This window comes from Actinosynnema sp. NPDC002837, assembly GCF_040295345.1.
Lineage (GTDB): Bacteria > Actinomycetota > Actinomycetes > Mycobacteriales > Pseudonocardiaceae > Actinosynnema.
In genome coordinates, this window is the sequence record NZ_JBEOVG010000014.1 from 1 (window position 1) to 57,671 (window position 57,671).

47 protein-coding genes and 2 pseudogenes (1 of these 49 running past the window's edge) are annotated in these 57,671 nt (G+C 73.1%); 28 read left to right on the forward strand and 21 right to left on the reverse strand.

What is annotated here, in order from left to right; all coding sequences use genetic code 11:
* Window positions 1–83: 83 nt before the first annotated feature.
* The 5 genes from ABTZ99_RS12935 to ABTZ99_RS12955 form a co-directional block, all read right to left on the reverse strand.
* A complete protein-coding gene (locus ABTZ99_RS12935; RefSeq protein ID WP_499611071.1) occupies window positions 84–722 on the reverse strand; it encodes a hypothetical protein in 639 nt (212 codons plus the stop codon).
* A gap of 105 nt (window positions 723–827) precedes the next feature.
* Window positions 828–1,478, reverse strand: a complete 651-nt coding sequence (locus tag ABTZ99_RS12940; protein WP_498777031.1) for an LPXTG cell wall anchor domain-containing protein — start codon at window positions 1,476–1,478, stop codon at window positions 828–830.
* Window positions 1,479–1,593: 115 nt separating this feature from the next.
* On the reverse strand, window positions 1,594–5,034 hold the full coding sequence (locus ABTZ99_RS12945; protein ID WP_499611074.1) for a TM0106 family RecB-like putative nuclease: 3,441 nt from the start codon (window positions 5,032–5,034) through the stop codon (window positions 1,594–1,596).
* Between the two features lie 148 nt (window positions 5,035–5,182).
* Window positions 5,183–6,328, reverse strand: coding sequence for an aKG-HExxH-type peptide beta-hydroxylase (locus ABTZ99_RS12950; RefSeq protein WP_498777035.1), 1,146 nt, complete (start codon window positions 6,326–6,328; stop codon window positions 5,183–5,185).
* Entirely contained in the window at window positions 6,325–7,455 is a 1,131-nt protein-coding gene (locus tag ABTZ99_RS12955; protein WP_499611077.1) for an FxsB family cyclophane-forming radical SAM/SPASM peptide maturase, read from the reverse strand. The genes ABTZ99_RS12950 and ABTZ99_RS12955 overlap by 4 nt, the downstream gene beginning before the upstream one ends.
* Window positions 7,456–7,668: 213 nt before the next feature.
* Between ABTZ99_RS12955 and fxsA the strand changes: the two genes are divergently transcribed.
* From fxsA to ABTZ99_RS12980, 5 genes and pseudogenes are all read left to right on the forward strand, one after another.
* Window positions 7,669–7,836, forward strand: coding sequence for an FxSxx-COOH cyclophane-containing RiPP peptide (gene fxsA, locus ABTZ99_RS12960; RefSeq protein WP_499611080.1), 168 nt, complete (start codon window positions 7,669–7,671; stop codon window positions 7,834–7,836).
* A gap of 98 nt (window positions 7,837–7,934) precedes the next feature.
* Window positions 7,935–8,069 (forward strand): annotated as a pseudogene (locus ABTZ99_RS12965) (cellulose synthase operon protein YhjQ/BcsQ); the annotation flags it as partial.
* 213 nt (window positions 8,070–8,282) lie between these two features.
* Complete coding sequence (gene fxsT / locus ABTZ99_RS12970) at window positions 8,283–11,669, forward strand: FxSxx-COOH system tetratricopeptide repeat protein (RefSeq protein ID WP_499611290.1); 3,387 nt, start codon at window positions 8,283–8,285, stop codon at window positions 11,667–11,669.
* Window positions 11,670–11,688: 19 nt separating this feature from the next.
* Window positions 11,689–12,651, forward strand: a complete 963-nt coding sequence (locus ABTZ99_RS12975; RefSeq protein ID WP_498777041.1) for a hypothetical protein — start codon at window positions 11,689–11,691, stop codon at window positions 12,649–12,651.
* Window positions 12,652–12,682: 31 nt separating this feature from the next.
* A complete protein-coding gene (locus tag ABTZ99_RS12980) occupies window positions 12,683–13,855 on the forward strand; it encodes a hypothetical protein (protein WP_498777043.1) in 1,173 nt (390 codons plus the stop codon).
* An 85-nt stretch (window positions 13,856–13,940) separates the two neighbouring features.
* On the opposite strand, the gene ABTZ99_RS12985 is transcribed toward ABTZ99_RS12980, so the two are convergent.
* The 3 genes from ABTZ99_RS12985 to ABTZ99_RS12995 form a co-directional block, all read right to left on the reverse strand.
* A complete protein-coding gene (locus ABTZ99_RS12985) occupies window positions 13,941–16,226 on the reverse strand; it encodes a hypothetical protein (RefSeq protein WP_499611084.1) in 2,286 nt (761 codons plus the stop codon).
* Window positions 16,223–17,170: a hypothetical protein gene (locus tag ABTZ99_RS12990; protein ID WP_498777047.1), complete on the reverse strand. Its 948-nt coding sequence runs from the start codon at window positions 17,168–17,170 to the stop codon at window positions 16,223–16,225. Before ABTZ99_RS12990 ends, ABTZ99_RS12985 begins: the two co-directional genes overlap by 4 nt.
* A gap of 243 nt (window positions 17,171–17,413) precedes the next feature.
* Window positions 17,414–18,802, reverse strand: a complete 1,389-nt coding sequence (locus tag ABTZ99_RS12995; RefSeq protein ID WP_498777049.1) for an SDR family NAD(P)-dependent oxidoreductase — start codon at window positions 18,800–18,802, stop codon at window positions 17,414–17,416.
* Window positions 18,803–18,878: 76 nt separating this feature from the next.
* Here ABTZ99_RS12995 and ABTZ99_RS13000 point away from each other — a divergent pair, with 76 nt between their 5' ends.
* From ABTZ99_RS13000 to ABTZ99_RS13015, 4 genes are all read left to right on the forward strand, one after another.
* A complete protein-coding gene (locus tag ABTZ99_RS13000; protein ID WP_499611087.1) occupies window positions 18,879–20,597 on the forward strand; it encodes a hypothetical protein in 1,719 nt (572 codons plus the stop codon).
* Window positions 20,594–21,034 carry a hypothetical protein gene (locus ABTZ99_RS13005; RefSeq protein WP_498777053.1) on the forward strand — a complete coding sequence of 147 codons (441 nt, stop codon included), beginning with the start codon at window positions 20,594–20,596 and terminating at the stop codon, window positions 21,032–21,034. The genes ABTZ99_RS13000 and ABTZ99_RS13005 overlap by 4 nt, the downstream gene beginning before the upstream one ends.
* A 399-nt stretch (window positions 21,035–21,433) precedes the next feature.
* Window positions 21,434–21,793 carry a cupin domain-containing protein gene (locus tag ABTZ99_RS13010; RefSeq protein WP_498777206.1) on the forward strand — a complete coding sequence of 120 codons (360 nt, stop codon included), beginning with the start codon at window positions 21,434–21,436 and terminating at the stop codon, window positions 21,791–21,793.
* Between the two features lie 87 nt (window positions 21,794–21,880).
* A complete protein-coding gene (locus tag ABTZ99_RS13015; protein WP_498777055.1) occupies window positions 21,881–22,591 on the forward strand; it encodes an AfsR/SARP family transcriptional regulator in 711 nt (236 codons plus the stop codon).
* Window positions 22,592–22,724: 133 nt separating this feature from the next.
* On the opposite strand, the gene ABTZ99_RS13020 is transcribed toward ABTZ99_RS13015, so the two are convergent.
* Window positions 22,725–23,681: a LysR family transcriptional regulator gene (locus ABTZ99_RS13020; protein ID WP_499611293.1), complete on the reverse strand. Its 957-nt coding sequence runs from the start codon at window positions 23,679–23,681 to the stop codon at window positions 22,725–22,727.
* Between the two features lie 212 nt (window positions 23,682–23,893).
* On the opposite strand from ABTZ99_RS13020, the gene ABTZ99_RS13025 reads away from it, so the two are divergent.
* From ABTZ99_RS13025 to ABTZ99_RS13060, 8 genes are all read left to right on the forward strand, one after another.
* Complete coding sequence (locus tag ABTZ99_RS13025; RefSeq protein WP_498777057.1) at window positions 23,894–24,691, forward strand: 2-amino-3,7-dideoxy-D-threo-hept-6-ulosonate synthase; 798 nt, start codon at window positions 23,894–23,896, stop codon at window positions 24,689–24,691.
* An 85-nt stretch (window positions 24,692–24,776) separates the two neighbouring features.
* Window positions 24,777–25,850 carry a 3-dehydroquinate synthase II family protein gene (locus ABTZ99_RS13030; protein WP_499611090.1) on the forward strand — a complete coding sequence of 358 codons (1,074 nt, stop codon included), beginning with the start codon at window positions 24,777–24,779 and terminating at the stop codon, window positions 25,848–25,850.
* A gap of 6 nt (window positions 25,851–25,856) precedes the next feature.
* Window positions 25,857–27,212: a class I adenylate-forming enzyme family protein gene (locus ABTZ99_RS13035; RefSeq protein WP_499611094.1), complete on the forward strand. Its 1,356-nt coding sequence runs from the start codon at window positions 25,857–25,859 to the stop codon at window positions 27,210–27,212.
* A 25-nt stretch (window positions 27,213–27,237) separates the two neighbouring features.
* Window positions 27,238–27,816, forward strand: coding sequence for an isopentenyl-diphosphate Delta-isomerase (gene idi / locus ABTZ99_RS13040; RefSeq protein ID WP_498777063.1), 579 nt, complete (start codon window positions 27,238–27,240; stop codon window positions 27,814–27,816).
* A 175-nt stretch (window positions 27,817–27,991) separates the two neighbouring features.
* Window positions 27,992–29,254 (forward strand): DUF1996 domain-containing protein, encoded by a 1,263-nt coding sequence (locus ABTZ99_RS13045; RefSeq protein ID WP_499611096.1) that lies wholly within the window; start codon window positions 27,992–27,994, stop codon window positions 29,252–29,254.
* Window positions 29,251–30,960 (forward strand): discoidin domain-containing protein, encoded by a 1,710-nt coding sequence (locus tag ABTZ99_RS13050; RefSeq protein WP_499611099.1) that lies wholly within the window; start codon window positions 29,251–29,253, stop codon window positions 30,958–30,960. The genes ABTZ99_RS13045 and ABTZ99_RS13050 overlap by 4 nt, the downstream gene beginning before the upstream one ends.
* 54 nt (window positions 30,961–31,014) lie before the next feature.
* Window positions 31,015–32,001, forward strand: coding sequence for a LacI family DNA-binding transcriptional regulator (locus ABTZ99_RS13055; protein WP_499611101.1), 987 nt, complete (start codon window positions 31,015–31,017; stop codon window positions 31,999–32,001).
* A gap of 315 nt (window positions 32,002–32,316) precedes the next feature.
* The gene (locus tag ABTZ99_RS13060) at window positions 32,317–33,036 is read left to right on the forward strand and encodes a DUF998 domain-containing protein (protein WP_498777071.1); all 720 of its coding nucleotides are present in this window, start codon (window positions 32,317–32,319) and stop codon (window positions 33,034–33,036) included.
* Here the strand turns inward: ABTZ99_RS13060 and ABTZ99_RS13065 are convergent.
* On the reverse strand, window positions 33,003–34,610 hold the full coding sequence (locus tag ABTZ99_RS13065; RefSeq protein WP_499611104.1) for an AMP-dependent synthetase/ligase: 1,608 nt from the start codon (window positions 34,608–34,610) through the stop codon (window positions 33,003–33,005). The two genes, ABTZ99_RS13060 and ABTZ99_RS13065, sit on opposite strands and share 34 nt — an antisense overlap.
* Before the next feature lie 45 nt (window positions 34,611–34,655).
* Here ABTZ99_RS13065 and ABTZ99_RS13070 point away from each other — a divergent pair, with 45 nt between their 5' ends.
* From ABTZ99_RS13070 to ABTZ99_RS13095, 6 genes are all read left to right on the forward strand, one after another.
* Complete coding sequence (locus tag ABTZ99_RS13070; RefSeq protein WP_498777075.1) at window positions 34,656–35,204, forward strand: TetR/AcrR family transcriptional regulator; 549 nt, start codon at window positions 34,656–34,658, stop codon at window positions 35,202–35,204.
* Window positions 35,205–35,208: 4 nt separating this feature from the next.
* A complete protein-coding gene (locus tag ABTZ99_RS13075) occupies window positions 35,209–35,616 on the forward strand; it encodes a hypothetical protein (protein WP_498777077.1) in 408 nt (135 codons plus the stop codon).
* Between the two features lie 38 nt (window positions 35,617–35,654).
* A complete protein-coding gene (locus tag ABTZ99_RS13080; RefSeq protein ID WP_499611107.1) occupies window positions 35,655–36,053 on the forward strand; it encodes a hypothetical protein in 399 nt (132 codons plus the stop codon).
* 207 nt (window positions 36,054–36,260) lie between these two features.
* Complete coding sequence (locus ABTZ99_RS13085; protein ID WP_499611110.1) at window positions 36,261–37,661, forward strand: cellulase family glycosylhydrolase; 1,401 nt, start codon at window positions 36,261–36,263, stop codon at window positions 37,659–37,661.
* A gap of 115 nt (window positions 37,662–37,776) precedes the next feature.
* Window positions 37,777–39,021: an SEL1-like repeat protein gene (locus ABTZ99_RS13090; protein ID WP_498777084.1), complete on the forward strand. Its 1,245-nt coding sequence runs from the start codon at window positions 37,777–37,779 to the stop codon at window positions 39,019–39,021.
* Between the two features lie 321 nt (window positions 39,022–39,342).
* A complete protein-coding gene (locus ABTZ99_RS13095) occupies window positions 39,343–40,635 on the forward strand; it encodes an eCIS core domain-containing protein (RefSeq protein ID WP_498777086.1) in 1,293 nt (430 codons plus the stop codon).
* Window positions 40,636–40,645: 10 nt separating this feature from the next.
* On the opposite strand, the gene ABTZ99_RS13100 is transcribed toward ABTZ99_RS13095, so the two are convergent.
* Genes ABTZ99_RS13100 through ABTZ99_RS13110 form a run of 3 tightly spaced genes read right to left on the reverse strand, consistent with a single transcriptional unit; the run spans window position 40,646 to window position 43,648 of the window.
* Window positions 40,646–42,124 (reverse strand): glutamate-cysteine ligase family protein, encoded by a 1,479-nt coding sequence (locus ABTZ99_RS13100; RefSeq protein ID WP_498777088.1) that lies wholly within the window; start codon window positions 42,122–42,124, stop codon window positions 40,646–40,648.
* Window positions 42,125–42,146: 22 nt separating this feature from the next.
* Complete coding sequence (locus ABTZ99_RS13105; RefSeq protein ID WP_498777090.1) at window positions 42,147–42,806, reverse strand: 4'-phosphopantetheinyl transferase family protein; 660 nt, start codon at window positions 42,804–42,806, stop codon at window positions 42,147–42,149.
* Complete coding sequence (locus tag ABTZ99_RS13110) at window positions 42,803–43,648, reverse strand: metallophosphoesterase family protein (RefSeq protein WP_499611114.1); 846 nt, start codon at window positions 43,646–43,648, stop codon at window positions 42,803–42,805. Before ABTZ99_RS13110 ends, ABTZ99_RS13105 begins: the two co-directional genes overlap by 4 nt.
* 417 nt (window positions 43,649–44,065) lie before the next feature.
* On the opposite strand from ABTZ99_RS13110, the pseudogene ABTZ99_RS13115 reads away from it, so the two are divergent.
* The 3 genes and pseudogenes from ABTZ99_RS13115 to ABTZ99_RS13125 all read left to right on the forward strand — a co-directional run.
* Window positions 44,066–44,407: pseudogene (locus ABTZ99_RS13115) on the forward strand (transposase); the annotation flags it as partial.
* A gap of 102 nt (window positions 44,408–44,509) precedes the next feature.
* Window positions 44,510–44,761 carry a hypothetical protein gene (locus ABTZ99_RS13120; RefSeq protein ID WP_498777094.1) on the forward strand — a complete coding sequence of 84 codons (252 nt, stop codon included), beginning with the start codon at window positions 44,510–44,512 and terminating at the stop codon, window positions 44,759–44,761.
* A gap of 24 nt (window positions 44,762–44,785) precedes the next feature.
* Complete coding sequence (locus ABTZ99_RS13125; RefSeq protein ID WP_499611117.1) at window positions 44,786–45,586, forward strand: alpha/beta fold hydrolase; 801 nt, start codon at window positions 44,786–44,788, stop codon at window positions 45,584–45,586.
* Here ABTZ99_RS13125 and ABTZ99_RS13130 read toward each other — a convergent pair.
* Window positions 45,583–45,978, reverse strand: a complete 396-nt coding sequence (locus tag ABTZ99_RS13130; protein ID WP_499611119.1) for a winged helix-turn-helix transcriptional regulator — start codon at window positions 45,976–45,978, stop codon at window positions 45,583–45,585. The two genes, ABTZ99_RS13125 and ABTZ99_RS13130, sit on opposite strands and share 4 nt — an antisense overlap.
* 86 nt (window positions 45,979–46,064) lie before the next feature.
* On the opposite strand from ABTZ99_RS13130, the gene ABTZ99_RS13135 reads away from it, so the two are divergent.
* Entirely contained in the window at window positions 46,065–46,907 is an 843-nt protein-coding gene (locus ABTZ99_RS13135; RefSeq protein WP_498777101.1) for an NAD(P)H-binding protein, read from the forward strand.
* A gap of 7 nt (window positions 46,908–46,914) precedes the next feature.
* Here the strand turns inward: ABTZ99_RS13135 and ABTZ99_RS13140 are convergent, their stop codons facing one another.
* Genes ABTZ99_RS13140 through ABTZ99_RS13150 form a run of 3 tightly spaced genes read right to left on the reverse strand, consistent with a single transcriptional unit; the run spans window position 46,915 to window position 52,698 of the window.
* On the reverse strand, window positions 46,915–49,788 hold the full coding sequence (locus ABTZ99_RS13140) for a TIR domain-containing protein (protein WP_499611121.1): 2,874 nt from the start codon (window positions 49,786–49,788) through the stop codon (window positions 46,915–46,917).
* A 19-nt stretch (window positions 49,789–49,807) separates the two neighbouring features.
* Entirely contained in the window at window positions 49,808–50,980 is a 1,173-nt protein-coding gene (locus tag ABTZ99_RS13145; RefSeq protein WP_498777106.1) for a GAF domain-containing sensor histidine kinase, read from the reverse strand.
* Window positions 50,977–52,698 carry a sodium/solute symporter gene (locus tag ABTZ99_RS13150; protein WP_498777108.1) on the reverse strand — a complete coding sequence of 574 codons (1,722 nt, stop codon included), beginning with the start codon at window positions 52,696–52,698 and terminating at the stop codon, window positions 50,977–50,979. The genes ABTZ99_RS13145 and ABTZ99_RS13150 overlap by 4 nt, the downstream gene beginning before the upstream one ends.
* A gap of 113 nt (window positions 52,699–52,811) precedes the next feature.
* Here ABTZ99_RS13150 and ABTZ99_RS13155 point away from each other — a divergent pair, with 113 nt between their 5' ends.
* Complete coding sequence (locus tag ABTZ99_RS13155; protein ID WP_499611124.1) at window positions 52,812–53,984, forward strand: RNA-guided endonuclease InsQ/TnpB family protein; 1,173 nt, start codon at window positions 52,812–52,814, stop codon at window positions 53,982–53,984.
* An 89-nt stretch (window positions 53,985–54,073) separates the two neighbouring features.
* On the opposite strand, the gene ABTZ99_RS13160 is transcribed toward ABTZ99_RS13155, so the two are convergent.
* From ABTZ99_RS13160 to ABTZ99_RS13175, 4 genes are all read right to left on the reverse strand, one after another.
* Window positions 54,074–54,460 carry a DUF485 domain-containing protein gene (locus ABTZ99_RS13160; protein WP_498777112.1) on the reverse strand — a complete coding sequence of 129 codons (387 nt, stop codon included), beginning with the start codon at window positions 54,458–54,460 and terminating at the stop codon, window positions 54,074–54,076.
* Window positions 54,457–55,296 carry a LytR/AlgR family response regulator transcription factor gene (locus ABTZ99_RS13165; protein WP_230569251.1) on the reverse strand — a complete coding sequence of 280 codons (840 nt, stop codon included), beginning with the start codon at window positions 55,294–55,296 and terminating at the stop codon, window positions 54,457–54,459. Before ABTZ99_RS13165 ends, ABTZ99_RS13160 begins: the two co-directional genes overlap by 4 nt.
* A 36-nt stretch (window positions 55,297–55,332) precedes the next feature.
* On the reverse strand, window positions 55,333–55,692 hold the full coding sequence (locus ABTZ99_RS13170; protein ID WP_499611126.1) for a hypothetical protein: 360 nt from the start codon (window positions 55,690–55,692) through the stop codon (window positions 55,333–55,335).
* Window positions 55,693–55,864: 172 nt separating this feature from the next.
* Window positions 55,865–57,671, reverse strand: partial view of an AfsR/SARP family transcriptional regulator gene (locus tag ABTZ99_RS13175; protein ID WP_498777117.1) — the 3' portion only. 1,142 nt of this gene lie beyond the right edge of the window; only the last 1,807 of its 2,949 coding nucleotides appear in the window; the start codon falls outside the window, past its right edge — the gene reads right to left on this strand; it ends in the stop codon at window positions 55,865–55,867.

Sequence of the window (57,671 nt, forward strand, 5' to 3'; positions counted from 1 at the left end):
GGCGGGGACCAAACCCCCTTGGCCGCCCGTCCCGCCGCGCGGCCCCGGCCCCGCGCACGTGACGGGCCCCGAGGCGGTGGGCGCTAGTTGTTCGCCGCGCGCTTGCGCAGCACGATCAGCAGGGCCGCGCCGCCGCCGAGCAGCACGACGCCGATCACCAGCGGGATCGCGATGCTCGCGCCGGTGTTGGCCAGGCCGTCACCCGTGTCGGCCACCGGCACGACCTCGGGGGTCGTGGTCGTGGTGGTGGGCGCCGAGGACGGGGACTCCGTCGTGGTCGGCGGCACGGTGGTGGTGCTCGGCTCGGTCGTCGTCGTCGGCGGGAGCGTCGTGGTGGTCGGCGACGTGGTGGTGGTCGTCGGGACGACGCACGCCTCGACGGTCTTCTTCTCCGTGAAGGAGTACTGGTTGCCGTCGTGCGCGGTCACCTCGACCACGAACACGCGCTTGACGTCGCCGCTGACGGAGTAGGAGCCCTCGAAGCTGCGGCCGAAGTCCTTGTTCTCCAGCTCTTCGTCACCAACGGTGACCTTGATGCGGTTGGACTTCTGCGAGGTGCTCTCGGCGTACGCCGTGAGCTTCACGCTGAGGGTCGTCGTGCCGTCCTGGCACTTCGCCTCGAGCTTGGGGGTGTGCGCGGAGGCGGGAACGGCGGCGAAGACGGTCGCGGCGAGGGCGGCGACTGCGGCGCCGACGAGGGCGCCGACTCTGGCGAACTGCATGTGAGGGCTCCTGAGGGAAGGGCTGAGGAGAACCGCGCCACCCTATCGGGGGGTTTATAACAACACGATCCGGGGTTCGGTAACTACTTTCCGTGAATCCGTGACCTAGCGCCGGAGCCGTCGCCGGAGGACGAAGAGGACCGCGGTCCCGCCGCTGAGCAGCAGCACGCCGAGTACAAGGGGGACGGTGACGTCCGCGCCGGTGTCCGGCAGGCCGCGGTCGTCGGCGGCGGGCACCACCAGAGCTTTCCGTTGTGTGGTGGGCCAGTCGAACGTCAGCGGCGTGGTCGTGGTCGTCGTGGTGGTGGTCGCTTCGACGGGAGTCGTAGTCGTGACGGTCGTGGTGGTGTTGACGGGGACCGTGGTGGTGGTCGTGGTGGTCGTCGTCGGCGTCACGCACGGGGGCGCGGTCAATCGCCTCGTGAACGACCAGCCACGTTCCCCCCTCGGGTCATCCCACGCCCGCACGGTCACGGTGAAGACGTGCTCGACGGTTCCTGGCTCGCTGTAGGACCTCCGGAACGACTCGCGGAACCGGCCGTCCTCGAGGGACCGCCCGTTGTCCTCGACGGTGACCGCATTGGACCGGCGGCCGTCGTACCGGGTGAGACCGACGGTGAGCACGGCGTTGCCGTCGACGCACCCGGACTTGAGCGACGGGGTGTGCGCGGAGGCGGGTGCGGCGGCCAGCAGGCCGGCGGACGCGACGGCCGCCGCGACGCAGAGTGGTGCCCGGACGGCCCGTGCGAACTGCATGGTGGCTCCTGTGGACGGCGGTGGCGCGGCGGGGAACGCACACCCCTATACGGACGCCACGGCCCGAGCGTTCACCCCGGAGCCTGATGGATCCGGGTGACGCCGCCGCACGGCTTCAGCGGTGCCGCTCGACCTCCCACGGGGCGGCGTCGGCCATCAGGCCGATCATCCCCGAGACGAGGCGGAGCTGGTCGACGCCGCGGATGTCGGCCTCGACCAACCTCGGCGAGCACACCACGACCGCCACGGCCTGCGCCCGCGACAGCGCGACGTTCAACCGGTTGCGGGACAACAGGAAGTCCAGCCCGCGCGGCAGGTCGACGGCGGCCGACGAGGTCATCGTGGTGATCACCACGGGCGCTTCCTGGCCCTGGAACCGGTCCACGGTGCCGACCCGCACGTGCTCGTAGCCGTGCTTCTCCAGCTCGCGCCGCACCAGTCGCACCTGGAGGTTGTACGGCGCCACCACCAGGACGTCGGAGTCGTCCAGCGCCCGCGCGTCCGGCCCGTCCGTCCACATGCGACCCATCAGCGACCGCACCACGCCGACCACCGCGTCCGCCTCCTCGGTGGACGACGTGGTGTTGTGGGAGTGGGGCACCGAGTGCACGTACACGCCCGACGGCACGCCGTCGATCCCGCGCGCGGCGGCACTGGGGTGCGCGTGCAGCAGCCCGGCGTAGGACAGGTTCGACACCGGCGCGCACACGGCCGGGTGCATGCGCCGCGTCTGGTCCAGGAAGTAGCCGAGCTCCGGCGGGATCACGTCGGCGTCGCCGATCAGGTGCCCCAGCGCCGACGCCTCCGCGCCCGCCGGGTGCGTGCCCTGCACGACCTGCGGCAGCTGCTGCGGATCGCCCAGCAGCACGAGGTTGCGCGCGCACGTCGACACGGCCAGCGCGTCGGCCAGCGCGAACTGCCCGGCCTCGTCCACGATCAGCACGTCGAACGGCTGCTCGCGCAGCGCCGCGTTGGCGAACGTCCACGCCGTGCCGCCGACCAGGTGCCCGCCGCCCTGGTCGGCGCGCCACCGCACCAACGCCGGGTTGTCGCGCGGCTGCTCCCACGAGCAGTCCTTCGCGGGCGCGCCCTTCGCGCGCTTGGCCGTGGGGATCGGCACGCCCAGCTCCCGGCCCGCCGCCAAGGCCGCGCTCAGCACGTTCTCCACGGCTTTGTGGCTGGTGGACGTCACGCCGACGCTGCGACCGCCGCGGATCAGGTGCGCGATCAGCCGTCCCGCCAGGTACGTCTTGCCCGCGCCGGGCGGGCCCTGCACGGCGAGCGTGGAGCCGTCCAACGCGTCGACGGCCGCGATCACGTCGGCGATCAGGTCGTCGCTGCGGGGCAGCGCGCCGGTCTTCAGGCGCGGCGGCGTGCGGCGGACCAGGTCGACGCCGGGGTGCGGCGGGAGCGCCGGCAGCCCGTCCACCACCGTGCGCGCCAGCTCGTAGACCGCCTCGTCCTTCGGCTTCGGCTGCACCGGGCTGCCGGGCAGGACCGCGAGGGGCTGCTCACCGTGCACGTCGTCGGGCGCGACGCTCTCCAGCACCACCATGTCCTCGGCGGACTCGGCGAGCACCACGGCGTCACGGGTCACGTTCGCGGGCTTGCCGGGGTAGAGCAGGCGGACCTGGTCGCCCTTCGCGAAGGGGTGCGGCCGGTCCGGGTCGCACCACACCCGCACCTCGCGCTTGGCCTTGCGGACCCGGCCGGACGGCATCGCCCAGTCCTGCGCCCGCACCGACACCGGCACCGCGCACGCGCTGTCGGACTCCAGCTCGGACAGCGGCGCAGCCATCTGGCGGAAGAAGTCCCACCAGGCCGGGTTCGTCTCGCGCCGGTGGTAGCCGACGGCGGCGGCGAGCAGCGCGCGCGCCCGTTCGTCGTCGGTCGCCTCGGCCGGGTTGTCCGGCAGGCCCTCCAGCAGCGGGTCGACGACGGCGGCGAGGCGTTCGGCGCGCTCGGCCCGGCGCTGGGCGGCGAGCTCGTCCTCGATCTCCTCGGTGAACGACGGCTCGGCCTCGTGCGGCTCGATGCCCGCCTCCGCGCGCACCTCCAGCAGGAACCGGTAGAGCCGCAGCGTGGAGACGCAGTCGTAGGTGTTGTAGTCGGCGATGCCGGTGAGCACGTCCTCGGCGCGGGCCGGGTCGACGTGGCGCAGGGCCAGGAACTCCTCGTAGGCCTCGATGCTGGAGACGGCCGTGGTGACGTCGCCCGCGCGTGCACCCGGCATGTAGAGCGGCTCGAGGTACTTGATCGAGTACGACCGCTGGGACACGCGCAGGGCCTTGCGCACGACGGCGTAGAGGTCGACCAGCGCGCCGGAGCGCAGCAGGTGGTCGACGGCCTCCTCACGCGTGCCGTGCAGGGCGGCGAGCTTCTTGAGCGCGTTCACCTCGTACGGCGCGTAGTGGTAGACGTGCGCGTCCGGGTGATCTTGCAGCGTCCGGGTGGCGTGGTCGACGAACCGCTCGAACGCGACCTTCTCCTGCGGGCGGGTGTGCGCCCAGAACGGCGTGAAGCGCTCGTCCGCGTCGACCACGCCGAACAGGTACTCCAGGCCCTCGCCGTCGAGGGCGAACGGGTCGCCCTCCATGTCGAAGAACAGGTCGCCGCGGCTGGGCACGGGCAGCGTGGCCAGGGCTTCCGGCCCGACGACCTCGTAGGCGACCTTGCCGATCGGGTCGTCGTCGGTGCGGGAGTCGTCCTGGATGACCTGGAGCGCGGCCTGGGCGCGCAGGCCGGTGAACGTGGCGGCGGACATCGTCGCGGGGCGGTCGGCGCGGGTGGCGTTGGCGAGGGCGTCGATCGTGCCGAGGCCGGCGGCGACGAGCTTGCGGCGCTGGTCGGTGCGGATGCCGGCGACCAGGGAGAGGTCGCGGTCGCGTTCCCGGCCGGTGGCGCAGTGCCTGCCGAAGCGGCAGGTGGCGCACGCCGGGCGTTCGTCGTCCCAGAGGCGTTCGGGCAGGGCAGGTGGTGCGGCGAGGCGTGCTTTCAGGCGGGTCTGGAGGTCGCGGACCAGCGGGAGGAAGTCGGCGACCTGGAACGTCTTGGTGGTGCCGTCGCCGAGCAGGAGGTGCATGGCGGGGCCGGCGTGGTCGCGCAGGGCGTTGGCGTAGGCGGTGAGCTGGACGACGGCGGCCGGGGTGGCGTGCCGGGCGAGCTTGGCGTCGTGCGGCTCGTAGCCCCGGTCGGTGGCGACGAGGAAGTCGGCGCGGCCGTGGAAGCCGTCGGCGTAGAAGACGGCCTGGTAGATCACCGGCGCGCGGTCCGCCATCGCCCGTGCGGTCGCCTCGGCCGCTTCGGTGAGGGCGGCGTGCGTCGGCGCGGGTTGGCCGATCTCGACCACGTCGTGCTCGGCGCGGAACCTCGCGAGCACGGCCTGCTCGTGCGCGTGGCCGTGCCGGGTGGCGAGGGTGTCGGGCTGGGCGTCCGGGACGGGCGCGCCGGGCAGGCCGGTGGCCAGGGCGAGCGAGAGCCGGGCGCGGTGGTCGCACTCCAACAGGTCCACCAGGTCCGCCGGGGAGTGCACCAGGTGGCCGTCGGCGGTGAGCATGGCGGGCAGTATCGCGGCCGGACCGGCGAACCCGGCGGACCGCGCACGGCGAGTCGCCGGACTGCGGCCTCCGCCACCTGGCCCACGTCCTGCGTCCTGAGCGTTCAGGTGCCGGGTGTCGAAGGCCGGTGGGTCCTGCGTTCGGGGGTCAGGTCCGGGGGAGGGGGCCGTTGGTGGCTCGCCAGCGGGCTTGGTGGGCGGCGGCTTCGGCGGCGGCCACGGCCTCGGCGGCCGGGGGGAGGGGTTCGGCGCACCAGGCGCGCAGGACGGTGGCCAGCTCGGTGACGAACCGGGTGCCGGTCGGGGTCAGCTCGTCGCCGGCCAGCAGGGTCTCGGCGGTGATCAGGGCCGCGGAACGCCAGCGCGCGTACTCGACCCGCGCGGCCATGCCGGGGCGGGAGCGCCAGAAGCCCGCCACGCCCAGGTGCGCGTACGTGCCGTGCAGCAGACCGGCCGCCGGCCGCGGGTCTTCCCGCCACGGCGCGTAGAACCGGGCCTCGCTGCCGGGCTTGACCAACGCGAACAGGTCCATCAACGCCACCAGCTTGCTGTGCTGCGCCTCGTGCGCGAGCGTCACGGCCAACGTCTCCGCGTCCGGCGTCGGCGACAGGAACACGCACCCGAACGCGTCGGCCAACGTCGCGCTGCTCGTGCCCGTCGGCGACGACGGCATCGGCGTCAGCACCGACACCACCTCGGCGAACTCCGCGGCGAGCGCCGGGTGGTCCCGGGTCAGCAGGTCCCACGCCGAGCCGAGCGCGTCCCGCCACCGCGGCAGGTCGACCGACGCGGCCACCGGCAGCTCGTCGGGCACGCCGCCACCGGCCCACAGGTCCACCTGGAGGGTGTGCGCGCCCAAGCGGATCTCCGGCAACGGCTCGTAGGCCAACCCCGGCCCCACCACCACGCCCAACGACGGCAGCGAGAACACCTCCACCGGCGGGAACTCCAGGTCCACCGCCACCCCCGCGCGCACCGCCGCCGCGGCCGCCGTGAACGCCAGCTCCGCCGGCCGGGCCTCGTCGCCCCGACGCACCGCCAACGCGGTCCGCGTCGCCCAGGCGCCGACCGACGGGTGGTCGAGCACCCGGTCCACCGCCTCCGGAGCCACCCGCGCCACCTCGCGCAGCAACGAGAACGCCTCCCGCGCCGCCGGGTCCGCCGCGATCGACCTGATCAGCAGCAACGTCCGGCTGCGCCGCGCCAGCCGCAACGTGCGCACCGCCGCACCACCACCGCCCCGCGCGAGGGCGGCGAAGTCCGAAGCGGAAACCCGGAAGGGCCCGACCGTCACGCCAGCGCCGCCAGGTCCGCCGCCACGCGCGACCGCACGTGCCCGATCAGCCGCACGAGGTCCGGGCAGTACACCGACGGCCGGTCGAACCCGGCGCCCTCCAGGAACCGGTGCGCCCGCAACCCGCCGCCGCACGCCGACACCACCGGGCACCGCCGGCACTGCTCCGACAACCCGGCCAACCCGGCACGACCGGCGCGCACGTCCGGCAGGTCCAGCGCCGCGTCGAACGGGTCGCGCGCCACGTGCAGCCCGGTCGCCGAGGCCGCCGGCGAGGACGACGCCAGGATGTCGGAGGCCTCGATCGTGCCGTCGGTCTCCACCACCACCTGGGCCGACGGGCTCAACCCGATCCCCTCCACCCCGGACCGCCCGCCGAGCAACACCGCCAGCAGTTCCTCGAACAGCCGCACGCGCGTGCGCGGCCTGCCGTACCAGACGTCGAACACGGCGATCAGCCACTCCGCGTACGGCGTGGAGTCGTCGTCCGCGACCCGTCCCGGCGGCGGCGCGGACCAGTTGCCGTGCGGCAGCAGGAAATCCACCGCGGGCGGCGAGAATTCCAGCAACGACTCGTAGACGCGCACCGGGTCTTCACCGACGTCCACCACGCACAGCAGACCGCCGTACACCTCCGGGAACGAGCGCAAAGCCGTCAACGCCGCCCGCACCGCCGCCCAACTGCCGCCGCCGTCCGGCCGAACGCGGTGCCGGTCGTGCGCTTCCGGCGTGCCGTCCACGCTCACCCCGACCCGAACACCGCGCGCGGAGAACAGCTCCAGGAATTCCCGGTCCAGCAATGTCGCGTTCGTCTGCACGGTGAACCGCACCGGCGCGGGCACGACCGAGCGGAACCGGGTGACGATCGACTCGATCGCGGCACGTCCGGCGAGCAGCGGCTCACCGCCGTGCAACACCACTTCGACTTCGGACAACCGGTGTCCGCGCACGTGTTCGGCCACCCGTTCGGCGGTGTGCGCGACGATCTCCGGCGACATCGCCCGCGGCCGGGAACGCCACCGCTGGTCGGCCAGTTCGTAGACGTAGCAGTAGTCGCACGCCAGGTTGCACCGGCCGTGCACCTTGAGCACGAACTGGCGGAACGGCAACCCATTCCCCGAGTTCACCGCCACCACCCCCGACATTCCCCGCGCCACAAGCAAACCGGAGACCCCACCAGCAATCAAACACAGCGCGCCGCCCGCTACCTCCGCCAATCGGAGGATTCCCGACGGTGACCGTTGTCGTTCACTACGATGGGAAGTGCGCCGTCGGCGTTCGCCGGCAATCAGGCGGCTGCGGTGAAACCCGCAGCATTGCGGTGAGGGGGTAGGTCGGACATGACTTCCGAACCCGTCCTGGAGTCCGAACTCCTGGACGTCACGGGCGTGGACCTGGCCCGGTTGGCGGATCTGCCGGACACCGCGCTGCGCGCCGCGCTGCACCGGATCCTCGCGGCGAACGCCGAGCTGCCCGACCGGTTCGCGGCCTTCGAGAGCTCCTTGTGACCGTGCCTGCTGCCGTTCGGGTGAAACGCGGCTGAGTCGCGGGCGCGCGGCCCGCGCAACCGGTATTCCCAAGTCCCCCCGCCGCTCTGGAGCAGCAGATGAGCACCCCGCGCACCACACCGGGCCCCACCGGGGTCACCGCCTTCCTGTCGGCGACCGGAGGGACCGGCCGCACGAGCGCGGTGGCGAACCTGGCGTGGGCGCTGGCCGCGGCCGGGCAACGGGTCCTGGTCGTGGACTGGGGTTCCGAGGTGCCGCGGGTGCGCGAGTACCTGGAGCCGTTCCTGGTGGCCCGCCTGGGGTTGCCGGACGCGTTGGGCCGCGGCCTGCTGGCCGCGTACCGGGCGGACCCGCTGCGCGAGGACGACCCGGCGCCCGTCGTGGAGCGGTTCGCGCCGCCGGCGGGAGACGTCACGGTCCCCGGCCACATCGACGTGGTGTCGCCGATGCCGGTCGACGCGGCGGGCCGGCCGCAACCCGAGACCAGGCACGGTGACGCGGGCGCGATCGCCGAGCTGCGCGCGCGACTGGCGGAGTCCGACTACGACCAGGTGCTGATCGACGCGCCGACCGGGGCGGGCGACGAGTCGCTGACGCTGATCGCGACGCTGTGCGAGCTGGCGGTGGTGTGCTTCCGCCCGCGTCCCCGGGCCATCGCCGACGCGGCGGACCTGGCCGCGCGGCTGCGCAAGCGCGCGCCGATCCGGATCGACGTGGTGCCGGTGGCGACGTTGTTCGACGACGCCGACGAGTTGTCGCGGGCGCAGCGCATCCGGTCCGCGATCCGCGCCGCGTTCGCCGAACTGCTGGCCGGGCAGGCGAAACGGGTGCCCGACGGCGGCACGATCGAGATCCCCTACCGCCCGTTCGACGCGTTCGACCCGCTGCTGGCGATCCTGGTGGAGGAGCCCACCAGCGGCGGCGCGCTGGAGGCCCAGTACGGCAGGCTGGCCGCGGCGGTCACCGGCGGCGCGGTCACCGAGGTGGTCCCGGTGTCGCCGGTGCTGCGCGCCCGCTACCGGCGGGTGTTCGGGCTGACGTCGACCACCGCGCCGGACCGCGTGGTCCTGGTGTACGCGCCGCGCGACCGGCCCTGGGCGGACTGGGTGCGCGGCCAGCTGGAACGCGCGGGCGCGCAGGTGGCCCGGCTGTCCGAGGCGCGCGGGTGGTTCGAGGCCGACGTGCCGCCGGGCGTGCTGATCCTGTCGTCGCCGCACCTGGGCCCGGTGGAGCTGCCCGCGCTGCCGCTGACCGTGCTGCGGCTGCGGTTGTCCGACGAAGGCCCCGCGGACGGCGGGCTGGCCGTGCACGACCACACCCCGGAGACGTTGAGCGCCCGGCTGCTGGGCCACTTCGGCCTGATCGACCGGCCGGGCACGGTGCACGAGCCGGGCATGCGGGTGCCGGGCAGCGACCCGGCCGTGTTCGAGCTGCCGCCGCGCCACCCCGGCTTCGTCGGCCGGGACGAGGACCTGGAGGCGTTGCGGGACCAGTTCGCGGCGGCCGGCGACGGTCGCGCCGTGGTGACGGTGAACGGCGTGCCCGGCGTCGGCAAGAGCGAGCTGGCGCTGGAGTACGCCTACCGGTTCTCGTCGGACTACGCGGCGGTGTGGTGGCTGTCCGCGCACGACCGGCAGTCGGTGCTCGGCGGCCTGGCCGAGCTGGCGGTCCGGCTGCGCCAGCCGGGCTCGACCGACTACGGCACGCTGTCCGCGCTGGAGCGGCTGTCGGACGACCCGGCGTACGCGCGGTTCCTGCTGGTCTACGACAACGCCGACGACCCGGACGTGCTCGCCGACCTGTTACCCGGCGGCGCCACCGGGCACGTGCTGATCACGTCCGGACCGGGCGCCGGCCAGGCCGTCGAGCTGGTGCCGATGCGCGCCGAGGACAGCGTGCGCCTGCTGCTGGACCGGGTCCCGGGGCTGACCGCGGAGGACGCCGGCCGGGTCGCGGAGGCCGTCGACCACCTGCCGCTGGCGCTGGACCTGGCGTCGTCCTGGCTCGGCGAGACGGCGCGGACCGAGGTCGGCGCGGGCTCCCGGGACTCCGACGCCGCCACCTGGGCCACGCGCACCCTGTTCGAACGCCTCGGCCGGTCCGAAGTGGACGGTGTGGCGCGGGTCGTCGACGTCGCGGTGGACGCGTTGCGGGGCAACGGCACCGGCCGGTTGGCGGTACTGGTCGCGGAGCTGTCGGCGTTCCTCTCGCCGGAGGGCGCGAACCTGGGCCTGGTGCGCTCGCCCGCGTTCCTCGGCCGGGTGATCGCGGCGGGCGGCGTGGACGCCGAGCCGCTGGAGCTGGACGCCGCCGAGATCGACCGGGTGCTCTGGTACGGCGCGCGGTACGGGCTGTTCCGCGTCGACTGGGGCGACCAGTACTCGCTGCGCCTGCACCGCGTGGTGCAGCGCGCGCTGCGCGACCGGATGACCAGGGCCGAGCGCGAGGAACGGCGGGCCGACGTGCTGCGGGCGCTGGCCGCGGTGGCGCCGACCGAGGTGGAGGACAACTCGCCGACCCGGCACGCCCGGTTCGCCGAGCTGCAGAAGCACGTCATCCCGTCCGGCGCGCTGGGCAGCGACGACCCGAAGGTGCGCCGCTGGCTGGTCAACCAGGTGCGGTTCCTGTTCACCGACGGCGGCGCGGGCGTACGCCGGGCCGCGCTGGGACCGGGCCGCGCCCTGCTGGACGCGTGGACCCTGCGGTTCGGCCCGGCCGACCCGCTGCGCAACCGGCTGGCCACCGAGCTGGCCAACGTGCACCGCGTGCTCGGCGAGCCGACCGAGGCGCTGCGGCTGGACGACCTGGCCCTGGCCCAGCAGCGGCGCGCGCTCGACCTCACCCACCCGCGCCCGCTGATCACGGCCCGCGGCCGCGGCGGCGACCTGCGCGGGCTCGGCCTGTTCGCCGAGGCGCTGGCGGAGGACCAGGCCACCTGGGAGAGCCTGCGCTCGGTACTCGGCGAGGACCACCCGGACACCCGCCGCGCGGCGAACAACCTGGCGTCCTCGATGTTCCTCTCCGGTGACGCGGCGGGCGCGCTGGCGCTGGAGGAGGACAACTACCGCAGGCGGCGGCGGCTGTTCGGCACGGGCGACTCGCGGACCTGGGCGACCCTCGCCCAGATCGGCCTGTACCAACGGGAACTGGGGCGTTACCCGGAGGCGCTGGACTCGCTGCTGTACGCGTCGCAGCAGTTGCAGGCGCTGCGGCACGAGCTGAACCAGGTGCAGATCGGCGTGCAGTGGAACCGCGCCATCGCGTTGCGCCTGGTCGGGCGGGCCAAGGAGGCCAAGGAACGCACCGGCAAGGCGTTGCGGGACTACCGCGAGGTCCTCGGCCCGCACCACCCCTACACGCTGGGCTGCGCGTTGAGCTTCGCCGCCGACCACCGCCGCGTCGGCGTCGACCCCGAGCTGGCCGTCGAACTCGCCCGCACCGCGCTGAACGGCTTCCAGCAGCACGTCGGGCTGCGCGACGATCACCCGTTCGTGGCGCTGTGCAAGCTCGGCCTCGGGCTGGCGCTGCGCGCGGCGGGCGACCCGGCCGGCGCGGTGAGCCAGGTGGAGGCCGCGACGCGGACGTTGCGCGCGCGGCTCGGCGACACGCACCCGTGGACGTTGGCGTCGGCGATCGACGAGGCACGGGTGCACGCCGCGGCCGGGAACGCGGACCGGGCCGCCGAACTGATCGCCGAGGCGCACACCGACTGCCTGGAGTTCCTGGGGCACGATCACCCGCACACCGCCGCGGCGGCGCACGACCTGCGACTCGCGGCACACCCGACCGACCAGGACTGGCGGGAGTGCGATGTCGACATCCCGCACACCTGAGCGCGCAGGAGGGAGCGGCGTGGAGCTGCACGAGGAGCAGGCCGAGCACGTCGGACCGGAGTTCGACCTGGCCAGGCAGGCGTGCCGGGCGGCGATCGCGGAGACACCCGCGCTGCACTACCTCGCGCACTACAGCAGCGGCGTGTTCGACTTCGGCGTCGACGCCCTCGGCGACCCGCCGCCCGCACCGGACGCGCTGCCCGGCGGCACCCGCCGCGAGGAGCTCAAGCGGCTGGGCAGGCACCTCACGTTCCAGGTCGCCACGCTGGACCGGGCGTTGCAGGAGGTGCGCACGGGCCGGCTGATCCGCACCGTGCTGCACACCGAGGAGGGCGCGCTGTTCTGCGACTCCGTGGTGCCGACCGAGCACGTCGTCGGCCTGGTGCTGGACCACGCGGGCGCCGGGCCGCTGTTCGGCCACCCCGCCGTCGACGAGGCGGACCGGGCGGTGGCCGGGCTCGCCACCCGGCTGCGCGCCCAGCTCAGCCTCGGCTCGCTCAACCCCGGTGGCTGGGAGAGCTCGGCGGACGTCGCGCCGTTGCCGGTGCGCGAAGCCGTGAGCCCGCACGTGACGGCGGGGGAGGGGCCGCTGACCGCGTGCCTGGCGGCGGTGCGGCCGGAGGACCTGCACCTGGTCGCGCACGTCGTCGGCGGCGAGGTGCGGGCGATGGTCGACTGCCTGGGCGACCCTTCGCTGGCGCCGTTCTTCAAGCAGGTCACGGTGGAGGCGCGGCGCCGGTTCTACCACGGGTTCGTGCAGGAGCTCGGCGCGTTGACGACCAAGCTGAACCGGGCGGTGAGCCCCGTCGTCGGCGGGCTCATGGCGCGGCTCGTGCTCGACGTCGAGATGGGCGCGATCTACCACTACCGGTTGCGCGCCGGGGAATACCTGGTCGGCGTGACGATCGACCAGTCACGGGTGCGGGCGGCGGATGATCGAATGTCCGCTTTGGCCGCCGAACTCACTCCAATCGGTCCTTGAACGCTCATCCACCCGTGCCTACCGTGGAATGGTGACGCCCGTGATCCGCTCGGCCGTGCTCCTCTCGGCCCTCGGCGCGGGCTGGCTCTGCGCCTGGCAGTTCGGACTCCGCGAAGTCGACCGCTCGCCGGTGTACGGGTATTTCATCACCGCGTTGCTCGGATTCGGTTTGTACGCGAGCACCAGCGGGATCGTGATCGCGGAATTCCGCAGGCAACTGCGCACCGTGGTGATCGCCGTCACGCTCGGTGTGCTGGCGAAAGTCGCGCTGATCTTCGGCGTGATGTTCTTCGCGTTCCGCGACCCGGCGTACCTGATCCTCGCGGTGGCGGTGGCGCAGATCGACCCGCTGTCGGTGGCCGCGATGCACGCGAAGTCGCGGATGTCGGACTCGGCGAAGGCGCTGCTGTCGGCGTGGGCGTCGTTCGACGACCCGATCACCGTGCTGCTCACGGTGTACATCACCGCGTTCGCGCTGAACGGCGGCGCGGTCGGCGGCGTGGGGACGTTCGCGGTCAACCTGGTGCTGAACCTGGCGCTGGCCGGGGTGGCGTTCGTGCTGTGGGCGCTGGTGCGCGGGCGGGTGCGGCGGGCCGAGGCCGGCGGGCGTGCGGTCCGGTACGCGGTGCGCGCGGTGATGGTGGTGGCGGTGCTGGCCGTCGGGTTCGTCGCGGTGCAGTACTCGCTGCTGCTGGCGTTGGCGCTGCTGGGCTTGTTCTTCCGGCCGAACCTGGGTCGGTGGGTGGACGGGTTGGCGCAGGCGGGCATGGTGCTGGCCCTCGCCGCGGTCGGGTTGGTGCTGGCCGCCGAGTTCAGCTGGGTGCTGGCCGGTGTCGGCGCGGTGCTCGGCGTGGCGGCGTTCGGCGCGCAGGCCGTGGTGGCGTTCGCGCTGACGGTGCCGAAGCGGTGGCGCGGCGACCGGGTGCGGCTGGCGCTGGGCCAGCAGAACGGCCTGACCGCGATCATCCTGGCGCTGCTGCTGGAACCGACGTTCCCGGGCGCCATCGCCGTGGTCGCGCCCGCCGTCGTCGTGGTGAACCTGCTGCACGCCGTCGCGAACGGCGCCTACGACCGCGTGACGGCCCGTCCGACCCCGGCACCGGCGGCGCCCGCCCGACCGCCGAAGCGCGTGCCGCGCGTGCCGCTCAAGCCCGCACCCGCACCGCAGGCGACCCCGGCCTACCGGGTGAAGCCGACCCCCTGAGCGTTCACCCCACCCGTTCCGGCGCCCCGAGTCGAACGCTCGGATCACGCCGGGGACGAGCGGAACACCGCGTGGAACGCTCGGGTCACGCCGGGGACGAGCGGAACACCGCGCGGCGCACGCGGGGGCTCAGGTTGCGCAACGCCTCGTGCACGCGGGCCCGGCGCGAGCCCTGGCCCACCTCGGCCACCAGGCCGCCCGCCCGCGCCGACCACGGCGGCAGCTTGAACAGCGGGTCCAGCAGGAACAGCGGCAGGAACTCCACGATCCCGTCGTAGATGCCGCACAGCTCCTCCAGCCGGTCCTGCGCGTCGGTGTCCTCGGCCGACTGGTACCACTGCGACACCGCGGCCCGGAACGCCTCCACGGCCTTGCGCATGAACTCCGCCTGCGCCGCCGCCTGGGTGAACTCCGGCGTCCGCAGCCGCCGGTGCACGGCCTCCTGGGTGGCCGTCGGCGCGTGGTCGAACGCCTCCTCGAACATCACGTCGACCTGCGTCAGGTCCTCCAACGCGTCCACCGCGTCCCGGAACAGCCGCTCCACCTCGCCGGGCAGCCTGCTCGTCGCCGCCTCCGCCGCACGGCCCGGCGTGCCGCCCGCCAGCGCGCCGAGCTGCCGCTGGATCGCGCCGAGCTGCCGGTCCGACGACGCCCGCACCCCGTCCATGTGCTCGGCCAGGTGCTCGATGAACCCGTAGATGCTCGACTGCTGCTTGGCCAGCTGGTCCATCCGCCACCGCAGCGCCGACAACGGGTCCGCGTCGCCGGCCGGCCGCCGTCCCGTCGCGCTGACCAGCGCCTTGAAGTCGTCGGCGAACGTCCGGTCGACGTACACCAGCGGCTCGCGGCCGAGCAGCTCCCGCAGCTGGATCGCCACGCCGTCCGCCACCACGCCGTTGACCAGCAGGATCAGCTCGGCGTCCGGCTCGGCCTCGCGCACCGCCGAGATCCGCCGCCGCACCACGCCGAGGTCCGCGTTCTCCAGCAGCGAGCGGGTGATCAGCACGGCGCAGCCGGTCGTGTGCTCGGGGAAGGTGACCCAGAAGTCCGCCAGCGAGTCCTCGGCCGTGCCGAGCAGGTGCCGGTGCAGGTAGTCCAGGCCGTTCGCGTCGAGCAGCCGGCGCACCACGCCGTCGATGTCGTCCGAGCTCAACGACCCGAACAGGTCGCGGGCCGCCTGCCGCACCATGTCCTCGGTGACGGCGAACTCGTGGCCGGGCGTGCGCGACAGGTCGTCGGCCATCCGGAACACCCGGTGGCACAACCGGATCACGTTGCGCGCGTTGCCCCGGGCGAGGTCGCGCAGGTACCGCGTGGTGTCCACGGTGAACGGCGCCAGCTGCCGCGTGCCGAACACCTGCTCCTGCGCCAGCTCGACGAACTCGCGCACCTCGCCCTGGCTGAGCCCCGACATCACCACCGTGTACGGGATCCGCTGCCGCACCGCCGGCGGCAGCACGGACTTGAAGTCCGGCAGCCCGCACAGCACCAGGCACGCGCCCGCCTTGGCGAAGACCTGCAACAACGTCTGGAACGCGGCCATGGTCCTGGCCTGCGGCCGGCTGTCGGCGGAGAAGATCTTGTCCAGCTCGTCGACCGCCAGCACGAACCGCCGCTGCCTGCCGCCGAACAGCAGGGCGAACACGCCCATCGCCTCCAGCGCGGCCACCTCGCTGTCGATCGGCGTGTCGATGCCGCGTTCCACGAGCACCTGGTCCGGCGCGCCGCCGAGCAGCCACGACCACACCGAGTGCTCGAACCCCGGCCGCAGCAGCAGGGTGAGCGCGGTGCCGAAGTCCTTGTTGTTCGTCACCTCGCGCAGCGTGTCCTGGACCTTGCGCAGCAGCGCGCTCTCCATCAGGCCCAGCCGTTCCACGACCTCCTGCGGCTCCAGCTGCCTGCTGCCGAGCCACTCCAGCATGTCGCTGGTCAGGCCGCTGCTCTGCAACGAGTCCGCGACGATGTCCGCGTAGTACTCGCTGACCTGCGCCCGCACGCCCTCGCGACCGAGCTTCTGCATGAACCGCCGGTACAGCTCGATGAAGCTCTCCGCGGTCGCGTCGAGGTACAGCGCGTGCGTCGGGTCGGCCAGCACCTGCCGGGCGTGCCGGACCAGCCGCACCGCGAGGTGCGTCTTGCCCGTGCCGTAGTCGCCCAGCACGGCCACCACGGTGCCGGTGCGGTCACGGCCGCCGCGCGCGGGCGGCGCGTCCAGGTAGGAGGTGAGGTGCGCGAGCGCCTGCCGCGTCGCGTCGGTGGTGATCGCCACGTCGACCGCGTCGGGGTCGGCGTCGAAGTCCGTGATCCGGGCGACCGCCATCGGCGAGAAGGGGTTCTTCCGCGAGGGCGGGAGATCGCTGCGGTCGCTCATGGCCCATTCACCGGTCCATTCCGGGACTTCGTGTTCAAGAACGCCCTGATGTCCTCGACGGTCACCAGATCGGCCTCGGTGTAGCCTAGTCCCGCTTCACGTTTGTGTTCGTACGTGCCATGTAAGAATCTCTGCAGCATGGCGACCGATTGGCAGTGCTTCGCCACCAATTCGATCGCGTCATCACTCATCCGTGGATAAGTTCCCGCTTCCGCGTGACGAGACAGCCGGTCTTCGGCGAATCGCTGCGCGTCACCGGTGTCGAGCGGACCGACGTGCAGGGTGATCGGCGGGACCCAGGTTTCCAGTTGCCGCACGACATCGGCCACCTCGTCCGTGCTCAGGTACGCGGATTCGGTCAGGAACAGCACTTTCGCGCTGTTGAGCGTCCGCGCGTAGCGGATCACCTCGTCCACCAGCTCGTTCGGGCTCGGCAGCAGCACGATCAGCGCGACGTCCTCGCGCAGCGCCTGCCCGAGGCGGGGGAACACGCGGCGCGGCACGTCCCGGACGGCGTCGAGCCGGTCCTCGCTCTCCTGGCGCAGCGCGCCGTCGTCCACGAGCAGGTCGAACATCCGGTCGCACACCTCGGCGGTGCGCTGGTCGATGGACAGCTCCTGGTCGGTCGGCAGGCAGCCGGTCAGGTCGAGCACGAGGCCGCGCATGTCCCGCCGCGCGAGCTCGCCGACGACCCAGTCCGCGCACCGGTTGACCAACGCGGTCTTGCCGCACCCGGACTCGCCGGTGACCAGCGCGAGGCGGCCGTACTCCAGCAGCACGCCGAGGTCGCCCATCTCCTGCCGGAACTGGTCGAACGCCTCTTCGGTGCCGTCGACGGGCACGTAGTAGTCGCGGTGCGCCGGCCGGTGCCACGGGCGCAGCGGGCGCATCGGCGTGCTCTCCCAGCCCGGCAGCGGGAACGGGTTGACGCGGGGCTCGGTCACCACGGCGCCACCGGCCCGGTCACGCGCGGCAGTGCGGCGGCTCGACCGGCCCGCCCGCCGTCCATGCCCACCCCCGTCGCCTCGCGGCGGCCTAGCGAAAGCTTCAGCCTACCGACGGAGAGTCGCACACGGACGCGGTTCCGTTAACCGCCGCACCCCGTTCGGCCCATTCACGTTGGTGCCGGCGGGGAATGCGCGGGGCGGTCGCGGTCGACGCTGAGGTGAACGGTTGCGGCGAACGGCTCACCAGGGCGCGGGCGCGTAGTCCTTCAGGAAGCAGCCGTACAGGTCCTCGCCGAGCTCGCCGCGCACGATCGGGTCGTACACCCTGGCCGCGCCGTCGACCAGGTCCAGCGGCGCGTGGAAACCCTCGGCGGCCAGCCGCATCTTGGTCGGGTGCGGCCGTTCGTCGGTGATCCAGCCGGTGTCGACGGCGGTCATGAGGATGCCGTCCTCGGTCAGCATCTCCTCCGCGCTGGTGCGGGTCAGCATGTTCAGCGCGGCCTTGGCCATGTTCGTGTGCGGGTGGCCCGGTCCCTTGTAGGCGCGGCTGAACTGGCCTTCCATCGCCGAGACGTTGACCACGTACTTGCGGCGCGCGGGCGAGGCGGCCATCGCCGGGCGCAGCCGGGAGATCAGGATGAACGGCGCGGTGCTGTTGCACAGCTGCACTTCCAGCAGCTCCACCGGGTCGACCTCGTCCACCCGCTGCACCCAGCTGTTGACCGGCGCCTCGTCGGGCACCAGGCCGCCCGCGTCGATCTCCTTGGACCCGGCGGTCAGCGCCAGCGCGGTGACCGCGGGGATGGTGTCGGCCAGCGTGCCCGCCAGCGCCACCGGGTGCGCGGACGTGGTGTGCCCGAACGTCACCAGCTCGGGCAAGGGTCCCGAGGGCAGCGCGGCGGACTCGGCCGCCACCAGGGGCGCGTAGGCGTTCGACGAGCGGCGCACGGTCTGCGCGGCGTTGTTGATCAGGATGTCGAGCGGCCCGGCGGCGGCCACCGAGTCGGCCAGCTGCACGACCTGGGCCGGGTCGCGCAGGTCGATGCCGACCACGCGCAGCCGGTGCAGCCAGTCGGCGCTGTCGGGCATGGACGCGAAGCGGCGCACCGCGTCGCGCGGGAACCGGGTGGTGATGGTGGTGTGCGCGCCGTCGCGCAGCAGCCGCAGCGCGATGTACATGCCGATCTTGGCCCGGCCGCCGGTGAGCAGGGCCCGCTTGCCGGTCAGGTCCGCGCCCTGGTCGCGCTTGGCCCGGTTCAGCGCCGCGCAGTCCGGGCACAGCTGGTGGTAGAAGGCGTCCACCTCGGTGTACCGCTTCTTGCACGTGTAGCAGGACCGGGCGCGCAGCAGCGTGCCCGCCTTCGCGCCGGGTTCCGGCTCGCGCAGCAGCAGGCCGCGGGTCTCGTCGTCGATGCGGGACGGCGAGCCGGTCGCGGTCGCCTCGATGACGGCGCGGTCGGCGGCCGTGACCGAGGCCCGGCGGTCGGCCTTGCGGCGCTTGCGCAGGCTCTTCCAGATGCCGGCGGTGGCCCGGCGGACGGCTACCGCGTCCGGGTGCTCGGTGTCCAGTTCGTCCACTTGGGCGAGCACCCGTAGGGCGATTTCCAGTTCGGCGGGGTCAATCGACACGTCCAGCACTCTACCTGCGGTGAAATCCGACCTCGGACGGGTGAAATTCACGTGAGCCACCGCTAGGGTGCCCGGCATGCCTACAGCGGGTACCGGCCCACGGGTGCGGCGACTGGCCCATCCCGACGCCGACATCCGGGCGCGTGCCCTCGGCCTGCCGCGCGGGCGCCCGGTCCTGGCGGTGTTCGGCTCGGCCGACGCCCTGAGCACCGAACTCGCCGCCGCCGTGCTCCCGGTGCTGCGCTCGGTGCTCGCGGCGGCGGCCGGAGCGGACGCGGTCGTGGTCACGGCGGGCGCCGACGTCGGCGTGACGCACCTGGTCGGCCTGGCCGCCGAGTCGTTGGACGGCCGGTGGCCGCGGCTGGTCGGCGTCGCGCCGTCCGGGCGGGTGGCCGCGGAGGACGCGGAGCCCGCGGACGGTGAGGTACGGCTCAACGTGAACCACGACACGGCGGTGCTCGTGCCGGGGTCGAAGTGGGGCGAGGAACTGCCCGCGCTGTTCCGCGCGGTGGACGCCGTCACCGGGTCGAAGCGCCCGGCGCTCGCGCTGCTGATCGGCGGCGGCGAGGGCGCGCGGGCCGCGCTGGTCGACCACCTGGGCCGCGACCGGCCGCTGCTGGTGCTCGCGGGCACGGGAGGGTTGGCCGACGAGATCGCGGGCGGTGCGCCCCAGCCCGGGGTGGTCGTAGGGGGTGTACCCCAGCCGGGCGTGATCGCGGGCGGCGCGCCTCAGCCTGGCGTGATCGCCGGCGGTGAGCGCCAGACCGGCACGCCCGGCACGCCCGGCGCGGTCGCGGGCGGTGGGTCCCCGCCGGCCGATGCCGAAGTCGCGCGCGTCACGGGCGCCGCTGCCAAGGTCGCCGCCGCCGGAGCCGCGGGCGTGCAGGCCGCCGCCGCCGAGATCGCGGGTGTGAAGGGCACTGCCGCCGAGATCCCGGGCGTGAAGGGCACTGCCGCCGGGACCGCGGGTGTGAAGGGCACTGCCGCCGAGGTCGCCGCCGTCGAGACCGAGACCGGGACCGGGAGCGGGAGCGGGAGCGCGAAGGACGCCGCCGGTCCCTTCCCCGCGACCACCTTCCCCGCTGCTTCTGTTCCCGCGGCCCCCGCCGCCACCGCGCCGACCCCGTCCGCGGCCGGGAGCGCGCAGGCCGACCCCGCCGAGCGCGACGACGACCTCGCGGTGCTGGTGCGCAGCGGCCAGGTCGCGCTCGTGCACCTGGACGAAGGCGCGGACAAGGTGGTGGCCGTGGTGCGGCGGGTGCTGGGCAACCGGCCCGGCGCGAAGCTGCACGCCGACGTGCCGCCGCCCGCCGTGTGGCCGCGGGTGCCGTTCCGGGCGCCCGAGCCGCACCCCGTGATCGACCCCGGCTACGTGCTCGACTACCCGCTGCTCGCCGACGCGATCCACGAGGCGAACCAGGTGGTGGCCCCCGTGCTGCACGAGTGCGAGGTCGCCGCCCTCCGGTCGCGCGAACGCGCCCGCCTGCTCGTGGTGCTCGCCATCGCCGCCGGCTTCGGCACCACGGTGTCCGCCGCGCTGCAGGTCTGGCTGCGGGACGAGCCGTGGCCCGGTGTGCTGCTGGCCGTGTCCGGCGCGGCGGCGGCGGTGCTCGCGGTCGTGGCGCGGTCCGGCGACGACCCCGACGCCAAGGTCCGGGCCGAGCAGCTGCGCGCCTTGTACTTCGACCACCTGGCCGCACCACCGGCCGTCGACGACGCCGAGCGCGACGAGCGCGCCCGCGAGTTGGCGACGGCCGTGGCGCGGCTCCGGCACGAAGCGGTGAGCCGCACATGACCCGTCCCGGATCGTCCGCCCGGCCGACGGTGGTCCACGACCACCGCGAGCAGTTCCTCCGCGCCTACCTGCGCCACCGGGTCGGCGAACGGCTCGCCGGGTTCGAGCAGGCCCAGGCCCGCTACACCGCCGCACGCCGGTGGACCACGAGCCTGTCGGTGCTGCTGTTCACCGCGGCGGCGGCGTTGGGCGCGGTGGCCGTCGCCGATGACGGGCGGCGCGCGCTGTGGGCGTTCCTGGCGACGGCCGCGGCGGCGCTGGCCACGGCGGTCACCGTCTACGAGGCGGCGTTCTCGTTCCGCGCGCTGTCCCGCCGGTCCGCGAGCGGCGTGGCGTTGCTGCACCTGCTGCAAGCGCACGGCGCGCCCGAGGGCGAGGACGGCGTCAACGCGTTCCGCACGGAGGTGGAGAGCGTGCTGCGGCACGCGGACCGCTGATCGGTCGGCACTCCGGGCTTTCGCGTTCCCGAAGGGCGAGCGGGCCGCGCCGGTGGCGACCCGGCCGACCGGGTCCGGCCTGCCCGCACCCTCCGACCTGCGGCACGACCGGGTCGGACGCGCGCCGGCGGAGGTGGACGGCGAACCGGTGACCGAACTCGTCGGGCACTCGTGGCGAATGTGCGCGCCCCAGCGTGTGGCCGTCGCGCACGGTGGTCGATAGGTTCTGGCGGTAGGCCGTTCGGTGGCAATGGGTTTCCGCCCCGACGTGCCGTGGCGACAACCTCCGGCGGCCACGCCGAGAGTTCGCCGTCGACAACGTCGGATTCCGGTCGGCGCCTGGGAGAGCACCGTGGGACACGTGGAGCCTGCCGCCGTGGTGGGGCGGTAGCCGTGGAGATGCGCCGACTCGACCCGCGGGAACTGGTCCGGGACAGCGGGCTGGTGGCCCGCAGGCTCATGCCGTGGCCGCTGGTGAACGCGCCGTTCGACGGCTCGTGGTGCGTGGTGCAGCCGGGCGCGGCGTCGAGCACCCACTCCCACCGCGAGCACGAGGTCTGGGTGGCCGTGTCCGGTGAGGCCGAGATCGTCGTCGACGAGGGCAGGCTGCCGTTCGCGGCGGGCGACATCGTGCACTTCCGCCCGTACGAGGAGCACCAGCTGGTCAACGACGGCGAGGCGGACTTCCAGTTCTTCGCCGCCTGGTGGGACGTGGAGATGGCCGAGCGCTTCAGCGCGCGCGACGAGGACGCCCGCTGAGTCGTCCGTCCGGCGGAACCATCGCGCGAAACTGCTCGTCACAGTCGCAGATCTATTCGTTAAAGTTCAACGCGACTGGGGGTCGGAGTGGAACTGCGGATCCTGGGCCCGGTCGAGGTCCGGCGCGACGGCGCGGAGCCGAGGGCGTTGCGGCGCAAGCCGGGCCAGGTCCTGGCGGTGCTCGCGGCGCACTGCGGCAAGCGGGTGCCGGTGGACCGGCTGCTCGACCTGGTGTGGGGCGAGGACCTGCCGCCACGCGCCCGCAAGTCGCTCCAGGTGCACATCTCGGTCCTGCGCGGCGAGGGCGTGCCGGTGACGCACCAGGACGGCGGGTACGTGCTGCGGGCCGAACCGGACCAGGTGGACGCCCTGCGGTTCCGCCGCCTGACCGCGCGAGCCGCCGTCACCGCCGACCTGAGACACCGGCGCGACCTCTACACCACGGCGCTGGCCCTGTGGCGCGGCACGCCCCTGGCCGGCGCGGAGTCCGAACCGCTGCGCGCCTGGCTCTGCGCGCCGCTGGAGGCGCACCACCTGGCCACCCTCGAAGCGGCCATCGGGACCGACCTGGCGCTGGGCAGGCACGCCCAGGCGGTGGAGGCGCTGACGCAGCTGGTCGCCGAGCACCCGTTCTCGGAGACCCTGCGCCAGCAGCTCATGACGGCGCTGCTGTCCTGCGGCCGGCGCACCGAGGCGCTGCGCGTCTTCCAGGACGTCCGCCGCACGCTGGCCGACGAGCTCGGCGTGCCGCCGGGACCGCGGCTGCGCGAGCTGTACCGCGAAGCGCTGCGCGTTTAGGCGCCGCTTTACCGCAGACCGTTAACTTCACCCCGCCGGGACGACCGGTGAGACTCCGGGCCGTGGGCCAGTGCTGGGCGGCACCCAGGCCCACGGCCCGGGACCCCGACGCCGGGAGCGTCCGGTCCGGAACTCAGCTGGCCGCCACGCTCAGCCCGGTGGCGGAGAGCTTCGCCGTGCGCGGACCGTGCGCCCAGATCCGCTCCTGGTAGGCGCGCAACAGCGCCGCGTGCAGCTCGTCGACGTACTCGGCCGCCGGGCAGTCGCGCCGCCACACCACCGTCACCCGCCGGTGCACCGGGTTGCCCACGATCGGCTTCAGCAGCACGCCGGGCAAGTCGTGCCCGGTCGGGAAGAAGCACGCCACGGTGTGGCCCGAGCGCACCAGTTCCGCGGCCGACGCCGGGTCGACCCCGAAGTGCGCGCAGCGCGGCGTGAACCCGGCCGCCTCGCACGCCAGGTGCAGGTTCAACCGCCCGCCGCCGTAGCTCTCGTCGGGCACCGCCCACTCCTCGTCGGCCAGTTCGGACAGCCGAATCTCGTTTCGCGCCGACAACCGGTGCCCCACCGCGAGGCCGACCAGCATCGGTTCCGTCACGACGGTCCGGCAGTCGGCCTGTTCGGGGATCCGCAGTGGACTCTGGGGGAACTCCGTGACCAGCGCGAGGTCCAGCTTCCCGGTCCGCACCAGGTCGAGCACGGCGTCGCTGGTGCGCTCGAGGTGGGTGGTCTGCTGGTGCGTCGGCAGCAGCGAGCGCACCACGCCGACCAGCAACGGCGTCAGCGAACCCGCCACACCGCCGAGCCGGATGCCCGTCACGTCGCTCTCCGCGGCCAGCTTGCGCGCGGTGACGAGCAGGTCGTCGAACCGTTCCACCAGGTCGCGGGATCGCAGCACGACGTGGCGGCCGAGTTCGGTCAGCTCGACGCCGTCGGTGCGCCGCAGGAACAACGGACCACCGAAGCCCCGCTCGATGCGCCGCAACTGCGCGGTCAACCCGGCCTGCGCGATCTTCAGCAGTGAGGCGGCTCGGCTGATGCTGCCCGCTTCCGCCACGGTCAGCACGACGTGGAGATGCCTGAGCTCCATGTTCACTGCGGCAGCCTAGGGCAACGAGACGAACCGGACACCGACCGCGCTTGCGGTCCTCGGGAGGGCTCCGCGTCGGCAAGCACCCCCGCCCGTTGCTCCAACAGGTGCATAACTGGTGAGTTATCGCAACCTCACACCTCCCGCCGCGCTCACCGGTTCGACCACCCTGCTGGGAGGCCGGCACCGAACACCGGGGAGGTGTGAGCGACATGGCGAAAGCGTTGCGACTGCGACGCCTTTCCCGTCCGCGCGACGACAGGTACCTCTTCGTCCCGCTCGACCACAGCGTCTCGGACGGTCCGGTGGTGCCGCGCGACCGGTGGCACGAGCTCATCGACTCGGTCGTCGTCGGCGGCGCCGACGCCATCATCGTCCACAAAGGACGGGTGCGCACGATCGACCCGGACGTGCTCGCCGGCTGCGCGCTGGTCGTGCACCTCAGCGCGGGCACCGCGCACGCCGCCGACACCAACGCCAAGGTCATCGTCGGCGAGGTCGACGAGGCGCTGCGGCTGGGCGCCGACGCGGTGAGCGTGCACGTCAACATCGGCTCGGACACCGAGGAGCGGCAGCTCGCCGACCTCGGCGTGGTCGCCAAGGCGTGCGACGAGTGGAACGTGCCGCTGATCGCCATGGCCTACCCGCGCGGGCCGCGCATCGCCGACCCGAACGACCCCGCGCTGCTCGCGCACGTGGTCAACATCGCGGTCGACCTCGGCGCGGACATCGTCAAGACCAACCTCGCGCGGCCCGCCCAGCGGATGGCCGACGTGATCGCCAGCTGCCCGATCCCGGTGCTCGTCGCGGGCGGTCCCGCCACCGACGGCAGCGTGGTCGAGCACGCCCGCACCGCGATGGCGGTCGGCTGCGCCGGCCTGGCCGTCGGCCGCCGCGTGTTCACCGCGCCCGCGCCCATGTCGCTGGTCGCGGAACTGGCCTCGATCGTCCACGACGACACCGAAGCGGACCTCGTCCGCGCCATGACGGGCGTCGTGGCCACGTCATGAGCTTGTCGCCAACGGCCGCCGCCGGTCCTCCGACCGGCGGCGGCCCGTCCGCACGCCGATCGGGCTCTCACCCCTTGGAGAACCGTTGAAGTTCGCCTGGATCGACCTCCGACCCGTCCCCGAAGCCCACCGCGAAGCCGTCGTGGACGCCGCCGTGCACGCCCGCCTCGCCGGCGTCGTCTCCGACGACCCGGCGCTGCTGGACGCGCTGCCGCCCACGATCACCCGGGTGCTCGTCGCCGACTCGGCGGTCGACGGCCAGCACCTGGTCACCGTGGTCGTCGACGACCAGGACGCGCTGGAGCGGCTCACCACCGACGCCGCGTTCGTGCAGGTCCGCGACGACCGCACGCTCAAGCTCGCGTGCGCCGCGGCCGTGCGGCTCGGGCACACCGTGGTCGCGTTCGCCGATCCGACGAAGATCCCGCTGGAGATCGTCATCGCCGCCGCCGACGGCGCGCCCGGCAAGCTGATCACCGTCGTGGCCGACCTCGAAGAGGCCGCGATCGTGCTCGACGTGCTGGAGCACGGCTCCGACGGCGTACTCATGGCCCCGCGCGACGCCAACGACGTGTTCAAGCTGGCCAGGCTCCTGGAAGCGACCACGCCGCCGCTGAACCTCACCACGCTCACCGTCGAGGGCATCACCCACAACGGCCTCGGCGACCGCGTCTGCGTCGACACCGCCTCGCACTTCCAGGAGGACGAGGGCATCCTCGTCGGCTCGTTCTCCTCCGGCTTCATCCTCTGCTGCAGCGAGACCCACCCGCTGCCCTACATGCCGACCCGGCCGTTCCGGGTCAACGCCGGCGCCCTGCACTCCTACGTGCTCGGCCCGGACAACCGCACCAACTACCTGTCCGAACTGCGTTCGGGCAGCACGGTGCTCGCCGTCAACTCCGAGGGTCGCACCCGCAAGCTCACCGTCGGCCGGGCCAAGCTCGAATCACGCCCGATCCTGACCATCACCGCGCACTCGCCCGAGGGCGTCGAGGTGAGCCTCACCGTGCAGGACGACTGGCACGTGCGGGTGCTCGGCCCCGGCGGGAAGGTCCGCAACGTCACCGAGCTGCGGCGCGGTGACGAGCTGCTCGGCTATATCGCGACCGAGCAGCGGCACGTGGGCATCCCCATCGGCGAGTTCTGCAAGGAGACCTGAGCCAAGATGCGCGAGTTCGTCACCGACCTGTTGCGCCGCCACGGCGACGACGTGCCGGTGTTCAGCCACGACCACACCGTGACCCACGGCGCCCTGCGCGCCTCGGTCGCCGCCGAAGCGGGCCGGTTCGCCGCCGCCGGGGTGGGTGAGGGCAGCACGGTCGTGGTGCAAGTGCCCCCGAGCTTCACCCAGCCGACCGTGGTGCTGGCGCTGTGGAGCCTCGGCGCCAGGGTGATCTCGATCGACCACCGGCTCACCCCGTCCGAGGTCGAGGTGGTGTTCGGGCTGACCGGGCCGCAGTTCGTCGTGCGCGCCGAGCCCTCGTTCACCGGCGCCTACCGCGAGCGGTACGAGCCGGTCGTCCGACGGCGGCCGGAAGGCGAGCCCGCCGCCACGCGGCACCGGCTGGTCCAGTTCACCTCCGGCTCCACCGGGCGGCCGAAGGTCGTCGGCCGCAGCACCGAGTCGATCATCCGCGAGGTGCTGCGGTTCGGCGCGGCCGAGGGCATGCCGCAACGCGGCGAGCGGCTGCTGATGCTCGGCCCCACCGCGCACAGCTTCGGCCTGATGGGCGGGCTGCTGCACGCGTTGGCCGCGGGCGTGCACCTGGTGTTCGCCCGGACGCCGTCCGCACCGCCGGACGTCCTCGCCACCGCCGCCCGCCACGAGGTCGACTTCATCACCGGCGTGCCGCTGCACTTCGACCTGCTCGCCTCCGCGCCCGACCGCTCGGCGTTGCGCACGGTGCGCGGCGCGTTCGCGGGCGGCGAGCTGATGCGGCCCGACGTGGCCGAGCGGTTCGCCGCCGCCTACGGCTTCCCGGTCGGGGAGTGCTTCGGCACCACCGAGACCGGCGCGCTGACCATGGACGTGACGGGCGCGAGCCGGCCGTCGGTGGGCAAGCCGTTGTCCGACACCACGATCCGGGTGCGCGACGGCCTGGTCGAGGTGGCGCTGGACCAGTCGCCGTACCTGGACGGTGGCCACCCCGACCGTTACCTGGACGGGTGGTTCCGGACGGGTGACCGGGGCGAGTTCGACGCCCGGGGGAACCTGAGGCTGCTGGGCCGGGCCGACTCGGTGGTCATGGTGCACGGCTTCACCGTGGACCTGACCGAGGTGGAGGCGGCGCTGCGGGCGCACCCGCTGGTCGGCGAGGCCATCGCGGTGCACGACGCGGCGGTCGAGGGGTACGTGTCGACCACGTCCGACTCGCTGACCGCGGCCGACGTGGCCGCGTGGTGCGCCGAGCGGTTGGCCGAGTACAAGCTGCCGCGGCGGGTGCACGTGCTGCGGGCCCTGCCGCGCACGCCGAGCGGCAAGCTCGTGCGCGACCCCAGGGTCCTCGCCGACGCGCGATGATCGCGGGTGTGGCAGGGTGGGCGCCGTGGAACAAGTCGTGCTCCTGGACGAGTCCGGTGCCGGGATCGGCGTGGCCGACAAGGCTTCCGTGCACCACGCGTCCACCCCGCTGCACCTGGCGTTCTCGTCGTACCTGTTCGACGCGGAGGGCAGGCTGCTGCTGACCCGTCGCGCGCTGCACAAGAAGACGTGGCCGGGTGTGTGGACCAACTCGTGCTGCGGCCACCCGGCGCCCGACGAGCCGATGGCGTCGGCCGTGTCGCGGCGGCTCGCGGACGAACTGGGCCTGGCCGACGTCACCCTCGACCTGGTGCTGCCCGCGTTCCGCTACCGGGCGGTGATGGAGAACGGCGTCACGGAGAACGAGATGTGCCCGGTGTTCCGGGGCCTGGTCTCCGGCGACCCGGCGCCGAACCCGGACGAGGTCGACTCGTTCGAGTGGGCGCCGTGGGCCGAGTTCGCCCCGGCCGTCCTGGCCGGCGCCCGTCCCGTCTCCCCGTGGTGCGTGCTCCAGGTGGCCGAGCTGTGGGCCCTGGGCCCCGACCCGCTGGCCTGGCCGACCGCCTCCCCGGCCGCCCTCCCACCCGCCGCCCGCCTGTCCTGAACGCCCGACGCACCCGCCGCGAGTTCGACGCTCAGGTCAGAGAGCGCTCTCTGGGTCGGTGTTCCGGGATGACCGGAACCGGCTGCTTTCCTTGACTGACACAGGGGGCCGTCTTACGTTCCGCTGTGAGAGCGCTCTCTGAACCCTCCCTGCAACGCCCTTCGAAAGGGGAGTCGTGATCCCCACCATTCGCCGATGGCGTCGTCTGGTCACCACACTCGCCGTCGCGGCACTCACCGCGTCCGCGCTGACCTTCGTCACCTCTCCCGCCTCGGCGGCGCCGGAACTGCTGTCCCAGGGCAAACCCGTCACCGCCTCCTCCACCGAGAACGGCGGCACGCCCGCCTCCGCCGCCGTCGACGGCAACGCCGGCACCCGCTGGTCGAGCGCCGCGGCCGACCCCCAGTGGATCCGGGTCGACCTCGGCGCGTCCACCGCCATCAGCCAGGTCACGCTGAACTGGGAGACCGCCTACGCGCGCTCGTTCCAGCTCCAGACCTCGGCCGACGGCAACACCTGGACCACCATCGCCACCGCGTCCGGCAACGTCGGCGTGCAGAACCTGACCGTCTCGGCCACCACCCGGTTCGTCCGCGTCTACACCACCGCCCGCGCCACCCAGTACGGCGTGTCGCTGTGGGAGTTCCAGGTGTTCGGCGTCACGAACTCCAGCGGCCCGATCGTGCGGGTCGCCGAGTTCCTCGCGGACTGCCCGTACAGCCACCGCCTGCCGGACGACCCGATCGTCGCGCCGAACCTCCCCGGCGGCTCGCACATGCACAGCTTCTTCGGCAACACCACCACCAACGCCCACTCCACCGTCCAGTCGCTGCTGGCCGGCCGGAGCAACTGCAACCCGGGCGTCGACCTGTCCTCGTACTGGGTGCCCACCCTGTACGCCGACAACCAGCCCGTCGAGCCGACCGGCACCACGTTCTACTACCTCGGCGAGGGCGTGCGCGACGACGTGATCGCGCGCATCCAGCCGTTCCCGCTCGGCCTGCGGATCGTGGCGGGCAACGCCAAGGCCACCCAGCCCGACGCGAGCACGATCTCCCGCTGGTCCTGCCTGCACGCCGGGCACGTCGGCGCGTCCAAGGACTTCGTGAACTGCCCGTCGGGCACCATGCTCGAGTCCTACCTGGACTTCCCGCAGTGCTGGAACGGCCGCGACCTGGACTCGGCGGACCACAAGAGCCACATGGCGTACCCGGTCAACGCGGACTGCCCGTCCACCCACCCGGTGCCGGTGCCGAAGCTGCGCCAGGTGCTGCGCTACCCGGTCAGCGGCGACCCGTCGCGGTTCCGGCTCGCCTCGGGACCGGGCTTCACCATGCACGGCGACTTCTTCAACGCCTGGCCGGAGGCCGAACTCGCCCGCCGGGTGCGCGACTGCATCAACCCGATCATCAAGTGCGGCGCGGACGGCCGCCCATGAGGGCCCCGATCCGGCTCGGCGCGGCGTTCGCCCTGCTCACCGCCCTGGTCGTGCCGGTCACCGCAGCACAGGCGGCCGAGTGCGGCACGGCCAACGCGGCCCTGAACGCACCCGTCACCGCGTCGTCGGTGGAGACCGGCAGCCCGTTCACCGCCGCCTCGGCGGTCGACGGCAACGCCGGCACCCGCTGGTCGAGCGCGTTCAGCGACCCCCAGTGGCTGCGGGTCGACCTGGGCACGAGCCGCGAGGTGTGCGGCGCGACGCTGCAGTGGGAGGCCGCGTACGCCACGGCCTTCCAGCTCCAGGTCTCCGACGACGGCTCGGCGTGGACGACCGTGCACCAGACCACCACCGGCGCGGGCGGCACGCAGAACGTCACCTTCACCGGCACCGGCCGCTACGTCCGGGTCCACACCACGGCACGCGCCACCCAGTACGGCGTGTCGCTGTGGGAGTTCGCCGTGCGCACCGGGACCACCGGTGGCAACCCGCCCGGCGAGCAGCTGCTGTCCTACAACAAGCCCGCGTTCGCCTCGTCGTTCCAGGACGACGGCCACTGCGCGCAGTGCACGCCCGCCAAGGCGCTGGACTTCAACCCGGCCACCCGCTGGGCCACCAGCCCCACCACCGGCTGGGTCGACCCGGGCTGGATCTACGTCGACCTGGGCGCGACGGCGCAGGTCAGCAAGGTCGTGGTGCAGTGGGACCCGGCGTTCGCCACCGGGTTCGAGATCCAGACCTCGGCCACCGCGTCGAGCTGGACCACGATCCACACCGTCACCAACGGCACCGGGTTCAAGCAGACGTTCACCGTGACCGGTACCGGTCGGTACGTCCGGGTGAACCTGACCAAGCGCAGCGGCCAGTACGGCTACTCGCTGTGGGAGTTCCAGGTCTACGGCACCGGCGGCAGCCCCACGCCGCCACCGCAGGCCCCGGACCCCGGCAACCCGCTGCGGCTGGTGTGGAGCGACGAGTTCAACGCGCCCGCGGGCACGCGGCCGGACGCGGGCAAGTGGCGGCCGGAGACCGGCACCGGGCAGAACGCGGAGCTGCAGTACTACACCGACAACCGCAACGCATTCACCGACGGCGCCGGGAACATGGTGCTGGAGGCCAGGCGGGAGGTCACGCCGGGTTCGGCGTGCCCGGTCGACCCGGTCAGCGGCAGCGGCACGTGCCAGTACACCTCGGCCCGGATCATCACCGAGGGCAAGGCGTCGTGGACCTACGGCCGGTTCGAGGCCCGCGTCCGGGTGTCGGGCACCAAGGGCCTGTGGCCCGCGTTCTGGATGCTCGGCACGGACATCTTCAAGGGCACGCCGTGGCCCGCGAGCGGTGAGATCGACATCATGGAGCACCTGGGCCGCGAGCCGAACACCGCGTACCAGACGATCCACGGCCCGGCCTACTTCGGCGGGGGCGGGATCGGGGCGATGAGGGACATCGGCCAGGACTACGCCAACGCGTTCCACGTGTTCCGGGTCGACTGGAACAGCAAGGGCATGGTGTTCAGCATCGACGACGTGACCGTCCTCACCATCGACAAGGCGACGGTGGAGGCGACCCGCGGCCCGTGGGTGTTCGACAAGCCGTTCTTCATCCTGCTCAACAACGCGGTGGGCGGTGACTGGCCCGGCCCGCCGGACGCCACCACGGTCTTCCCGCAGCGCATGCTGGTCGACTACGTCCGCGTCTACCAGTGACGGGTGGGTGCGGTCACGCTTCGGCGTGGCCGCACCCCCGGTATAAAGGCTGACGTGGACCGCAGACCAGTCACGTTGGAAGAGGTCGCGCGGATCGCGGGGGTTTCCCGGGCCACGGTGTCCCGGGTCGTCAACGGGGTCGCCACGGTGGACCGTGAGCTGCGCCAAGTCGTGGAGAAGGCGATCTCCACGACCGGGTACACGCCCAACCGCGCGGCGCGTTCGCTCGTCACGCGCAGGGCAGGAGCCATCGGGCTCGTCCTGCCGGAGGAGGGGCGCACCGTGCACGACCCGTACTTCGGCCGGGTGGTCAGCGGCGTGCTGCCGGTGATCCGGCCGCTCGGCGTGCAGCTGGTGCTGACCACGGGTGATCACCGCGAGGTGGTGGACGACATCCGGCAGCACCGGCTGGACGGCGTGATCCTGATCCACACCCACGACGCCGACCCGCTGCCCCGGCAGCTGATCGAGGCGAACCTGCCGGTCGTGCTGGCCGCCCGCCCGGTCCGGCCGATGTCGATCACCTACGTCGACGTCGACCAGGCCGCCGGGGCCGGGCTGGCCGCCGACCACCTGGTCGCCTCGGGGTGCCGCCGGCTGGCCACCATCACCGGCCCGCTGGAGACGCCCGCCGGCCAGGACCGGCTGCGCGGCTTCCGCGACGCGGTCGCCCGGCACGGCCTGCCCGAGGCGGTGGTGGTCGAGGGCGACTTCTCCCGAGAGGGCGGCGCCGAGGCGGCACGGCGCCTGGTGGACGCCGAGGTGGACGGCCTGTTCGTCGCCTCGGACCTGATGGCGACCGGCGCGCTGCCGGTGCTGCGCCACGGCGGACGGCGGGTGCCCGAGGACCTCAAGGTGGTCGGCTTCGACGACAGCAGCCCGGCCGTCGAGTGCGACCCGCCGCTGACCACGGTGCGCCAGCCGGTGGAGGACATGGCCGCCGAGATGGCCCGCCTGCTGGTGCAGCGGGTCGAACGCCCGGACCGCCCGGTCAGCTCCGTCGTGTTCGCGCCGACGCTGGTGGTCCGCCAGTCCAGCTGAGGTCCGGCTGTCGTCCGGCGCCAGTCCGGCTGTCGTCCGGCGCTGTCGTCCGGCGCTCCCATCGACGCCCGCAACTTCCATCGACGCCCGCAACTTCGCACCGACCGGCGTGCCGTGCCTGCCCACCCGTGGTCGCCGCCGGGCCGGCCGTTTTATCCGGCTAACGGGAGACATGCGATTCGGGTTGTCACAGGTTGCACTCTTCGCCCGGTCGAGTGATCGAGTTCCGGGTGTCGCCGAGCCGGTCCGCTGTCGACGAGCTGTCGATCCGCCCGGCCCGGAACAACACGCCGGTCGCCGTCCGTTCTGTCCGTTGTGCTGACCGCCGAACTCGCCCCGACCCGTTCCCCGGCCCGCTTCGTCGCCCTCGCGGGCGCTGTCGCCGTCGTCCTCACCGTCGCCCTCGTCGGCGGGATGGACCTGTACCGGCTGGGCGACTCCACCAGACACCTCCGCCGCACCATCAGCGAGTACGCCCTCGGGCCGCAGCGCTGGGTGTTCGACACCGCCGTCCTGCTGCTGGTGTTCGGCTCCGCGGCGATCCTGGCGGTGCTGGTGCGGCGCGGTGTGGCGAAGTGGAACTCGGTGGGCTCGGCGGCGTTCGCCGCGTGGTCGGTCGGGCTGACCCTGGTGGTGATCTTCCCCAAGAACAACTGGGCGATCGGCCCGAGCATGAGCGGCAGCATCCACCGGTTCGGCAGCCTGCTCGCGTTCGTCGCGCTCCCGATCGCCGCGATGATGCTGGCCCGACCGTGGCGGCGCGACCCGGAGTGGGGCGCGCACGCCCGGTGGACGTTCCGGTTCGGCGTGCTGTCCGCCCTGGCGTTCACGCCGATCCTGTACGCGATCGGCGTGAACGCGGTCGTCGGCACGTCCTGGTGGCGGGTGATCCCGCTCGGGTACGTCGAACGCCTGCTGGTGCTGACCGAGGTGGTGGCCGTGCTGGTGGCGGCGGTGTGGGCCATCGCGGTGGCGCACCGGCCCGCCCGCGCACCCCTGGCTCAGGAGTACAAGCCGTCCAGCACGTCCTTGTAGCGCCCCTCGATCTCCTTGCGCCGCATCTTCAGGCTCGCCGTGAGCGTGCCGTCGTCCACCGAGAAGTCCTTCGGCAGCACGGCGAACTTCTTGATCGTCTCGTGCCGCGCCAGCTTCTCGTTCGCCGCCGACACGGCCCGGCCGACCTCGGCGTCCGCGTCGAGGTCGGCGGGCGCGAGGTCGGCGTCGAGGGTGACCAGCGCGACGCAGTAGTTGCGGCCGTCGCCGTGCACGAGCACGTTGCCGATGTACGGGCTGTTCGCCTTGACCAGGCCCTCCACCGCCTGCGGCGCGACGTACTTGCCGCCGGAGGTCTTGATCAGCTCCTTCTTCCGGTCGGTGATGCGCAGCCGGCCGGCCTCGTCCAGCTCGCCGATGTCGCCGGTGTGCAGCCACCCGTCCCGCAACGTCTCGGCGGTCTCGTCCGCCAGACCGTGGTAACCGCGCATGATGCCGCGCCCGCCGATCAGCACCTCGCCGTCGTCGGCGATGCGGACCTCGGTGCCGACCAGCGGCTTGCCGACCGTGCCGAGCTTGTTCGCGCCGGGCCGGTTCACGAACGACGCCGCCGACGACTCGGTCAGGCCGTAGCCCTCCAGGATCGTGATGCCCGCGCGGTCGAAGAACTCGCCGACCGGGCGCGACAGCGGCGCGGAGCCGGACACGAAGTACTTGATCCGGCCGCCGACCCGCTCGCGCAGCTTGCTGAACACCAGCTTGTCGGCGACCTTGCGGCGGATCGCCCAGTCCGGGTGCTCGGCCACGGTCAGCGCCCAGTCGAACAGCTTCGCCTTCACCCCGCCCGCCTCGCGCATGGAGGCCACCACCCGCTGGTGGATCTTCTCGAAGATCCGCGGCGCGGCGGCCACCACGGTCGGGCGCAGTTCGAGCAGGTTGGCCGCGATCCGGTCCACGTCGCCGTCCACGGCGGTGGGCGCGCCGGTCGCGAGCATCCCGACCTGGAGCACCTTGCCGAACGCGTGGGACATCGGCAGCCACAGGAAGTGCAGGTCCTCCGGGGTCAGCACGCCCAACTCGCGGATCGCCTCGGCGGTGTAGAGCCAGTTGTCGTGGGTCAGCTCGACGCCCTTGGGCGTGCCCGTGGTGCCGGAGGTGTAGATCAGCGTGGCCAGCCGGTCCGGGGTGATCTCGTCGACCATCGCGTCGTAGTCGCCGTCGACCTCGTCGGGCTCCCAGTCGGGCGTGACGACCTTCGCGTCGACCTTGCCCGCCAGGTCGGGGTCGGCGACCACGAGCACGCTCTCCGAGTCGCGGACGATGTGCGCGACGACGTCCGGCGTGCTGCTCGGGTAGATGGTCGTCGTCACGCCGCCCGCCGCGAGCACGGCCAGGTCGGTGAGGATCCAGTCCACGCTGGTGGCCGCCATGATCGCGACCCTGGCCTCGTCGCGCACGCCGAGCCCGCGGAAGCCCAGCGCCCGCCTGCGCACCTGCTCGCCGACCTCGGCCCAGGTCAGCGACGTCCACTCGGTCCCGGTGCGGTGGCGCAGCGCCTCGGCGTCGGGGGTCTCCCGCACGCGTTCACGCAGCAGATCGGGGATGGAACGGGCCACGGCGACCTCCAGGGGAGCGATGCTCTAGAGCGGTACTCTAGCCCGGTGAGATCGACTGGTCAGCGGGCAGTGCTCGACGCGGCCCTCGCGCTGGTCGACGAGGGTGGGCTCGACGCGGTCACGATCAGCGCGCTGACCGCGCGGTCGGGGGTGTCCAACGGCAGCGTGTACCACCACTTCGGCAGCCGGGCGGGCTTGTTCGCCGTGCTGTACGGGGAGAGCTTCGCGCACTGCGTGGCGGCGGTGGCGCCCGCGCTGGACGTCGGCGACGCGGAGAAGGCCGTGCGGGCGGTGGTGGCGCGGTACCTGGGCTGGGTGGCCGAGCACCCCGGCCGGGCGCGGTTCCTCTACGCCGCGCCGGCGACCGCCGACCCCGCGGTGAAAGCGGACGTGTTCGAGCCGGTCGCGCGCTGGTTCGCGGCCCGCATGGCGGCGGGCGAGCTGCGCGAGATCCCGTTGTGGGCGTTGGACGCCGTGGTGATGGGGCCCGCGCACGAGTGCGCCCGGCGGCACCTGATGGGCGTGCTCGACCTGACCGAGGCGGCGGATCTGGTCGGGGATGCGGTGTGGGCGGCCGTCGCGCCCGTAGGGTGATCGCATGGCCACTTGGGGCGACCTCGCCGCATACGTCCACGACACCTACGACGTGATCGCGGAGAACGAGGACGAGATCCGGATCCTGTTCAACTTCGAGCAGTACGACGAGGACGACGAGCGGACCCAGGTGGTCATCCTGGTCCGCGAAGTGCTCGACAAGCTGCACGAGTGGGTGCAGATCGCCTCGCCGATCGGGCTGGCGGCGAACGTCGACCTGCACGCGTTCCTCGCCGAGGTCGGCAACTCGACCATCGCGTGCGGCGCGGCGATCATGGGGGAGCACGTCGTGCTGCGGCACTCGTTGCCGTTGTCGGACCTGGACATCCACGAGTTCACCGAGCCGCTGGCGCTGCTCGCGGGCACGGCGGACCGGCTGGAGGAAACGTTCTTCGGCGGCGACGACTACTAGTGCTAAGTTAGCCTAACCTAACCGAGGGAAGGCGTTGAGTGTCCAGACGGCCTGTCGCGACCGCCGGGTACGAGTCCATGGCCATCCAGGTGCGCGCGGGCCTGGGTGAACGACGGCTGGTCGCCGCCGTGCGGTCCCTGTTCGTGCGGCACGAGGTGCTGCGCGCCGACGGCTTCACCGCCGAGTCGTGCGTCCACCGGGTGGCGCTGCCGTCGTGCCTGGTGGCGCTGGCCACCGTCGAGGACGTGGCGGGCGACGTGCCGCTGCGGGTGGTGTGGTTGGACGGCGGCGCGTCCGGTCGGATCGTGCTGAGCGTGCGCCGCGACGTGCTCGCCCGCCTGCCTTGGCACGTGCTGCTGCCCGGCCTGGTGTCGGCGTGGAGCGCGAGCACCCACCTGCGCGCCCGCCGGGCCGCGAGCCCGGCCCCGGTGTCCTGAGCCCGGCCCGCCGGGTCGCGAGCCCGGTTCCGGTGTCCTGAGCCGGCTCTCCGCACGGCTTGCCGAACCGTTGACAGCGGGTGTGCCGGGGTGCTGTGATCCCACCCAACAGATAGGAAAGTTTCCTAACTGTACCCGCCGCCACCGTGTTCACCCTGCAACCGTGGGAGGCGCCCTGTGGCACCCCGATGGCCAGTAACGACCCTCTTGGCGCCGCTCGTCGCGGCCGCCCTGTCCGTGCCGACGGCCTCGGCGGACGACCTCGGCACGACGGCCGTCACCGAGCACCAGGCGGAGAGCGCGACGATCTCCAACGGCCTGGTCGAGTCCAACCACGCGGGCTACACCGGCAGCGGCTTCGTCAACTACGACAACGAGTCCGGCGCGTACGTCGAGTTCACCGTGACCGCCGCGACCGCCGGCGCCGCGACCCTGTCCTTCCGCTACGCCAACGGCACCACCGCCAACCGGCCGGTGAGCGTCACGGTCAACGGCTCGGCCGGCGTGAGCGTGGCCTTCCCCGGCACCGGCGCGTGGTCCACCTGGGGCACGGGCTCCGCGACCGCGCGGCTGACCGCCGGCGCGAACCGCGTGCGCGTCACCGCGACCACCGCCAACGGCGGGCCGAACCTCGACCGGCTCACCGTCGACACCGGCACGACCGGCGCCGGCCGGCCCGCGGACGTCAACGGGCAGCTGCGGGTGTGCGGCGTGAAGCTGTGCAACCAGCACGGCCACCCGATCCAGCTGCGCGGCATGAGCACGCACGGCATCCAGTGGTACTCGCAGTGCGTCAAGGCCGCCTCGCTGGACGCGTTGGCGAACGACTGGGGCGCGGACGTCCTGCGGATCTCGATGTACGTGCAGGAGGGCGGGTACGAGACGGATCCGCGCAAGTTCACCGACCTGGTGCACGGCTACATCGAGGAGGCCACGCGGCGCGGCCTGTACGCGCTGGTCGACTGGCACCAGCTCGACCCGGGCGACCCGAACGCGAACATCTCGTTGGCGCGCACGTTCTTCACCGAGGTCGCGCAGCGGCACCGGGACAAGACCAACATCATCTACGACATCGCGAACGAGCCGAACAACGTCTCGTGGGCGGGGATCAAGTCCTACGCCGAGCAGATGATCCCGGTGATCCGGGCGCAGGACCCCGACGGCGTGGTGTTCGTCGGCACGCACGGCTGGGGGTCGCTCGGCATCTCCGACGGGCGCAGCGAGCAGGACATCATCGCCAACCCCGTCAACGCCACGAACTTCATGTACACCTTCCACTTCTACGCGGCGTCGCACCAGGACGAGTACTTCGCCGCGCTGCAGCGGGCGGCGGCGCGGCTGCCGATCTTCGTGACCGAGTTCGGCACCCAGACCTACACCGGCGACGGGGACAACGACTTCGCCTACAGCCAGAAGTACCTGGACTTCCTGGCCGCGAACAAGATCGGCTGGACGAACTGGAACTTCTCCGACGACTTCCGCTCCGGCGCGGTGTTCAAGGAGGGCACGTGCGCCGGTTCCACGTTCACCGGCACGGGTGTGCTCAAGCCCGCGGGCGTCTGGATCCGCGACCGTATGAGGACCGCGGACAACTTCCCGACGAGCTGACCGACCCACCGCCGCCGACCCGGGCGTCCCCCGGTTCGGCGGCGATCGGGGGATCTTCGGCGGCGTGGGCCCGGGGTCTGGGAGCATCGGTGGGGGGCGAGGCCAAGGGGGACACGTGCTCAAGAAGACGGGCAACGACGACACGGCGGCCGTGGTCGGCTTCGGGGTGGCCGCGGCACGCGCCGGCGATGTCGCGGCGGCGGAGGTCTGGTACCGCGCCGCCGCCGATCGCGGAGACGTCGACGGCATGAACCTGCTGGCGCTGATCTGCGAGGAACGCGGCGCGTCCGCCGAAGCCTCGCGCTGGTACGCCCGCGCCGCCGAGCTGGGCGACACGACCGCGATGCACGGCCTGGCCCGGCTCGCCCGGCAGGACGACCGGCTCGACGCCGCCGAGCGCTGGTACCGGGACGCCGCCGACCGCGGTGACCAGGAGGCGATGACCGCGCTGGCCGACCTGCTCTCGGCGACGGGCCGCTCCGGCGACGACGACGCGTGGTACCGCCGGGCCGCCGAGTCGGGCGACCCGCGGGCGCTCGCGGTGATCAGCACCCGGCTGCGGGCCAGGGGTGAGACCGACGAGGCGGAGCGGTGGTTGCGCCGGGCCGTGGAGGCGACCGGCGAGCCGTTCTTCCTGGTGGAGCTCGGCGAGCTGCTGGCCGGGCGCGGAGACCTGGACGGCGCGGAGACCTCGCACCGCCGTGCCGCCGAGGCCGGTGACGTCGGCGCGATGGCCCACCTCGGGTCGGTGCTGGTGGCCAGGGGCCGGGTGGAGGAGGCCGAGGGGTGGTACCGGAAAGCGGTCGCCGCCGGTCGTGCGTCCGCCATGGCGGATCTCGCTCTGCTGCTCGTGCACCGGGGCGAGACGGCCGAGGCCGAACGGCTGCTGGACCGGGCGTCCGGCGCGGGCGAGGTGGACCACGACCTGTGGGACGCGCTGCCCCCGCTGGAGCCCTCGGTGCTCGACCGGCGGGAACGGGAGGCCGCGCCGCGGGTGCTCGTCGTGCTCGGCGTCCTGGCCCGGCGGCGTGACGACCTCGACGGCGCCGAGCGCTGCTTCCGCCGTGCGGCGGACGCGGGCGACGCCCAGGCCATGTACGAGCTGGGGATGCTGCTGACGCGGTGGGGCACGGCGAGCGCCCGTGCCGCGATGCGCCGTCCGGGCCGCCGGGTCGGGTCGTCGTCGGACGAGGCGGAGACCTGGTTCCGCCGCGCCGCCGAGGGCGGCCACCCGGACGCCATGTTCAGCCTCTCCGCCCTGCACAAGGGGAGCGCGGAGGGCGAGCTGTGGTGGAACCGCGCCGTCGAGGCCCGGCGGGCCGACGCGATGAAGGCTTTGGAGGCGCAGACCCCGAGCTGACCGCGCGCCGCAGCACGAGCCTGACCACGCGCCACAGCCCGGACCGACCACGCGTCGCGGGTGCGGACCGCCCACCCAGCCTGGGTCTGACCGCGCGCCCAGCCCCGGGCCTGATCGCGCGCGCAGCCTGGCCCCGACCGCCCGCCCAGCCTGGGCCTGACCGCGCGCCCAGCCTGGGCCTGACCGCGCGCCTCGGGCGCCGACCACGTGCCGGCGAGGGCAACGACATTGCCCGGGCACTGCCCGTCGGGGCCTGTCCGGCCCCCGCGCGGCCGATGAGCATGTGAACCGTCGCACTCGCCCGCGAGGATGGGGACGGTCATGCACGTGCACGACAAAGCCGAACGGGACGCCCACCCGGCGCGGACACCGCGGCGCGCCGAGGAGTCGGGGGCAACGGCCCGGGCGATCGAGTCGGGCGCCCGGCGCCCGGGACCACCCTCACCAGCCGCGGTGCCGGCACTGCAACGCGCCATCGGCAACGCCGCGGTGGCCAGGATGATGTCCGGCACGCGCGACGACGGCGACCCGGCCGACGCCCACCAGCACCCCGTCCAGCGGTCGGCCGTGCACGAGGTGCTGAGCTCGCCGGGGCGCCCGCTCGACGAGTCGACCCGGACCGAGATGGAGGCGAGGCTGGGCGCGGACTTCTCCGACGTCCGCGTGCACGCCGGCTCGGAGTCGCGGCGGTCGGCGGCCGAGATCGGCGCGCGCGCCTACACCTCGGGCAGCCACGTGGTGATCGGCGAGGGCGGCGGGGACAAGCACACCCTCGCCCACGAGTTGACCCACGTCATCCAGCAGCGCCGGGGAGCGGTGGCGGGCACCGACAACGGCGCGGGGCTGAGCCTGTCCGACCCCGGCGACCGGTTCGAGCGCGAGGCCGAGGCCACCGCCCACGCCGTCCTGCGCGGGCCGGTCCCGGGCACGTCGGCCGCCGGGCCGGCGGAGGCGGAGGCCGTCGACCACGCACCGCACCTCCAGGCGCCCGTGCAGCGGGCCCCGGCGACCGACCAGGCGGAGGAGGAGGTGGCGCAGGACCCGGTCTTCACCTTCGCCGAGGACAGCGACCTGCCCCCGAACCCCACGATGTGGAGCGACGGGATGCCTCCGTTCATGAACTTCTGGATCGGCGGGGAACGCCCGGACTTCGAGATCAAGGTCGAGCAGTTCTGCGCGTACATGTCCGTCCACTGGCTGCTGAACGGCCAGGGCACCGGCGGCCTGCGGTTCACGGACTTCGCCGCCGGTACCCGCCTGCACGCGGCCCGGACGTTGCGGGAGTGGTGGGCGAGCGGGGGCCGGGAGGGCCAGAAGCAGTACGCCGCCGAGCGGATGGGCGGCCACGAGGTGAGCCTCGCCAGCCTCGACAACGACGCCCGCAAGGGCACCCTGCCCGTGGGCAGCACGATCTGGTTCGGCAACGACGACCACGCCGAAGCCGCCGTGAAGACCGGGAAGGACAGCTACCTGATGTACGACCCGAACTCCGGGCTGACGACCAAGCGGAACAGCACGGCGTTCCGCTCCTACATCGCGAGCAAGAACGTCTTCGTGGTCAAGCCCGGGCCGGGCGCGGATCCCGAGTCCTGCATGTGCTGCGCCGTCATGTGACGGAACGGGTTCAGGGCACCGGCCAGGTGTGGACCGGTTCGTTGGTGTGCATCAGGTCCCGGTACGAGCGCAGCATCCGGCGCAGCGCCTCGGGCCGGTCCAGCGCCGTGTGGTCGTACTGCCGGTGGAACGCGCGCGCCTGCCAGGTGGCCCCGTTCACGCCGGTCAGGCACCGCTGCTCGATCACGCCCAGCAGCCGGTCGCGCTCGGCCGGGTCCACCTTCATCCGCACCAGGCCCTCGTGCGCCATCGGCAGCAGGCGGCGCAGCACCAGCTCCACCACCGGCACCGTGCCCAGCCCCGGCCAGTACACCTGCGCGTCGATCCCCGACCGGGCGCCCGAGGTGAAGTTCTCCTCCGCCGCGCTGAACGACATCTGCGACCACAGCGGCCGCTCCTCCTCGGCCAGCACGCGCACCAGGCCGTAGTAGAACGCGCCGTTCGCCAGCATGTCGACCACGGTCGGCCCGGACGGCAGCGTGCGGTTCTCCACGCGCAGGTGCGGCTGGTCGCGCACCACGTCGTACACGGGCCGGTTCCAGCGGTAGATCGTGCCGTTGTGCAGCCGCAGCTCCGCCAGCGACGGCGTGTCGCCGCGCTCCAGCACCTGCAACGGGTCCTCCTCGTCGCAGATGGGCAGCAACGCCGGGAAGTACCGCACGTTCTCCTCGAACAGGTCGAAGATCGACGTGATCCACCGCTCCCCGAACCACACCCGCGGCCGGACGCCCTGTTCCTTCAGCTCGTCGCTGCGCGTGTCCGTGGCCTGCTGGAACAACGCGATCCGCGTCTCCCGCCACAGCTCCTTGCCCAGCAGGAACGGCGAGTTGGCCCCGATCGCGACCTGCACGCCCGCGATGGCCTGCGCCGCGTTCCAGTACGCCGCGAAGTCCTCCGGCGACACCTGCAGGTGGAACTGCGTGCTGGTGCACGCGGCCTCGGGCACGATCGAGTCCGCGGTGAGCTGCAGCCGCTCGATCCCGCTGATCCCGATCTGGAGGTCCTCGCCCCGCGCGGCCAGCACCTGCTCGTTGAGCAGCGTGTACCGGGGGTTGCCCGACAGCGCGTCCACGGCCAGGTGCTTCGGCTGCAACGTCGGCAGGATCCCGATCATCACCATGTGCGCGTCCACGCCGCGCGCCTTGTGCTCGGCCTCGTTCAACGACGCCCGCACGACGTCCTCGAACGCCGTGATCCCGCCGCCGGTCAGCAGCCGGGGCGCGACGTTGATCTCCAGGTTCCACTGGCCGAGCTCGGTGACGAAGTCCGGGTCGGCGATGGCCTCCAGCGCCTCGGCGTTGCGCATCGCCGGGTCGCCCGCGTCGTCGACCAGGTTGAGCTCGATCTCCAACCCGGTCGTCGGCCGGTCGAACTCGAACCGGGACTCGCCGAGCATCCGGGCGAACACGTCCAGGCAGCGACGCACCTTCGTGCGGTACCGCGTCCGGTCGTCTCGGGTGAACTGCTGTCGCCCGACCTCGTCGCCCATACCGCCGCCTTCCCAAGCCCGATCAGCGCGCGGGTACCGCGATCGCGGTCACCACAAACCCCTCCCGCGCCAGCCAGCGACCGGTGAACCCGTCCAGCGCCACGCCGTCCACCACGGGCGGCTCGACGAGGATCCGCGCGGTGAAGGTGCCGTCGTCCGGGTTGAGGGTCACCTCCGCATCCTCGAACCCCAGCCACGTCCGCGCCAGCGGGAACCACGCCTTGTAGACGGTCTCCTTCGCGCTGAACAGCAGCCGGTCCCACGCCACCTTGTCGCCCGACGCCCGCAGCTCACCCATCCGGGCAAGCTCGGCGGGCACCGCGATGGCCTCCAGCACGCCGTCCGGCGTCGGCTCGTTCGGCTCGGCGTCGATCCCGATCGTCCACAGCTCGGACGACCGGCCGACGGCCGCCGCCCGGTAGCCCTTGCAGTGCGTGATGCTGCCGACCACGCCCTCCGGCCACGTCGGCTCGCGCTTCGGCCCCGGCAGCAGCGGCACGGGCGGGAACCCGAGGGCGGCCAACGCCGTGCGCGCGCAGTGCCGGCCCGTGGTGAACTCCTTGCGCCTCTTCTCCACCGCCCGGGCGACGTGCTCCTCCTCTTCGGGGAACAGCACCACCCCGTCGGGGTCGTCGAACGCGTCGAACGCCGACACCGGCGGCGGCAGCAGGTCCGTGATCACCGTGCGTCCCCCTCGCGCAGCACGTCCAGCAGCGGGGCGGCGGTCCAGCCGCGCGGCTGCCACTCCCGCGGGTAACCGAGCGACACCTCGTCGAAGCGGACGCCGTCCTTGCGGATCGTGCGCGGGATGTGCAGGTGCCCGTAGACCATCACCGCCGCGCGGAACCGCAGGTGCCAGTCCGCGGTCCGCTCGGAGCCGCACCACAGGGCGAATTCGGGGTACCGCAGCACGAACGTGGGATCGCGCACGAGGGGCCAGTGGTTGATCAGCACGGTGCGCAACGAGCTGTCCACGGCCCGCAACCGCCGCTCGCTCTCCGCGATCCGCGCCGCGCACCACGCCTCACGGCTCGGGTACGGGTCCGGGTGCAGGAAGTACTCGTCGGTGCAGATCACCCCGGCCTCCTGCGCCGCGGCCAGCGCGGACGCCTTGTCCGTCGTGCCCGCCGGGCGGAAGGTGTAGTCGTAGAGCGTGAACAGCGGCGCCACCGCCACCGGCCCGCCGGCGCCCTCGAACACCTCGAACTCGTCGTCGGGCGTGAGCACGTCGATGCTGCGGCACAGCTCGACCAGCTGCTTGTAGCGCACCTCGCCGCGGGCCTGCGCCGGGTCGTCCTTCGTGGTCCACAGCTCGTGGTTGCCCGGCGACCAGACCACCTTGGCGAACCGGCCGCGCAGCACGCCCAGCGCCCACTCGACGTCGTCGAACTTCTCCGCCACGTCGCCCGCCACGATCAGCCAGTCGTCGGGCGAGTGGGGCTGGATCGCGTCCACGAACGCGCGGTTCTGCTGGTACGTCACGTGCAGGTCGCTGGTGGCGAGGAGTCGCGGCGCAGTGCTCACACCTTCGAGCGTATCCGTGCGCAGCCGGTATCGGGGAGTGACCGCTCATCCGCTCGTCGCTCCTGTGTAGCCGTTCGGCGGAGTGCTGGTGGCCGCGTGACGCTGGACCACTCCCGTTCGTCGCGCGTTCCCTTACCAGGGAGCGCCGGTGTTCCTAGCGTGATGGGCATCACGACGTCCTGGGCGGAGGACCTGATGACCAACTACGTACGACCAGCGCAGCCGTTCGGTCGAACGGTGGGCGCGGAGATCGCCCGCCAGGTGCAACAGCACGCGCACCCCGCGGTCGCCCCCAGGCGCACGGACGACGCCGCCCTGGCCATGTTGCTGCGCGCCCGCCAGCGCGGTGACGCCCAGCGGCAGGAGCCGTGGGTGCGCCGGGCGCCGGAGGCGCCACCCCGACCGCCGCACGCCGACGTGATCGAGCAGCTGGCCGTGCGCCTGGTGCCGCCGTCGCTGTGGGCCGTGGTGGAGCCGCTGCTGCCGCCGGCCAAGGTGCGCCGCCAGGGCGGTGGCCGCGGCCGGGTGTCGGACCGGGCCATCTTCACCGCGATCGTGTTCGTCCTGACCAGCGGTTGCGCGTGGCGGCACCTGCCGCCGACGTTCGGCGTGACCGTGCCGACCGTGCACCGCCGGTTCCAGGAGTGGAGCGAGGCCGGGCTGTGGCTGCGGCTGCGCCGGGTGGCGGTGGAGGGCGCGGCGGGCGACACCGAGTGGCTGCGGCTGGTGCTGGAAGCGGCGGAACGACGCGGCGCGCGCGCAGCGGGCTGAACGGCACGGGGAACGACGGTGGCAACGCGGGCGTCCCAACTGTGAACCGGGACGTCCGCCAGACCGTTCGTCCCAATGGAGGTGTTCGTCATGAAGGAGCTGTCCAGACGTGAGCTCGCGCTGCTGCGGGCGACGGTCGCGAACCGGGTCGACCTGACCCGCAGCGCCGAGCCCGACGTGCGGGTGGACGGTCTGCCGTTCTGCGATCCGACCGCGGCGCGCGCCCTGGTGCACGCCGGTCTGATCGCACCGGCGAGCGCGGTCGCGCCGGGTGACCGCGCGCCCGCCCGCCTCACCGCCGCCGGCGCGGCGGCCCTGGGACTGGCGGTCCTCGCGGCCTGACCCCTCGGCCGGTTGACTGGGGGCGTGACTCCTGTTCACGTGACCGTCGTCGAAGGCCCCGCGGACGTGCCACCTGCCGTGTTCCTGCACGGGGTGCTCAGCTGGGGGAGCGACGACGACTACGGCTTCGGCCACCAGCGCCCGCTCGCCGAACGCCGGCGACTGCTCCTGGTGGACCGCCGCGGCTTCGGCGCGAGCCCCGACCTCGACGGGCCGCACCGCAGCGACTACGAGGTGGACGCCGAGGACGCCGTCGCCCTGCTGGACGGCGGGGCCCACCTGGTCGGCCACTCCTACGGCGCGGTCGCCGCGATGCTCGCCGCCGCGGCCGAGCCGGGGCTGGTGCGCTCGTTGTGCCTGGTCCAGCCGGGTGCGCTGCGGCCGGCGGAGGACCACCCGGCGGTCGCCGAGGCGCTGGCCCGCGCCCGTGCCGCGGTCGGCGGGCTCCCGCCGGACCTGACGCCCGGGGACTACCTGAGGCTGTCCACCGAGGCGGTCGGCATGCCCGCGCCCGAGCCGACGCCCGCCCGGCTGCGCGCCGCCCGCACGACGATGGCCGAACGCCCGTGCTGGGACGCCGACGTGCCGCTGGAGCCGTTGGCCGGGGCGCCGTGGCCCGCGCTCGTGATCCGGGGCGACTGGTCGGGCGCGCCCGAGGAGTACCGCAGGCTCGCGGGCGTCCCGCTCCAGGCCGCCGCCGAGGTGATCGCCGAGCGGATCGGCGCGGACCTGCTCACCGTGCCCGGCTTCTACCCGCACGTCCAGCAGCCGGCCGCGGTCAACGCCGCGCTCGCCGAGCTGTGGGACCGGGCCGACAACCGCTAGCCGGCCTCGTCGTACCGCCGCCGGGCGTCCAGCACGTCCGGGACCCGGTCGCCGACCCACTCCAGCACCGCGCCCAGCCGGGCGGCGAACTGGCTGCCCAGCGGGGTGAGCGCGTAGGTCACCCGGGGCGGGGTCGTCGGTTCCACCTCGCGGGTCAGCAGGCCGTCGCGGACCAGTTCGCGCAGGTTCTGCGAGAGCACCTTCTCGCTGATGCCGCCGACCCGGTCGCGCAGCCGGTGGAAGCGCTGCGGGCCGGGGCGCAACGCGGTCATCAGCACGATCCCCCACCGGCTGGTGGCGTGCCGGAACAGCACGTGCCCCGGGCAGTCGGGGTGAAACCCGTCACCCGGCGCCTCGCCCGCGCCCTGCCCTTCCTGGACTCCTACCCCCACACCCGGAGCTTACCCACGGGTCAGTCCTTACCGGGTCGATCGCCGCGCGCCTACGGTCGCCGCCGACGAGAGGGAGGGATCCGGTGGTGGGGAACAAGGTCCTGGTGACCGGTGCGACGGGGAACGTGGGCGCGCAGGTGGTCGGACTGCTGTCGGCGGCCGGTGTCGCGCCGAGGGCGCTGAGCCGGCGGTCGGACGCGGGGCTGCCGGCCGGGGTCGAGGTCGTGCGGGGTCACCACTTCGACCCGGCGACGCTGGAGGCGGCGCTGGTCGGCGTCGACCGGGTGTTCCTGGTGTGGCCCGCGTTCACGGCCGGCGCCGCCGAGGCGGTGGCGGAGCTGATCGGCGCGCGACGGGTGGTCCTGCTGTCCTCCGGCGCGGTGGTGGACGGCGTGGCGGAGCAGCCTCACCCGATCGGGCGGTTCCACGCCGAGGTCGAACGGGCGCTGGCGCGGGCCGGGGCGGAGTGGACGTTCCTGCGCCCGCACGGCTTCGCCACCAACACCCGCGCCTGGGCGCCGGAGATCCGCGCCGGCGACGTGGTGCGCGGCGCGTACGGGAGGGCGGCGTCGACGTTGATCCACGAGGCCGACATCGCGGCGGTGGCGGTGCGGGCGTTGACCACGACCGGGCACGCCGGTGCGCGCTACGAGCTGACCGGGCCCGAGGTGCTGACCAAGGTCGAGCAGGTGCGCGTGATCGGCGAGGCCCTCGGCCGGCCGCTGCGGTGGGAGGAGCTGTCCCGCGCGGAGGAGCGGGAGCGGTCGCTGTCGTGGCTGCCCGAGTCCGTGGTGGACGCGGTGCTCGACGGCCAGGCCGAGCTGGTCCACCGGCCGTCGGCGCCGACGGCCGCGGTCGAGGAGGTGACCGGGACGCCCGCCCGCCCGTTCCGCGAGTGGGTGGCCGACCACGTGCACGAGTTCCGCTGACCGCGGCTCAGCCGGACAGCTTCGCCAGCCTGGCCGCCAGGTCGGCCAGCACGCGTTCGCCGTCGTGCGGCGGCAGCTCGCTCAGCGTCGACTTCGCGGGCACGCCCTGGAACCGGCTCAGCGCGGGCGTCTCGTGGAACAGGCTCGGGCCGACCAGGACCGGGATGATCCGGCAGCCACCCTCCTCGGCGGCGGCCAGCAGGCGGGGCAGCTCCTCGGAGTTGATGTAGTCCGAGGCCAGCGAGTCGGCGCTGACCAGCACCAACGCCGCCTTGGCGCGGGCCAGGGCGGCGGTGATCTCCCGGTGCCACTGGTCGCCGAGCTCGATCCGGCGGTCCGACCAGACGTCCAGGGGCAGCGGCTTGAGGTGCACCTGGAGCCGGGTCAACCAGTGGGCGTCCTGGTGGCTGTAGCAGACGAACACCTGGTCACGCGGCACCGGCAAGCGCTTGCCCGCCAGTTCGACCAGGTCGTCGCGGCGCAGTTGGCCGAGGTAGAACCGGAACTGCGGGTCGTCCGCGACCAACCTGCGCCCGCGCGGGTCGTGGAACAGGTGGTCGCCGCGCAGGCCCTCGAACAGCTCCGCGCGCTGCCCGTCCAGCTTGAGGACCCCGTCCGGCGTGCGGGCCAGCTCCAGCAGCAGGTCGACGCAGACGGCCTCGTCCGGGCGGTCGCGGGTGACGAAGTCGACCACCACGTCGTGGTACTTGAGCTTCAGCCGCTCGGTGACCTTGGCGCGGGCGTGGGCGAGGTCGGTGCGCACCGCCTTGCGGCCGGGCTCGGTCTGCTCGACGCCCGCCGTGACCGCGATCTGCCAGCACAGCATCTGCGCGGTGAGCAGGCTGCCCGCCGACGCGCGGGAGATCTCGGCCTTGCGGTCGAACGCGATGTTCAGCGCGTGCTCGCCCTGCTCGATCATCCTGACGATCAGGCCCTCGACGGCCGCGCCGAGCCGGAACACGCGGATGCGGGTGGCGACGTCCGTGCCGACGGAGACCAGGTGGCGTGCCGTGCCGGGGATGCCCAGCAGCACCAGCCGCCGGCCGGAGGACCCGTTGTCCGCCAACAACTTCAGGTAGTCGGCCAGCTTGTTCTGCAGGTCGGCGGGCAACCGCTGGAAGTCGTCCACCGCCACCAGCCCGGTGTGCTCCTCGGGCAACGCGGTGATGGCGGGCAGGTCGGCGGGGTTGCGGGCGCTCAGCACCGTGACCTCGCCGAGCCGTTCGCGGTCGCGGGCGACCGCGTTGCGCAGCATCGTCGTCTTGCCGATGCCGGACGGCCCTTCGAGCACGATGCCCAAGCCCGGCTGGCGCAGCGACATCCGGAACTCGGCGAAGTCGTCCGGCTCCACGAAGGTCACCGTCGGCACGCCGGCCACGGTGAACACGTCACCGAGGCTGCGGGGTTCCGCCACGGTCTTGGCGTCCACCGGTATCGGCGGCTCGCCGCGCACCTGCCGTGCGGCGAACCGCACCCCTTCGACCACGCTCAGCAGCGCCTCGTCGCGGCTGGGCCAGTCGACCACCGGCCGCCCGCCCGTGGGCAGCGGCGCGAGGGCCCCGAACGGCTGCTCCTCCCACGACGTGGGCCGGGCGATCACGGGCAGCACCACGGCGGCCTGCCGCCGGTGCCGCCGCAGGACCACGCCGAGTTCCCGGCTCGCGCCGTACCCGGTGGCCAGCAGGTAGCGGCTCACGACCAGCAGCACGAGGTCCGCGTCCCGGACCACCGGGACGACCGTGGTGTCGAAGTCGAAGCTCTCGTCCACGAACCGCAGCGCCACCTGCGACAGCGCCCCCTCCGACAGCAGCCCCGCCAGCGCCTCGGTCAACGCCTTGGCGAACCCGTGGTCCGGCTTGGTGACCACCACGACCAGCCTCGGCGCGGGCGGCTCGTCGCGGACCACCGGCACGGTCGTCGGGCCGGGATCGCCGGGAAACCCGGGTCCTTCCACACCGCCGCCCGCGATGCCGAGCGTGCCGAACAGCCGGTCCCGGGCGGCCCGCGAGTCCAGCCCCACGAGGTCGCACCTGCGGCCGAACAGCTTCGCCGAGGTCCTGATGGCCACCTGGACGGCGATGACGTCGTGCGGCAGTCGGCGTGCGGCGGCGATCTCCTCGTGCGACAGGCTCTCCGACAACACCACGAGCACCCGGTCGACGTCACCGAGCACCGGCACGCCACCGCCGCGGGCCAGCGCTCGCGCGTCCAGCTCGGCGGAGTACCCGGCCTGGCGGAGCTGGAAGGCGACCCACTCGGCCCACTCCGCGTCGGCCGGCACGTACACCACCGCGAAGTCCGCGCGACCGGCCTCCACCACGCGGGTCTCACCCGTCCGGATCCAGGCGACCGCGCTGGTGTCCTTCACCTCGACCTGGACCCTTCGGAACGCGGCCGCCTCGTCGGTGTGCCCGACGATGCTGCCGAAGAAGTAGCCGGAGGCGATGACGTTCACCCGGTGAGGCGAAGCCTTGGCGGCGGCCCGCAGCGCCGCCGAGTCCAGGAGCCGGAACGCGAAGGGCACGGCGGCGCCCGCCCCGCCCCGGCCGTCGAACAGCACCTCGCCCGCGTGCAGCACGACGTCGAGCCCCAGCCGGGCGCCGTCCGCCGCACCGGTGTTGCGCAGGTCGAGCAGCCGCGCCAGGGCGACGAGCCACTTCTCCACGACGAGGACCTTCGGCACCTGCGCGGGAATCAGGATCAGCTGACCGCTGCCGTAATCCAGCACCTCCGCGCCGTCCGGGCCCAAGCCGGCTTCCCGCAGCGAGTCCCGGACCACGGCGCGGAGTTGCCGCAGTTCGCGGCCGGTGCGTCGTCCCGTGGTCATGAGGTCGACGGCGACGATGGTGCGGTGCTGCGGGTAGTCCGTCGGTCGCGTCATCCGCACCACCCCGTCGTCGCTAGGCGTGCACGCCCGCCTGGTACTTCGGCACCCGCACGCTGATCTTCGTGCCGAGCCCCTGCGCCGTTTCCACGACCAGACCGTAGTCGTCGCCGTAGCACCGACGCAGTCGCTCGTCGATGTTCCCCAGCCCTATCCCGGCCGTCTCGCCGACCTGGCCGGCCAACGTCCGGCGCAGCGCGTCGGGGTCCATGCCGATGCCGTCGTCCTCGATGGTGATGTGCGCTTCGGCGCCCGCGTCCGCCGCCAGGATCGAGATGTGCCCCGGCCCGACCTTGCCCTCCATCCCGTGCCGCACCGCGTTCTCCACCAGCGGTTGCAGGCACAGGAACGGCACGGTCACCGGCAGGACCTCCGGCGCGATCTGCAACGTCACCTTGAGCCGCTCGCCGAACCGGGCCCGTTCCAGCGCCAGGTACTGGTCGATCGACTTCAGCTCCTCCGACAACGTGGTGAAGTCGCCCGCCCGGCGGAACGAGTAGCGGGTGAAGTCGGCGAAGTCCAGCAACAGCGTGCGAGCGCGCTCGGGGTCCGTGCGCACGTACGACGCGATGGCGGACAACGAGTTGTAGATGAAGTGCGGCGAGATCTGCGCCCGCAGCGCCCGCACCTCCGCCTCGACCAACCGGGTCCGCGACCGGTCCAGCTCGGCCAGTTCCAGCTGGCCCGACGCCCACCTGGCCACCTCGTTGGTCGCCCGCACGAGCCCGGCCGACGCCTCCCGGCTGTACGCCGCCAGCACGCCGACCACCCGTCCCTCCACGGTCAGCGGCGCGAGCACGGCGGTGTGCACGGGGCAGTCGGGCGCGGAGCACGTGATGTCGAACGCCCTGGTGCGGCCGGTGTCGAACACGTCGGCGGCCAGGCCCATGGCCTCGGCCGCGTGGTGCTCGCCGTCGCCCTCCCACGCCACGACCTCGGTCTCGTCGGTCAACGCGAGCGCGGGCGTGCCGAGCAGCGTCCGCAGGTGCTTGGCCGACTTCTTCGCCGCCTCCGGCACCAGCCCGGCGCGCAGCGGGGGAGCGGCGGACCACGCGGTGTGCAGCGTCTCGAACGTGATCCGCTGCTCGTGGGTCAGGAAGTCGTTGCGGGTCCGGGACGTCCACCACAGCGTGATCACCACGGCGAGGCCGACGAGCAGGATCGCGCCCGCCGTCCACAACGCGGTCACAACCGGTCCTGGCTGCGCAGGCCCAGGTTCTCCGGCGCGTGCAAGCGCACCATGACGTGGTTCACCCCCGGAGGCACCTTGCGCGGCGTCAGCAGCGACACCGCGTACATCACGACGAAGCCCAGCGGCACGGTCCACGCGGCGGGCCGGGCCAGGAACACGTGGTACCACGCGCCGCCGCCCCGCGTGCTGATCGTGACCAGACCGGCCACCAGCGCGGGCAGGCCGCCCGCCACCATCCCGGCGACCGCGCCGACCGTGCTGATGCGCGTGCTCCAGATGCCCAGCACGAGCAGCGGGCACAGCGACGACGCCGCCACCGCGAACGCCAGGCCGACCATGTCCGCCACCGGCACCTTGCCCACCAGCCACGTCATGCCCAACGGCACCAGCACGGCCAGCACCGTCGACATGCGGAACCCGCGCACGCCGCGCAGCCGCAGCACGTCCCGGCTCAGCACGCCGGCCAGCGACACCATCAGGCCGGACGACGTGGACAGGAACGCGGCGAACGCCCCGCCGGCCACCAGCGCGCCCAGCAGCTGCCCGCCGAGCCCGTCGATCATCCGGCTCGGCAGCACCAGCACCACCGCGTCCGTGTCGCCGGTCATCAGCAGCTCGGGCGTGTACAGCCGGCCGAGCGCGCCGTAGATCGGAGGCATCAGGTAGAACACGCCCAGCAGGCCCAGCACGATCAACGTGGTGCGCCGCGCCGCCCGGCCGTTCGGGTTGGTGTAGAAGCGCACGATCACGTGCGGCAGGCCCATCGTGCCCAGGAACGTGGCGATGATCAGCGAGTACACCGCGTACAGCGGGAACCGCTCGCCGCCGCGCATCGGCAGCGCCCACACGTCGTTGGTGTTCGACGGGATCGACCGCACGTGCGGCACGGCCGCGCCCTCGGGGAACGTGAGCCGCGTCCCGGCGGACACCACGTGCCGCCCCACGGTCAGCTGCCCGCCGCCGTCGACCCGCTCGCCGTCGACCCGGCCGACGCCGTTGAAGGGCGTGGCGCGGGAGGCGTCGAAGGTCGTGTCGGAGTCGAACGTGACCGTGGTCTGCTTCGGGAACTCGGGGAACTGCGGCCCGGTCAGGTCACGCGCGCCGTGCGCGTGCCAGGCCATCACCAGGAACACCACCGGCACCGCGATCGCGGTCAGCTTGAGCCAGTACTGGAACGCCTGCACGAACGTGATGCTGCGCATCCCGCCGGAGATCACGTTCGTGGTGACGACCACCGCGACCACCAGCGCGCCCACCCAGTCCGGCGCGCCCGTCACCGTGTGCAGGGTCAGCCCGGCGCCCTGCAGCTGCGGCAGCAGGTACAGCCACCCGATGCCCAGCGCGAACACGCTCGCCACCGCGCGCACGGCCGGCGAGGCGAACCGGGCCTCGGCGAAGTCCGGCAGCGTGTACGCGCCGCTGCGGCGCAGGGGAGCGGCGACCAGCGCGAGCAGCACCAGGTAGCCCGCCGTGTAGCCGACCGGGAACCACAGCATGTCCGGCCCGTGCGCGAAGATCAGCCCGGCGATGCCGACGAACGACGCCGCGGACAGGTACTCGCCGCCGATGGCGGAGGCGTTCCACCACGGCGAGACGGTGCGCGAGGCGACGAAGAAGTCCGACGTCGTGCGCGAGATCCGCAGCCCGTACGTGCCGACCAGCATCGTGCCGACCGCGACCACCAGCACCGCGACGATGCCGTACCCGCTGCTCACCGCAGCCCCCGGAGGAAGCCGTGGTCCCTGGCCGCCGGAGATCCGAGCACGCGGCGGGCGGGTCGGCGATCAACCCACCTGATCACCGGGCGGCGTCCGCTAGGCTGATCTTCGTGCGAACGGCGTACCGCGTCAGGGTCCATCCGGACGCCGATCAGGCCGCGGTGCTCAACCGCACGTTCGGCTGCGTGCGCCTGGTGTGGAACAAGACCCTCGCCGAACGTCGGTGGCGTTACCACGCCGAGGGCAGGCGGACGTCGTACAAGGAGACCGACGCCGCGCTGACGGGCTGGAAGCGCACGGAGGAGTTGGCGTTCCTGTCCGAGGTGTCCTCGGTGCCGCTGCAGCAGACACTGCGCCACCAGCACGCGGCGTTCCAGAGCTTCTTCGCCGGCCACGCGAGGTATCCGAGGTTCAAGTCCCGCACCGGCCGTCAGTCCGCCCACTACACCCGCTCTGCGTTCCGGATGCGGGACGGCAAGCTGTGGCTGGCCAAGACCACCGCCCCACTGGAGTTCGTGTGGTCCTTCGCCGAAGTTGACGTCACCACTCTGAACCCCACGACGGTCGTCGTGTCCCGTGAGCCGGACGGCCGCTGGTACGTGACCTTCGCCGTCGAGACCGAAGAACCCGAACCGAAGGCGGCCACCGGGCACGAGATCGGTGTGGACCTCGGGCTCAAGGACTTCCTCGTGACCAGCGACGGCGACCAGGTCGCCAACCCGCGCCTCATGGAACGCCGGGCGCGGAGCCTGGCCCGCCACCAACGACGCCTCGCCCGCTGCCAACCCGGGTCCAACAACCGGCGAAAGGCCAAAGCCAAGGTCGCCCGTGCACACCGGAAGGTTCGTGACACCCGGCGCGACTTCCTGCACCGCACCAGCACGAACCTGGTGCGGTCGGCCGACCTCATCGCGATCGAGGACCTGGCGGTCGGCCACATGGTGCGCAACCGCCGGCTCGCACGAGCGATCTCCGACGCCGGTTGGGGCGAGTTCCGCCGACAGCTCGAGTACAAGGCGGCTCGCGCCGGACGTACCCTCGTGGTGATCGACCGCTGGCACCCGTCCAGCAAGACCTGCTCCTCGTGCGGACACGTGCTCGCCGAGCTGAAGCTCTCGGTCCGGCACTGGACGTGCCCGCACTGCCGCACCCGACACGATCGGGACCTCAACGCGGCGAAGAACATCCTTGCGGCTGGTCGAGCCGTAGCCCGAAGCGACTCGGGCGATGCCTGTGGAGCTGATGTCAGACGGCAAGGGTCCTCCTTCCGCGATCGGCTGTGAACCAGGAAACCGGCACCGCGAGGTGCAGCGCGTAAGCGCTACGCGCCGCGAAGCGCGTCGGACTCCCGTCTTCCGGGACTGGGAGGAAGTCAAGAACGTTCCACCAACTCCGCGAACTCCCGCTCGCTGCGCTCGGCCTGGCGCACGTAGAACCAGCCCGCCAGCACGAACACGGGGAACACCAGCAAGCCCAGCAGCAGCCACGGCAGCGGCAGGCCCAGCAGCCGTTGCGCGCCGACCTGGGGCGCGAACGTGAACACCAGGGGCAGGGCCGCCACGCTCCCGCACACGACCGCGCACAGCAGCAGCCCGAGCCGCCGCTGGGTGCGGATCAGCGACCGCATGTAGACCGCGCCCAGCTCGCTCTGCTCGTCGATCTCCCGTGACGCGGGGTACGGGCGCGGAGCGCGTGGCGCGCGGGTGCGCGGGCTCGTCACCACGACCCGCTGGGTGTGCGGTCGCTGCGGCGAGGTCACGACGGCTGCCGGTTGCGGCGCACCAGCAGCTGCCGGAGGTGCCGGGCGTGCCGCCGGCTGACCGGCAGCACCGCGCCGCCGATGTTGACGCTCAGGTGGCCGTCCTCCAGCCGCAGCTCGTCGATGTGCCCGAGCGAGACGAGGTGGCTGCGGTGGATGCGCACGAACCCCGCCGAGCGCCACCGCTCCTCCAGGCCGTTGAGCGCGGCGCGGACCAGCCCGCTCCCGGTCGCGGTGTGCAGGCGGGCGTAATCGCCGTGCGCCTCCACGTACCGGATGTCGGCCAACCGGATGAACCTGGTGATGCCGCCGAGTTCGACCGGAATGACTTCGTCGCCCACGTCGGGCGTTTTCTCGGCCGGCGCGGCGGCGGCCGGTTCCGGCGTCTTCGAATCGAGCACCTCGTGCACGATCCGGTGCACGGACTCGGCCAGCCGTTCCGCCCGGACGGGCTTGAGCAGGTAATCGAGAGCTTTCAGCTCGAATGCCTCGACGGCCGGTTCCTGGTGCGCGGTGACGAAAACAATGCGCGGCGGTTGGGCGAAGCGGGACAGCACGCGGGCCAGGTCGAGCCCGTCGAGGCCGGGCATGCGGATGTCGAGGAACACGGCGTCGACCGGCTGGCCCGCGTCCATGGCGCGGTGCAGCGTCCGCAGCGCCTTGGTCGCGTCCGTGACGCCCTCGACGTGGGCGACGCGCGGGTCGGAGCGCAGCAGGTAGACGAGGTCCTCCAGCGCGGGGGCCTCGTCGTCCACGGCGAGCACCCTCAGTGTTCGCTCGAGCGCCCCACGGCGCTCCGGGCCCTCGCAGAGAGGGCAGGGAAGTCCTGAGGTCATGGAGTTCCAATGCGGTGTGGTCGGCAGCGTCGGCGATTAGACCACCGGACGCCTATCCTCACCCTTCGGGGTGGCCAAGGGCAATGACCGGCGCGCGGCCTGAGCGTCACCCAGAGTCATCTCCAGCTCGAGGAACGCCTCCTCGGCCCGGCGCGCGGCCAGCGACACCGACGCCGCCGCGGCGCTGCCGACCAGCCGCCGGGTCGGCTCGTGCAACCCGCGCACCACGTCGGACCACTCGTTGGCCAGCCGCGCCAACTCCGTCAGGGCGCAGACCAATTCGGCGGAAGTGCGCGGCGCCGGGTCCACGATCCGCGCCAGTCCGACGTGCGGATCGGAATCCATGGCATCCCCCACGAGTGCGCCGAAGTATCGAAACCCGATGCTCTCGTTCACCGACCACGCGGTCAACGACCCGGAGGAGTGGTCTCAATTGGCCGAAATCCGCGTGTCGAACCTTCAGTACCCCCGAGTTCGTCACCCAGGTCGGCCGACCGGGGCACCCGAACGGTGAATTCGGGGGTCGCGAACGTTCGACGCGCGGGCGTTGAACGTTCGACTCACGCGGTCAGGTCAGGTCGGACAGGGCGGCGGAGGCCAGGGACTCGAACTCGCCGAAGCCGCTGCGGGAGGCCAGGTCACGGCCCACGCGGGCGTGGCGGAGGGCGTCCGCGCGGCGGCCGTCGGCGGCCAGGGCGTGGACCAGGTTGACGTGCGAGCGGGCCACGCCGTAGCGGTAGTCCGACGACGTGGCCAGTTCCAGCGCCCGCAGGTGCGCCGCGACGGCACGGGCCGGTTTGCCCAGGTGCCGCAGGACCAGGCCGAGGGCGTTGTGCACCTCCGACTCGATCCGCCTGCTCCCGCCCAGCTCCTGCACCAGCGCCAACGCCCGCTGGGCCGTCCGCATCGCCTCCGCGTGCTCCCCGGCCAGGCACAGCGCCGCCGCGAGGTGGGCCATCGACTCCGCCCGCGGGTGCCGCGCACCACTGCGGTACCACGCCTCCAACGCGTAGCGCTGCAGCTCGGCCGCCCGCGCGTAGTCCCCGGACGCCGTGCTGCACCGCCCGAGCAGCGCCGCGCACGCCGCCTCGATGTTCACCCCGTCGGCCGCCCGCGCCAGCTCCAGCCCTTCGGACAGGAACGACTGCGCCGTCGCCAGGTCGCCGCGCATCAACCACACCGCGCCGAGGCCGGTCAGCGCCGAGATCCCCACGTGCGGCAGCGCGCCCTCGACCTCGCCCAGCTCCGCCATCCGCTCGAACGACGCGAGCGCGGCGGGCAGCTCGCCGAGCTCCAGGTGCACGATCCCGTCCAACCCGACGTGCAGCCACTCCGCCCGCGCGGTCGGCCGCACGGACCGCAGGTACCGCTGCGCGACCCGCAGGTTGCCCAGGTTCCGGTGCTCGGTCGCCAGCCACACCGTCATCAACGTCTCGGCGTCGCGGTCACCGGCCGACCGCGCCGCGCCCAGCGCCGCGCCGACGGCGTTGAGGAACTCCACGTGGTGCCCGTGCGAGCCGAGGTACCCGCTCACCGAGTTGATCAGCTGCCACGCCATCGGCAACGGCCCGTGCGCGGCGCAGTGCTCGGTCGCCGCCAGCACGCTGGCCCGTTCCGCGGCCAGCCACCCCCTGGCCGCGTCCGGGCTCATCCGGGGCGGCCCGGACGAGCCCAGCTCCGGGTACAGCACGTTGCCGACCTCGATCGCCGTGCGCAGGTACCAGTCGAACAGCCGCAGCCGCGCCGCCGCCATGTCCTCGCCCGACGCCTCGGCGCGGTCGGCCGCGTAGTCGTGCAGCAGGTCGTGCAGCGCGAACCGGTCGGGCCCGACCCGCTGCAGGAGGTGCGCCGACGCCAGGTCCTCCAGCAGCCCGCGCGCCACGTCCTCCGGCGCGTCCAGCAACGCCGCCGCGCCGATCACGCAGAAGTCCGGCCCCGGCAGCAGCCCGGCCAACCGGAACAGCCGCGCCGCGTCCGGGCGCAGCGCCGCGTACGACAGGTCGAACGCCCGCCGCACCGCCGCCGTGTCGTCGTTGTCCACCGCCAGCGCGGCCAGCCGGTCGCCACCGCGCAGCTCCTCCACGTACGACGCCACGTCCACGTGCGAGGAGCCGACCAGGTTCCCCAGCGCGATCCGCAGCGCCAGCGGCAGGTACCCGCACAGCCGGGCCAGCTCGCCGAGCGCGTCGAAGTGCGTCACGGCCGCGTCCGAGCCCAGCGACCGGGCCAGCAGCTTCCACGCCTCGTCGCCCCGCAGCACGTCCAGCCGCACGGTCGTGGCGCGCAGCCGCAGCTCGTTGCGGCTGGTGATCAGCACCGAGGAGCCGGGGTCGGCGGGCAGCAGCGGCCGCACCTGGTCGACCGACGCGGCGTTG

What these genes read in the sequence shown, in the direction of transcription:
- ABTZ99_RS13075 (WP_498777077.1), top strand. Translation starts at nt 35,209, where the DNA reads ATGGCCACTTGGGGCGACCTCGCCGCATACGTCCACGACACCTACGAC.
- ABTZ99_RS13050 (WP_499611099.1), top strand. Translation starts at nt 29,251, where the DNA reads ATGAGGGCCCCGATCCGGCTCGGCGCGGCGTTCGCCCTGCTCACCGCC.
- fxsT (WP_499611290.1), top strand. Translation starts at nt 8,283, where the DNA reads ATGCCGGTCGACGCGGCGGGCCGGCCGCAACCCGAGACCAGGCACGGT.
- ABTZ99_RS13120 (WP_498777094.1), top strand. Translation starts at nt 44,510, where the DNA reads ATGAAGGAGCTGTCCAGACGTGAGCTCGCGCTGCTGCGGGCGACGGTC.
- ABTZ99_RS12940 (WP_498777031.1), bottom strand. Translation starts at nt 1,478, where the DNA reads ATGCAGTTCGCACGGGCCGTCCGGGCACCACTCTGCGTCGCGGCGGCC.
- ABTZ99_RS13140 (WP_499611121.1), bottom strand. Translation starts at nt 49,788, where the DNA reads ATGACGCGACCGACGGACTACCCGCAGCACCGCACCATCGTCGCCGTC.
- fxsA (WP_499611080.1), top strand. Translation starts at nt 7,669, where the DNA reads ATGACTTCCGAACCCGTCCTGGAGTCCGAACTCCTGGACGTCACGGGC.
- ABTZ99_RS13035 (WP_499611094.1), top strand. Translation starts at nt 25,857, where the DNA reads ATGCGCGAGTTCGTCACCGACCTGTTGCGCCGCCACGGCGACGACGTG.
- ABTZ99_RS12935 (WP_499611071.1), bottom strand. Translation starts at nt 722, where the DNA reads ATGCAGTTCGCCAGAGTCGGCGCCCTCGTCGGCGCCGCAGTCGCCGCC.
- ABTZ99_RS13020 (WP_499611293.1), bottom strand. Translation starts at nt 23,681, where the DNA reads ATGGAGCTCAGGCATCTCCACGTCGTGCTGACCGTGGCGGAAGCGGGC.
- ABTZ99_RS13025 (WP_498777057.1), top strand. Translation starts at nt 23,894, where the DNA reads ATGGCGAAAGCGTTGCGACTGCGACGCCTTTCCCGTCCGCGCGACGAC.
- ABTZ99_RS13100 (WP_498777088.1), bottom strand. Translation starts at nt 42,124, where the DNA reads ATGGGCGACGAGGTCGGGCGACAGCAGTTCACCCGAGACGACCGGACG.
- ABTZ99_RS13095 (WP_498777086.1), top strand. Translation starts at nt 39,343, where the DNA reads ATGCACGTGCACGACAAAGCCGAACGGGACGCCCACCCGGCGCGGACA.
- ABTZ99_RS13165 (WP_230569251.1), bottom strand. Translation starts at nt 55,296, where the DNA reads ATGACCTCAGGACTTCCCTGCCCTCTCTGCGAGGGCCCGGAGCGCCGT.
- ABTZ99_RS12985 (WP_499611084.1), bottom strand. Translation starts at nt 16,226, where the DNA reads ATGAGCGACCGCAGCGATCTCCCGCCCTCGCGGAAGAACCCCTTCTCG.
- ABTZ99_RS13000 (WP_499611087.1), top strand. Translation starts at nt 18,879, where the DNA reads ATGCCTACAGCGGGTACCGGCCCACGGGTGCGGCGACTGGCCCATCCC.
- ABTZ99_RS12945 (WP_499611074.1), bottom strand. Translation starts at nt 5,034, where the DNA reads ATGCTCACCGCCGACGGCCACCTGGTGCACTCCCCGGCGGACCTGGTG.
- ABTZ99_RS13010 (WP_498777206.1), top strand. Translation starts at nt 21,434, where the DNA reads ATGCGCCGACTCGACCCGCGGGAACTGGTCCGGGACAGCGGGCTGGTG.
- ABTZ99_RS13005 (WP_498777053.1), top strand. Translation starts at nt 20,594, where the DNA reads ATGACCCGTCCCGGATCGTCCGCCCGGCCGACGGTGGTCCACGACCAC.